The organism is Parahaliea aestuarii (genome assembly GCF_008064635.1).
GTDB classification, from domain to species: domain Bacteria; phylum Pseudomonadota; class Gammaproteobacteria; order Pseudomonadales; family Halieaceae; genus Parahaliea; species Parahaliea aestuarii.
The window spans coordinates 1-57671 of sequence record NZ_VRYZ01000001.1; the positions used below are offsets into that span (position 1 = coordinate 1).

Sequence of the window (57671 nt, forward strand, 5' to 3'; positions counted from 1 at the left end):
TTCATGCTGCTTCAGAATCGCCAGTATCTGGCTTTCGGTGAATCGAGACTTTTTCATCTATCGCTCCTTCTGCGATCATTGTAGAAGTCTCTACTCAAAACCTCGATTATTTTTTGGGGGGATTACATCCCCTTTTTGTGCTGCTGGATTTCTTTAATACCATCCAGGATCTCAGCACCGATGTCGCGTTTAGTCATGATTAATTGCCTCAGCGATTTTCTTCAGGATATGACCGGGAATCGTGGCCTGCTCCGATTTACTGTAGATCGCTCTGCAAAGCCCGATGCTCATCATCCGAAAGATAAGCCGGAAGGAGCTTGGTGAAGGCACTGGTTTCGATGATTATCATGGTGCCAACTAATACGGCAATGCCGTACTTATGCAAGAGACAAAACGGGGCAATGCAATGGTGCAATTTCCTCTGCTCAATCCTGCGAAACTTCCGCTTTGTCGCGAAACCTGCCGATTGGTCGGTGCTTGCCTCGACAGAGCCACTACCATCGATGCTGGATAGCCTGAGCACAGATTGCCATCGCCAGACGCACGCAGGGCCTGCCTGTTTTCATTCAGCCAAAGGCACAGCCAACACTCATCCGGGAGCGGTAACGAATTTACCTAGCCGAGAGACCTGGCGTGCCTCAGGGGGCATTGCCAGTGAGTCGTGCCCGGTCCAGTTGCAGCAACGCCAGGTACTGCCGCGGGTCGACACTGAAAAACGGCGGATAGCGACTGTCGTGGGCATAGAGTTTGCCATCGAAGGCCAGCAGGTCCAGGCGGTGGTTTTGTCCCTCCTGCCACAGGCGAAAGCTGCGCTGGACGATGCCGTCCTCGGCCAGGCTGCGCTGACTGTCCTCGTCGGCGAGGCCGGTCACCCGGAGTTCCTTCAGCAGTTGCAGCAGGCTGCCCAGTTGCTGGCTGTCGGGCTGGCGTCCGCCGTTCATCTGCCACTGGCCGTCGGTGCCGCGCTCGAGCGCCAGGCCCTGCATTTCGATACGGCTGGGCGCGGTCTGCAACAGACGGCGATCCAGCCAGGCGTCGGCGCTGACCGGGGCGTCGTGCTGGCTGTAGCGCAGGTTGTAGATGTCGTTGTCGCGGCTGTTGCGGGCGTAGACCCGGCGATAGGCCGGTGAGCGGCCGAGATAGACGGTCTGCTGCAGGTTGTCGCCGTGGTAGAAGGTCAGGCGCCGGTGGTACTGGTAGGACGTCACCCGGTAGCGCTGGCGGGCGGCGGCGGAGCTGGCCACCGGGAAACCCTGTGGCTGGCGCGACAGGGTGTCCAGCAGGCGACTGACGCGGGACTGGTCCGCCGGCAAGTCCTGCAACTCCGGCAGCAGCCAGCGGCCGCGCGACTGGCGCAGTACCACTTCGCCGTCCTGGTCATCACTGATATGGATTTCATCGATTCGCAGTGCCTCTTCCGGCGCCAGCAAGCGGGCGCGGTGCTCTACCGAACCCTTGCCCTGCCAGTACAGGGCGCCGGTCAGTGTCAGCTGCACCAGCAGCAGGAACAACAGGCTGGCGACAGTGCGATTCACAGCGCCAGCTCCCGCCGCCAGGCGCGCCTGCGCAGGACTCTGCACAACCAGCCGATAGCCGCGACCAGTACCAGCCAGGCCAGCGCCAGGGCGTAGTTAAAGTACTCGATGAAGCGCTGGGCGCGGGGTTCCATGGCCGGCAGGGTCTGGTTGTACTGGCCCCGCGAGCGGATGCTGAGCAGGGTGTCGTCCTGCAGCGCCCAGTCCAGTGTGTTCATGAACAGCTCCAGCGCACCGCTGTACTGGGTGCCGCGGGCGGCCACGCTGGCGTTGAGCATCTGGTCGTCGAGGAAATCATTGGAGGCGAACACCACCAGCCGGGCCGAGTGGGGAGAGTGCTCCAGCAGCTGCGGTAGCGGTGGTGCCGCCGCGCCGGGTGCAAGCTCTGCCTCCGGGGTCGGCAGCGCCTGCTCGCTGTACCAGGAGTGGAAGCGGCCGCGCAGCACCGCGCCCACTGCGAAGCTGCCGCGCTCGGGCCCGGGTTCGAAGTGGGTGCGGCCCCGCTGGTCCACGACGGGGGTAATGTCCGGATCGCGCGACAGCCAGGCCTGGTCTGAGCTGCGCAACAGGGTTAAGTGCTTGCGTCCGCGCTGGGGTGTCAGCTGCAGGGGCGAGGCCCAGGCCATGGTGGCCTGGGGCAGGCTGGCGGTGACCGGGTGTTCGCCGTGCAGGCCCGGGGGGCGCAGATCGAGGAAATAGGGGAAATCCAGCAGGTGTACATCGCGGAACTGCTGGCCGCCGCGCTCGCGGATGACCGGCACCGGGAAGGGGCTGCTTTGCGGATCCATCACCAGGCTGTTGCCGATGTTCACGCCCTGGAACGCGAGCCAGTCCTGCAGTCCACTGGGCCAGGGCAGCAGGGCCATGTCGCCATCGCTGATCTGGGCGGTAAAGGGAGAGGTGGCGAGGATGACAGTGCCGCCGCGCATCAGGAACTGGTCGATGGCGTAGACCGCCCGCGGTGACAGTTGGTGCGGTGCCAGTACGGCGAGAATGTCAGCTTCGGGGCTGACATTGCCATCATCCAGCTGCTCCATACGCAGGCTGTAGTCCTCGCCAACCTGGCGCTCCAGTTGGTTGAATGTGGGGGCGCCGAGGTGATGTTCGGCCATGCGCGCCTGTACCGGCGGCAGCGCCAGGGCGACGGTGCGTGTCATATTGTCGGCAAAGCGGCGCAGGCCGGCGTCCAGCGTCCTGCCAAATGCCGTCGGGTCGAAGTCGCCTGTGGGCAACTGGATGACCTGGTGCCCGTCTTCCAGTGTGAGGTGGAAGAAGAATTCACCGCCGTCGCCTACCACGATGGTCATCGGCAGGACGCCGCGCTCTTCCTGCAAGCGGCTGGCGACGGCGCCGTTGTCGGCGGCGGGGTCCACCCAGCGTACGCTGAGCATGCCGTCGGAGGCGGCGACCCTGCTTTCCAGTTGTGCGCGGATCGAGCCCAGGTAGGTGTCCAGCAGTGGCGGCAGCAGCGCCTGGTCGGAAACGTAGGCTACCAACTCTACCGGCCGGTCCAGTCCGGCGTAGGGGTCGCCGCCGGCGCGTTGCCGCTGCAGTACATCGCGCAACGCGCGGGTCAGGTTGTATTCCGGGTTGCGCAGGCGCACTTCCGCCTGCCGGTTGGCCGCGGTGCGCACTTCCACCAACTGGTTGAAGCCGAGGGTTTCGAATGCCTCGCCGTAGTTGATGAGAATCTGGAACCAGGCGTTGACCAGGGCCGTCTGGTGGCGATCGGCCACCTGGAAGGGGCGGGCTCGCATGCCATAGCGGTCAATGGCCTCGCGCTCCAGTTCCGGGTGCTCGGCGGGGTCTATCATCTCCACTTTGATACGCCCGCCGGAGGCGGCGGCGTACTCGGCCATCAGGTCCTGCAGCCGCGGCACCAGCGGTGCCAGTTGCGGGTGCTGGCGGGGGCTGAAATAGCCCCGCAGCAGCAGCGGCTGCTCCAGGCGGTCGAGTAAGCGCCGGGTTGCATCGGACAGGGTGTAGCGCTGGTCCCCGGTGGCATCCAGGCGCAGTTGCGGCAGCCGCTCCAGCCACAGGTTCGCCAGCAGGAAGTTGGCCATCAGCAGGAGGGTCACCGCATGCCAGGTACGGTGGCGCCCGCTGCGGGCGGTGGACCAGCGGCTGCGTTCCAGCAGGTAGACGTTGAGGGTCAGGAACACACCGCACAGGCATACGTAGTAGTAGAGGTCGCGCAGGTCCAGTACGCCGCGACAGATGCTTTCGAAGCGGGCGCCGCTGCCCAGGGTGCGCAGCCAATGGGCAGTGCTGTCGTCAAAGAAGGCGGTGAGCAGCGGGCTGCCCAGCAGGTATAGCCCGCCGCACAGGGCCACGGCGCCGAGCAGGGCAACGATGGCATTGCCGGTGCAGGCGGAGACCAGCAGGCCGGCGGCGAGGTAGGCGGCGCCCAATAGCAGGGTGGCGAGGTAGCCGGCGGCGACAGGCCCGGGGTCGAGGTCGGCGATCAGGGCCACGGTGATCGGCAGGGGCAGGGTGGCCAGCAGGGCCAGGGCGAGCAGGGTGAGGACGGCCAGGAATTTGCCCAGCACAAAACGTCCGATACCGGCCGGCAGTGTCAGCAGATGCTCCAGCGTGCCCTGGCTGCGTTCTTCGCTCCAGGCCCGCATGGTCAGGGCCGGGCACAGGAAGGCCAGCAGCAGGGGCATCCACTGGAACAGCGGGCGCAGGTCCGCCACGTTGCGGGCGAAGAAGGACTCCACCCAGAAAAATACGAACAGGCTGACGGCGGCAAAGGTTGCCAGAAACAGCCAGGCCACCGGTGAGCCGAAATACTGGCCCAGTTCCCGGGCGGCGACCCGGCGTATTACGCCCTGGCTCACTCCGGCGCCTCGCTGCCGGTGGCTTCGCGGAATACGGTTTCCAGGTCCTTGCGCTGGGCCTGCAGGGCGACCAGCCCGGCCGCTGTCGCATGCACCGCCTGCGCGACTTCACCGGCCGCCGCGTCCGGGTCGCTGTCTTCGCGCAGTAGCAGCAGGTACTCGCCGCGATCCGGCTGGCTCTGGATGCCGGCGATCATGGGCAGTGCCTCCAGGGCGTGGCGCAGAGCTTCACAGGGTGCGCTGACCCGCAGCAGCAGGCTGCAACTGTGGCGCAGGTCTGCCATGCGGGCGTCCAGGGCCAGCAGGCCGCGATCCATGATCAGCACCCGCTCGCAGAGGGCGTCGACCTCCTGCAGGATATGGGTGGACAGAATCACCGTGGCGCGCCGCGCCAGGCGCCGGATAAGGTCGCGCATGTGCTGGTTCTGCTCCGGATCCAGGCCGTTGCCCGGTTCGTCGAGAATCAGCAGTCGCGGCTTGCCGAGCACCGCCTGGGCCACGCCCACCCGCTGCTTCATCCCGCGGGACAGGGTATTGATGCGGGCCAGGGCGCGGGAGCCGAGGTCGGTGGCCAGCAGCGCCTCGCGCACGGCCTCCCGGCGCCGCGGCAGGCCCTTGCAGGTCGCTACGTAGTCCAGGTAGTCAACCACCAGCATGTCGGGGTAGAGCGGCAGCGCCTCGGGCAGGTAGCCCAGGCTGCGCTGCACTTCGCGGTAGCTCAGGGCGTAGTCGCGGCCGTCCATCGTAAGCAGCCCGGCGGTCGGCTCCAGGTAGCCGCTGAGCATTTTCATCACCGTGGACTTGCCGGCGCCGTTGTGGCCGAGCAGGCCGACGATGCCGTTGTGCTCAATGCGGAAGCTGATCCGGTTGACCGCCGTGGTCGCGCCATAGCGCCGGGTGAGGGACTGGGCTTCGATCATCGCAGGTGGCCGCGCGGGCGCCGGTGTGTCAGCCGGCGCTCCACTCCTCGCGCAGGGTGACGAACTCCTCCGCCGCGGTGGGGTGGATACCGATGGTGCTGTCGAACTGGGCCTTGGTGGCGCCGCAGCGCATGGCGATGGCCAGGCCCTGCATGATCTCGCCGGCGTCCGGCCCTACCATGTGGGCGCCCACCACCCGGTCGGAGGCGTCGTCCACGATCAGCTTCATAAAGGATTTTTCCTCGCGGCCGCTGATGGTGTGCTTCATCGGGCGGAAGGTCGATTTGTACAGGCGCAAGCGGCCAAAGCGTTCGCGGGCCTCGTCCTCGGTGAAGCCGACGGTGCCGATGTTAGGCTGGCAGAACACCGCGGTGGGGACGAAGTCGTAGTCCACCTGCTGCTCCAGGTTGCCGAACTGGCGGCGGGCAAAGGACATGCCCTCGGCCAGCGCCACCGGCGTCAGTTCCATGCCGCCAGTCACATCGCCCACTGCAAAGATGCTCGGCTCGCTGGTGCAGTAGTCTTCATCGACGGCGATGGCGCCGTCTTTGGTCAGGCGCACATCGACGTTTTCCAGACCGAGGTCTTCGAGATGGGGCTTGCGGCCGGTGGCGTAGAGCACGCAGTCCGCTTGCAGCTGGCTGCCGTCGGTCAGCTCCAGGTGCAGGGCGCCGCCACCGCGTTTGATCGCTACCACGTTGGTTTCAAAGCGCAGGTCGACGCCGGTCTTGGCGATCTCCTGGGCCGCGTGGGCGCGAATATCGGCATCGAAGCCGCGCAGGAACAGGGGGCCGCGGTAGAGCTGGGTGACGCGCGCGCCGAGGCCGTTGAAGATGCCGGCGAACTCCACCGCGATATAGCCGCCGCCGACAATGACCAGGCGCTCGGGAAATTCGTCGAGGTCAAAAACCTCGTTGGAGGTGATGGCGTACTGGTTCCCGGGGAAGTCGGGAATGTGGGGCCAGCCGCCGGTGGCGATGAGAATCTTTTCCGCGCTGTACTGCTTTCTGCCAACGGCCACGGTGTGGGCGTCGACGATGCGGGCGCGACCGTCGATGGAGGTGACACCGGCGCCTTCCAGCAGCCGTTCATAGATGGCATTGAGGCGGCTGATTTCGGTCTGCTTGTTGTCGCGCAGAGTGGCCCAGTCGAAGTCCGGCACCTGGCTGTCCCAGCCGAACTCGCGGGCATCCTCGAAAGCCTTGCTGTATTCAGAGGCGTAGACGTAGAGTTTTTTCGGCACGCAACCGACGTTGACACAGGTGCCGCCCATGTAACGGTCCTCTGCCACGGCCACTTTTGCGCCAAAACCCGCCGCCATGCGCGCGGCGCGCACACCGCCCGAGCCGGCGCCGATCACAAACAGGTCGTAGTCCTTGGCAGTCATCTCGCTTCTCCCTCGCAGAGTCCGGGGCGGGCCCGGGGGCAGTGAAAACGCGAAAAAGTGTAACAGTCTTGCGCGTTGGGCTGTACCGCGCGCCCCGGTATTATGGGGGCTTTTAAGGGGGAGCTGCTGTGGCGCGCAAATTACTGATCGCGATGGTGGTGCCGGCAGTGGTGCTGGCGCTGGGCTGGGTGGCGGCGCGGCCGGCGCTGCAGGTGGCCACCGGCTACACCGCCAAACAACTGTGTTCCGGCCTGAAAGTATCGCGCCTTCCCGAGGAGCTGCTGTGGCAACAGGACGTGCTGCCGCGCATGGCGATGATGGGCCCCCTGCGCGAGCTGTTGCGCGCCGGGGTTCGGGTCAGCGACAGCGGTGTCAGCAGTCGCTTGCTCGGCGTTGAAAGCCGGGCGTACTTCGAAAGCGGCGCGGGCTGTACGCTTCACGGCGAGCCGCAACCGCTGCCAGGGGAAATGTCCGGCAACCGCCTGGTGGCCGTGACGGGGCCCGCCGGCGACGGGGAATTGGGTCCGGTGCTGGACCAGGCCTTTGCCGGCCCCGTTGGCCGCAACACCCTGGCGGTGCTGGTGATGCACCGCGGTGTCCTGGTCGCCGAGCGCTACCGTTCGCCGGTCACGATGATGACGCGCCTGCAGGGCTGGTCGATGAACAAGAGCCTGATGGCCACCTGGATTGGCATGCAGGTAGATCGGGCCGCTCTGTCACTGGAGGCCGGTGTCGCCGCAGCCCTGTCCAGGCAGGGTCGCGACGACCTGGCCGCCGCGGTGGATGCAAACCTGAACCTGGGGCACCTCCTGCATATGGAGAGCGGCCTCGACTTCGAGGAAACCTATGCACCGGGCGACGACGCGACACGGATGCTGTACCGCAGCCCGGCAGCGTGGGCAACGGCACCCGCCACCGGGCAGGCGTACGCGCCGGGCCAGCAGTTCAGTTACTCCAGCGGCGACACCAACCTGGCGGCGCTGATTTGGCTGCAGTCCCTGAAGGGTGACGATTACCGCGCCTGGCTGTACCGGGAAATGTCGCAGCCGCTGGAACTGTTCATGGTGGCCGAGGCGGATGCCTCGGGGGTGCAAGTGGCCTCCTCCTATACCTATATGAGCGGCCGCGACTGGTTGCGTATTGGCCAGCTGTGGCTGAATGCCTGGCACGGACGCAGCGCGCTGCTATCGCAGGCGTGGCAGCGGGCTGCGGTCACCCCGCGTTCGTCGTCTGCCGATGGCGGTTATGGCCGCGGATTCTGGCTCAACACCGATGGCGTCAGTTTTTCCGATCTGCCACCCTCCCTGTTCTACGCCTCCGGCAACAGCGGACAGGCGGTGGTGGTGCTGCCCCGGCAGGAACTGGTGGTGGTGCGCCTGGGGCTGACGGCGAACGGGGTGGACAGCGGGCTTGAGGACCTGCTCGAAGGGGTGGTGGCCACGATCGCGCCCGGCGCCACGACCGATACAGCAGCGATGGAGAAAGCGCATGCAATTGAGTGAGATCAATATCTATCCGGTGAAATCCTGCGCCGGCATCGCACTGGAGGCGGTACAGCTCGACCGCTTTGGCCCCCGCGGTGACCGGCGCTGGATGGTGGTGGATGAGCAGGGCGGCTTTCTCAGCCAGCGCCAGCTGCCGGCCATGGCGCTGGTGCGGGTAACCCCGCGCGCTGACGGTGGCCTGCAACTGAGCCGTGGTGACAGCCAGTGCGAAGTGGACCTGCCGGGCTCGGGTTCGCCGCCGCGTCAGGTAACGGTGTGGTCCGATGCGTTGACCGCGCGCGACGCCGGCGATGCGGCCGCGAACTGGCTGGAAGGGGTGCTGGGGCGGGCCTGCCGACTGGTCTACATGCCGGACGACTGTGAGCGGCCGGTGGATGGCACCTATGCCCGCCACGGCGAGACGGTGGGTTTTGCCGACGGCTTTCCCCTGCTGCTGATTTCCGCCGCCTCGCTGGACGAACTGAACCGCCGCCTGCGGGCCGATGGCAATCCAGCGGTACCGATGAACCGCTTCCGCCCCAATTTTGTCGTCTCGGGGTGCGAGCCCTTTGCCGAGGACAGCTGGCGGCGGATACGCATCGGGGCGCTGGAGTTTGACGTCGCCAAGCCCTGCGCCCGCTGCGCTATCCCGTCGATAGACCAGGCGAGCGGGCAGCGCGACCCCCATATCAACCGTGCCCTGGCCGCTTTCCGCCGCTTTGATCGCGAGATCCTGTTCGGCCAGAATTTGCTCTACCGCGACGCCGGCATCGTTCAGGTGGGCGACGCGGTCAGCGTGCTGGAGTGAGGCGCCGGTGGCTTTTTGTCGGCGCAGGCTGGGGATTTTTGGCGTTTTCCGGTATGGTGACGCCGCTCAAAAAACAAGCGAACGGCGCAGTGGCTGGCCGGGCGCACTGGTAGGGTAAACACAGGACAGCACTATGTCTCCGATTCGATTCCGCCGCAGCCTCTGCGCCGCCGGCCTGTTGGCACTGCATATCGCCGGTGCCGTTGCCGAAGACAGCAACACCTCACCCGACGAGATCGTTCTGCAGAACGGCTCGCGCATTCTCGGCACCGTCACTGCCACCCGCGACGGTGTGGTCACCGTGGAAACCGAGTTCGCCGGTACCCTGAGCATCGCCCAGGACAAGATCGCCTCCATGCGTACCCAGACGCCCGTAGTGATGAAACTGGAAGATGGCACTGTGGTGGAAGACCAGCCCATCGTGGTGGCCGACAGCGAACTGGTCCTTCCCGCAACGCTGGTGACCCAGAGCTACCCGCTGGCGGATCTCGCGGTGATGAACCCGGAGCCCTGGGAGCTGGGCCAGGGCTACCGCTGGAAAGGCCTGGTCAGCGCGGCCCTGACCATCGAGGACGGCAACACCGATACCGAGGAGTTCGACTACCGGGTCGAGTCCGTCTGGCGCAGCCTGCGCGACCGTTTCACCACCAAGCTGAACGGTGAGGTGGACGAGGCCAACGGCGTCAAGAACGCGGAAAACTGGAACGCCACCGCCAAGTACGACTACTTCCTGGAGGACCCCACCTGGTATACCGGCCTCACAGCGGCAGCGGAATCGGACAAGTTCGCCGACCTGGACCTGCGCTACTACATCGGCCCCTACCTCGGTCACCAGTTCTACGAGGAGCCGGTGCTGACCCTCTCCGCCGAGGTCGGTGCGGTCTACGTCAACGAGGACTTCATCGTCGCCGACGACAAGGAATACCCCGGTGCCAACTGGACGGTGAATGCCAGTTCCAACATCCTCGGTGGCGATTCACGCCTGTACCTGGATCACAACGGCATTCTCAACCTCGACGATGCCGGAGACCTGATCATGAACACCACCTTCGGCCTCGCCTTCCCGCTGATGTTCTCCATCGAGGCCGCGGCCGAGGTGCTGCTGGAATACGACAGCGGCTTGCCGCCGGAGGTGGAGAAACTCGACCAGACCTACCGCTTCCGCATCGGTTACACCTGGTAGGTCAGGCGCTGCGCCGCACCGCCGCCGCCAGCTGTTGCAGCAGCGGCGCGGTGTCCTCCAGGCTCAAACAGGCATCGGTAATGCTCTGGCCATAGGCCAGGGCTGCCGGGGCCGCCATCGGCTGGTTGCCGCCCACCAGGTGGCTTTCCAGCATCACCCCGCGAATCGCCCCCTGGCCCTGCTCCATCTGGTCACACAGGCTGGAGACTACCTGCGCCTGCCGCGCCGGGTCTTTCTCGCTGTTGCCGTGGCTGCAATCCACGATGACCGAGGCCGGCAGGCCCTGCTTCGCCAGCGCTTCGGCGGCGGCTTGCACCGCCTCGGGGTGGTAGTTGGGGCCGGTATCACTGCCGCCGCGGAGGATCAGGTGGCAGTGGGGATTGCCGCTGGACTGCAGCACCGCCGGGGTGCCCTCCTTGGTGAGTGAGGGGAACCAGTGGCTGTGGCTGGCGCTGCGGATGGCGTCGATGGCGACGCCGATCTTGCCGCTGGTGCCGTTCTTGAAACCCACCGGCATGGACAGGCCCGAGGCCAGTTCGCGGTGCACCTGACTCTCCACGGTGCGAGCGCCGATGGCGCCGAAGCTGACCAGGTCGGCGTAGTACTGGCCGAAGGTGGTATCGAGGAACTCGCTGGCCGCCGGCAGGCCCAGGGCAGCGACATCCAGCAGCACCCGCCGCGCCAGGTGCAGGCCCTTGTTGATGCGGAAGCTGTCGTCCAGGTCCGGGTCGTTGATCAGGCCCTTCCAGCCAATCACGGTGCGCGGCTTCTCGAAGTACACCCGCAGCACCGGCAACAGGGCGTCCCCGTGAGGCTCGCAGATGGCCTGGAAGCGGGCAGCGTAGTCCAGCAGGGCCGCCGGATCGTGTACTGAGCAGGGGCCGGCAATCACCAGCAGGCGCGGATCGTCACCCGCCAGTACCGCGGCAATGTCGCGCCGTGCGCGGGCTATGGCAGCGGCCTCGGGCTCGGGCAGGGGCAGTTCCTCCTGCAGAATCCAGGGGGTGATCAGCGGCTGGGCGCGGCTGATGCGGATATCGTCGGTGCGCTCGCTCATGGAGTTGCTCGCGGGTTCGCCAATGGAATAGCCCCGGCGTTACAGGGGGCGGGCATTGTGACCCAGAGCGGTTCGGGCGGGCAAGCCACCGTCTGAGCGAGAGTTGTAAGATCGCGTCCAGGCCGTCTATGCTCTGGGACGGGCCCGTTGCCGCCACAACGGACAATCCGGCGCTGGCACCCATTGCCCGCGTACGCATGGATGGGGAACGAGCTTGTTCGGCACATATCGAACATTTCTGGCGCTGCTGGTTGTGGCAACCCACCTGGGAGGATACCCCGGCCTGGGCTCATACGCTGTGTTTGGCTTTTACTGCCTTAGCGGCTATCTCATGACCCTGATCATGCAGCGGCGCTACGGGTACTCGGGGGACGGGGTGTTGCGCTATGGCCTCAATCGTTTCCTGCGCATATTCCCGGTGTACTGGGTATCGATTGGCCTTTCCCTCGCCCTGATCGCCCTGCTCGGCAATGAGTTCACAGCCAGTTACCACCACGCCATCTATCGCCCGGAGGGCGCTGCGCAGTGGGCCAGAAACCTCCTGCTGTATTTTCCTCAGATGGAGAGTCCGCGGCTGACGCCACCGGCATGGGCGCTGACGGTTGAGCTATTCTTCTATGCGCTGATTGCGCTGGGGGCTTCGCGAAGTCCGTTCACCAGCTGGTGCTGGTTTGCCGTCAGTGTGCTGCATCATGTCAACGTCGCGGTGCTGCAAATGGATAGTGACCACTGGTATTTCTCGATACCGGCGGCGTCCCTGCCCTTTGCCACTGGCGCGCTTATTTTTCACTACAGCGCGGATATTTCCCGGCTTACCGGGCGCCTTTCGCGCTGGCGCTTTGCCTGTGTGCTTGCGGGCCTTGGCGCAGGCATCCTGTTCAACTGGCTGTTCGGGCAGGTTGCCGGCGGCTCGGCCAAGGCGCACTTCTATGTCAACTTCCTGCTGTGCGCCGCCATGGTCGCACTGTTGTTCGACTGCCGGGAATTGCCGTGGATTTCCCGTTCTGCCGACAAGTGGCTGGGGGACTTCAGCTATCCTGTCTACCTCATGCACTATCAGATTGGCCTGCTGGCAATAGTCCTGTTTGGCTATGCCGGGCTGACTCTGGAGCGACCTGGCAATGCGCTTTTGATCATCGCCACGCCGCTGGTACTTGCCACTTCCTGGGGGGTTACCGTGCTGCTGGAGCGCCCGATAGAGCGCCTTCGAGCGCGTATCAAGGCGTGATCGTCCCGCCCTGTTCCCGTCGCTGCCGCAGGGCGGCCTGTACGGTATTGACCTGCTCTTCACTCATGCTGATCTTCATTGCCAGGGCCAGTGACACCAGCAGCGGAGGTATCACGCCGAGCCCCAGGGCGTAGATCAGGCCGTCCAGGGTGGGTTCGGGCACGTTGCCAGGCAGCAGGCCGGAGCGCAGGCCTATCACGTCCAGCGCCAGGCCGGCGTAAAGCGGTCCGATTACGGTGGCGGATTTGTTGATCAGGTTGATCATGGAAAAGAACCCCCCTTCCTGGCGCAGGCCGTGGGACAGCTCGTGCTCGTCGGTGATATCAGCGATGACCGACTGGGTGCAGATACTGCGCAGCAGAAAGCAGTACATGAAGATGAGCATGAACAGGAAGTTGAGGGCGAATACCAGGGTACCGTTGTTGTCAGGCAGCAGGCCGGCGAGCTTCATCGGGTAGAGCCAGAGGCAATTGAGGACCATGCCCACCAGGCCGAACTGCATCAGCCGGTGTTTGGGAAAGCGACGCCCCAGCGGGCCCAGGGTCAGCATCACCAGGGTGACGGCCAGCAGGCTGGGTAGCGACAGCACCACCGAAGACTCCTCCGGTGAGAACTCCCAGAGGTAGGTCCACACCAGCATATTGAGGCTGATGATCACGCCATAGGCGGTCATGCAGGCGAATTCGTAGGTGATGACCCGGCGGAAGTTGCGATTTTCCAGGGTGCGCAGCAGGTCGCGGGTGAGGGCGGTGAGGACCCGCCCGCCCCCGCGTGGGACCGGCGCATCCCGGGTGGAGCGGATATGGGCCCGGGTGCCGAGCAGGGTGGCGCAGGCGGCGAGCCAGGCCACTGCACAGCTGAGTGCGCCGTAGGCAGGGTAGTTGGCGGCGACGAAGCGGCCGTCCTCGCCGTCCACCGTGGGGAAAATCAGCAGCAGTCCGGCCGCGGGCAGCAGCACCGAGAACAGGAACATGAAGGCCAGTCGCGCCCCCAGCACCTGGCTGCGCTGGTGGTAGTCGTCGGTAATCTCCGCCGACAGGGCCAGGTGGGGGATGGAAAAAGTCGTGACGAAGGTACGGGTCCACAGGGACCAGAACAGCAGCCAGGCGGCGAGCAGGGCAGGCTGAGTTACCACGGCCTGCGGCGGACTGAAAAGGCCGATAAAGCCGATGCCGAGGGGCAGCACGCTCAGGGCCATAAAGGGGTGGCGCCGGCCCCAGCGGCTGCGCAGGCGATCCGACAGGGAGCCCACCAGGGGGTCGGAAATGCTGTCCCACACCAGGCTGACGGCGATGATGACGCCGGTCACCGTGCCGCCCATGCCCAGCACCTGTGTGTAGAACAGCAGGATGAACATGGCGTAGGCGGATTCCTTGGCCGCGTACACGGCGCCACCGCTGCCATAGAACATACGGGTGCGGAGGTCGGTCATGTCGGGCGAGGAGCTGCGCCCGCTCTGCGGGCTTTGTTGTTATGGTATTCGCTCATGGTGGCCGCCATGCTGCGCGCGGGAACTGAACGCAGTCTTAACGACGGCGGGTCGGAAGATACCGCTGGTGGCGAAAGAGCGGATAGCCGGGCGGCCATCCGCTGCTGATGTCAGCGCGGCTGGCCTCAGTGCGGCTGGCTTCAGCGCGGCTGGCCTCAGCGCGAACCCTTGATCAGGCTGCGGAAGCGGTCCGCCAGGGTCTCGTGCTTGTAGTCGGTGAATTCGCCGGCATCCATGAACATGCCGTGCTCGCCGCAGACCTCGTACCAGATGTGGGTCTGCTTGGGATCGGCCGCCTTGTCCATGTCGCGACCGCAGCGGGGGCAGGCGATATCCTCCACCGTATCCCATTTCTTGCCCTCGTCCGCCTTGCCGGTATCCAGGGCATCCCCCATCCACTTCTTCTTCAAGGCGTCGGCTTCACCGGTGTCGAACCAAAGTCCCATGCAGCTGGTGCAGCGGTCGATCATCACGCCGCCGTAGCCGACTTCCTCCATGCCGTGCCCGCACTTGGGGCACTTGATGCTGTGTACCTCTGGGTTGTATTCCATCTGGACTCCCCGGTCTAGAAGATGACGAAACAGAGTAAAGTTATTCGGTGTCGAGGCCGCGGGCCCCGTCTCGTTCGAGTCTAGCGCAGGCTTCGCGCTTTGTCGCTCCCCGGCTGGCGCCGTCGGTGACGCAAATGGGTAAGGCAACCTTTGTACAGAAATTCAGCTACGTTTCATCGACAGTGGTATGATGCTGCCCATAGGTGGTACGAAAGTACCAATTAAGAGAAAAGGAGAACACCATGCGCCTGCTCATTCTGAGTCTGTTGGGCATGTTGGCCATTGCAACAGGCCCGGCCCGGGCCGAGGCCGACCTGGAGCGCGGTAAGGGGCTGTACGCTACCTGCGCCGCCTGCCATGGCGCTGATGCCGCTGGCAATGCAGCCCTTAATGCACCGCGCCTGAATCACCTGCGTGAAGTTTACGTGATTGCCCAGCTGGAAAAGTTTCGCAACGGGCAGCGCGGTGGCGAAGGTGCCACCATGGCGGCGAAGCAGATGGCGCCGATGGCCGCCACCCTGCCGGACCAGCAGGCGCTGCTGGATGTCGCCGCCTATATCGCCTCACTGGACAGCCCCGCGCCGGCCGCTACCGTGGAGGGGGATGCCGCGCTGGGGGCCGACTACTACAACCAGTTCTGCGGCGCCTGCCACGGTCCCACCGCTGCCGGCAACGTGGCGCTGAACTCCCCGGGGCTCGCCGGTACCGATGACTGGTACTTGCTGGCCCAGCTGAAGGCCTTCCGCGACGGCAGTCGCGGCGCCGTGGACGGGGACCGCACCGGCCGCCAGATGCGGGCGATGGCGGCAGTACTGCCATCGGAGCAGGCCCTGAAAGATGTGGTGGCCTTCATCCACGGTCAGGCCAGCGGCAGCCAATGAACCTGCGGCGCGCATTCACTGGCCTGGCCCTGTTGCTGGCCGCGATCAGCGCGGCGGCCAGTCCGCGCATCCAGCTCAACCCGGACTGCCCGCCGGGTTTTGAGCTGGACGCCGGTCACTGTGAGCTGCGCAGCCTGTACCAGATGTATCCGTCCCTGCAGGACGCCGGGGTCGGCGGCCTGAAAACCGGTCTGCCCAGCTACCGCGACGGCTTTTCGCCACAGCAGATCGATCTCGGGCGCTACCTGTTTTTTGATCCGCTGTTGTCACTGGATGGCAAGCAGTCCTGTGCCAGCTGCCACCAGCCGGACAAGGGCTTTGCCGATGGCCTCGGCCGCAGCGTGGGGCACAACGGCGAACAGCTGACGCGCTCGGCGCCCAGCCTGTGGAACTCCGCCTTCCTGCAGAGCTTTTTCTGGGATGCCCGCGCCTCTACGCTGGAAGAGCAGGTGCAGGGCCCTCTCTATCACCCCCAGGAAATGGCCAACAACCCGGCCAAGCTCCTGGCGGACCTGAACGCGAACAGGGAGTATCGCCGCCTGTTCGCCGAGGCCTTTGCCGGCGGTCAGCTGGCGGCCGATGACATCACGCTGGAGCAGATCTATGCGGCCCTGGCCGCCTTCGAGAGCTCCCTGGTGTCCCTCAACAGCCGCTACGACCAGTACGCCCACGGCTACGCCGACGCTCTTACCGCCAACGAAAAAGAGGGATTGAACATCTTCCGCTCCTTCGTTGCGCGCTGCGCGGAATGCCACACGCCGCCGCTGTTTACCAACCAGCAGGTGGCGGTGCTGGGCACGCCGGAGCCGGAGGGGATGCCCTTCGATCCCGGTGCCGGTGTCATCAGCGACCCGACCCAGCGCGGCGGCTTCAAGGTGCCCTCGCTGCGCAATATCGAACTGACCGCGCCCTACATGCACTCGGGGCGCTTTGCCACGCTCAAGGAAGCCGCCGAGTTTTACACCCTGGGCCGTGGCCACGCCGTGCCCGAAGGCGAAGACCTGAAAATCCACTGGCATATCTGGGAGCCTAACCTCAGCGACGAGGAACTGGACCGGCTGGTGGATTTCATGAAGACCCTGACCGATGAAAGTTTCAAACCGCGGGAGCCGGAGTTATTACCCTCTGGACTGGCGCCCGTTCACCGTAACCAGGCTCGCGGGGGCGAGCTGGCAAGTGGAGATCACAACAATGAATAAGCTGGTTCTTGCAGTGGGGGCCCTCGCACTGGCGGCGGGTGGTTTCTACCTGGGGCAATCGCGGGCGCCGGAGCCCACGGTCATCAAGGTGGACAGTGAACCCAAGTCGGCCTTTTCATCCGGTGGCGCCGAGGAAGTGAGTGCCGCAGGCGAGGTCGACCATGTGCGTAGCTGGCAGACGCCTACTTCCGGCGAACTGATTGTGGTGAAGGATGGCGAGTCCATCCAGGACGCCGTGGCGGCGGCCAGCCCCGGTGCGGTGATCAAGGTCATGCCCGGCACCTACAAGGAAACGGTCTACATCGACAAGGACAACATCACCCTGTCCGGCGTGATCGAAAAGGGCAAGTACCCGGTGATGGAAGGCGAGGGCGTGCGCAATGACGCCATTCTCTACTCCGGCAACGGCGTTACCGTGGAGAACTTCTACATCACCCACTACAAGGGTAACGGGGTGATGGGCCAGGCGGGCAACAACTTCATCATCCGCAACAACATCGTGGTGGACACAGGCGTCTACGGTATTTTTCCCCAGCTCGGCAAGAACGGCATCGTGTCCCACAACATCCTGTCGGGCATCGAAGACGCCGCCATCTATGTCGGCATGTCCGACAACGTCGACGTGGTGCACAACGAGGTGTTCGAGAGCGTTGCCGGCATCGAGATCGAAAACAGCCGCAAGGCACTGGTGGAGAACAACTACGTCTACAACAACACCGGCGGCATCCTGGCCTTTATTACCCCCGGTTTGCCGATCAAGACCTGTGGCGACGTGATCATCCGCAACAACTTCGTGGTCAACAACAACCACGAGAACTTCGCCATCCCCGGGTCGCTGGTGTCGAACATCCCCCAGGGCACCGGCATGTTGATCATGGCCTGTGACGATGTGGTGATTGAGGGCAACATCATCTCCGGCAATGAATCCATGGGTATCACTTTCACCAACTTTGATCTGGCGAGCAGTGCTGCCAACGATCCGGAGTCGGATCCCAACCCCAACCGCCCGGTGATCCTCAACAACATCATGCACTCCAACGGTGAGAATCCCGCGCCGGCGGTGCGCGCCATCCTGGCCGCGATGCTGGAAACCACTGGCCCGGACATCGTCGACACGGTGGGCATGGACGACGGCTGCATTCTCAACAAGGAGCGCTTCCGCACCATCGGCCTTGGCAAATACAGCGAGTGCGAATTTGACACCACCATGAACGTGGCGAGCTACACCTTGCCCGAGCGAGTGCCGCCGCGAAACAAGGAGCACATGGAGACCGGCAAGCTGGCCTACTACGGCATTTGTGCCGGCTGCCACGCCTACAATTCGCGCATGATTGGACCGCCCACCCAGATTATCCAGGCGCTGTACATGGATAACCCGGAAGGTATCGCCGCCTACGCCGCCAACCCGGTGAAGAAGCGCGACGACTATCCCGAGATGCCGCCGCAGTCCCACCTCGATGCAGAGACGTTGCAGGCGGCGGCTGAGTACATGTTGAACCTGAAAAAGTAACGCCCTTCGGCCCCGGCACTGCCGGGGCCACTATTCCTCCACTCATTCACAACGCCTTCCACACGGCATTTGTGCCGCGTTACAAGTCTGCAAAATAGGCCTACACTTTCCCTGCGGTACCCATCACATCAGGGAGTACACAGCGCATGCTGGAAAAAGAGCTGGCCCAGGCCACCAAAATGGCCGAGCAGGCCAATAAAAAAGTTGAGGAACTGCGGAAGAAACTGCTGGCGGAGACCGAGAAGGCTCACGCCAGGGCAAAAAAGGAGCTCGCCGCTGCACGTAAAAAGCAGACCAGCGCTAACGCTCGCTTGAAGAAAGCGCGGACGGCACTGCGCAGCAAAACGTCTGTTGCCAACCAGAAGAAAGTCGAACAGCTGATGAAACAGGTGCAGGAGCTGGCCGACTCGGTCGCGAGCATCGCCAAAGCCGCCTACGACTCCGCCGAGAAGTTGATGCCGATGCAGGCCGACGCCGCGATGGAAACACGCAAGGCCCAGGCTGCGGAGCGGGCGGCGGCCCTGGTGGAAAAGGCGGCGCGGCAGCAGGCTAAGCTGCGCGCGAAAAGGTCTCCGGTGAAGCAAAAGCCTGCAGCGAAGAAAAAAGCAGCGGCGAAAAAGAAAGCCGTCGCAAAAAGGAAGGCCGCGGCTAAAAAACCGGCCGCCGGAAAAGCGAAAGTGAAGAAGGCGCCGGCCAAACGCAAAGTCGCGGCGGTCAAGAAGGCGCCGCGCAAGAAGGCTGCACCGAAGAAAAGCGCCTGAGCGACACCGGCGTAAATAGCCCCGGGTGACCGGGGTTGCGCCGGAGCGCTGCCGCTAGGGTTCTTCGCCGGCCGGGAGCACCCTCACCAGCTTGCCTGTTTCACTGTCCGTCAGCAGGTAGAGATAGCCGTCCGGCGCTGCGTACACATCGCGAATGCGCTCTCCCAGTTCGGAGAACAGTGGGGTCTCTGCAACCACGCTGCCATTCTCCATCTCCAGGTGTCTCACCTCTTTGTCGACCAGTGCGCCGATGAAAAGGTCACCCCGCCAGTCAGGGAAACGGGAACCGCCGTACCATGCCATGCCGGAAGGGGCGATGCTCGGTACCCAGTAGTGCAGTGGTTGCTCCATGCCCGGTAGCTGGGTGTAGGGGCTGACATGGGCGCCGCTGTAGTCCACACCGTAGGTGATGGCGGGCCAGCCGTAATTCTTTCCGGCCTGCAGGCGGTTCAGTTCATCGCCACCGCGCGGGCCGTGTTCATGCAGGTAGATGGCGCCGCTGTCTGCATCCAGTGCCAGCCCCTGGGCATTGCGATGGCCCATCGACCACACGCGGGGGCGTTCGCGGCTCAGTTGCGGGTTGTCCGTCGGCACACTGCCGTCAGCGGCAATACGCAACACCTTGCCCAGCTCACTGTCCGGATTCTGGGCCTGTTCGCGGTAGTCAAAGCCGTCGCCGGTGGTCACCAGCAGACTCTTGTCCGGCAGGAACAGCAGGCGGCCGGCGTAGTGCTGGGGAGTGTCCTTGCGATCCTTCACCTGCAGTACGGTTTCCACCTGTTCAAGTTTCCCCTCGGCCAGGGTGCCGCGTATTACGGCGGTACCGTTGTCTGCGGGAGTGCCCTCGGCAAAGGACAGGTAGACCAGCCGGTTGCTGGCGAAATCCGGGTGCAGACGCACGTCGAAGTAACCGCCCTGCCCAGCGACATAGGTGGGGGGAAGTCCCGCCAGTGCACGGCCGTTGCCGCCATTGGCAGGAATGCGCAGCAGGCGCCCGCCGCGCTCGGTCACCAGGAAATCACCCCCGGGTAACTGGGTGACCGACCAGGGATGGGCGAGACCCTCGCTGAGCGTTTGCAGGCGATACTCCGCCGCCGCTGTGAAAGCGCTGCCGATGCTGAGCGCCAGTGCGACGCCAATCTGCCACAGTCTCCGTTTTGTCATGGACTTCCCCCGCGGTGAGCTTCGCGCCATTATAGGCCTGAACTTCAGGGGAGAATCCACATGCTGCGCGTATTGAAGGCGTTTTTTCCGGCTCTGATTCTGACCTACCTGCTGGCGGTCGCCCTGGCCACCGCGTCGGTTATGGACAGTCTGCGCGACATGGGCGTGGCGGTACCCAGCACCGTTCAGATACAGTCCACCTGGCACGATATGCTGGGTATGAGCAGTTCCTATCTTGTGTTGCTGGCGGTGACCTTTGTGCTGGCCTTTGCCGCGGCGGCGCAGGTGGCCAGACTGGCCGGCGGTGGACGCACCTTCTGGTACCCGCTGGCCGGGGCGGTGGGGGTGCTGGTGCTGCATCTGGTGTTGAACCTGGCGCTGCAGATCACTGTGGTTGCGGTGGCGCGCACTGCTGTGGGCCTGGCTGGCCAGTGTCTTGCGGGGGCGGTGGGCGGCTGGGTATTTGCGCGTCTCAGTGCCCCCGGCATGACCATGCCGGCGCCCGCAGGGGACGCCAGCTGAGCCCTGGCCGCATCGCTACCGGCCGATGTCAGGGCGTTCGCCGCTGGTAGGCGGGGCTGCTGTCGGCATCCTCAAGCGATTGCATCCCGGGCAGGTAGACCAGGAAGTCCACCGGAAAATCGATGTTCTCCAGATCGCGGTCCAGCACTACCTCGGCAGGTTGCCCGTAGGTCAGCCAGGCACCGCAGGCCTCCCCTGCATCGCAGATCATAAAGTCGTTGTCGGCATCGGTGCCGGCGTAGATCTGGTAGCGGCCGGCGCTCACCCTGTCAAAGCGATAGCGATAGCCGCCATTCACTGACTGCAGCACCGCCTGGTCGACCACCGCGTCTGAGTCCGGGTGGTAGAGCAGCAGGTAGAGCGTGCCGAGATCGCTGTCGCTGCTGCTGCCGTCCCCCACAGCCATCTGCACCCGCAACTGCAGGGCGTTGGCGCTGGAGCGGATGGTGACCGTGCCGCTGTAGATGCCGGTGTCGAGGCCGTTGCGGTCGACCTGCAGGCGGTAGTCGCCGAGGCCGCCTGCTGCGACCTGCACTGGCACAATAGTGAGCCAGGGTTCGGAGCTGTCGAGTCCCAGAATCTGCACGGTGTCGCTGCCACTGGCTTCCAGGGTCAGGTCCAGTTGCTCCAGGCTGCTGCCGAAGCTGAAGGCGGTGGCCGAGGCGCTCAACAGGGAGCTGCCGACCGGGCTGCCGCCGCCCGCTTCCATGGCAGCTGTGACGGCCCGGTAGGCATTGATCAGGCCGTAGCCGTAGCTGTCGTCCCGCCCCGGCGGGCCGAGGTCGTCGGTCAGGCGGCCATCGCGCAGCAATTGCTCGATAGCGGCGGGGCTGAGCTCGGGGTTGACCGATTTCATCAGTGCAATGACCGCACTGACATGGGGGGCGGCCATGGAGGTGCCGTTGAGGAAGGTGTAGGCAAACTCGCGATCGCCGCCGCTGCCCACGGCGCCGTTGCTGAGGACGCCGTCGGGATAGCCGTCGCCCCCCACATCCTGGCTGCTGTCGCCGCCCGGTCCGGCCAGGTCGATCAGGGGGCCGCGGTTGCTGTAACTGGCCAGTTGGCGGCGGGCGTCCACCGCGCTCACCGACAGCACTGCATCGTAGGCTGCGGGATAGGATGGGAAGCTGCTGGCTTCGTTACCGGCGGCGGCGACCACCACAATGCCGGCGCTGCGCACCTGGCGATAGAGGTTCTCGGCGATGCCGCTGAAACCTTCGCCGCCGAGGCTGAGGTTGATGATGTCGGCAGGGCGCCCGGGCAGTGTGCCGGAGTCGTTGTCGAGCCCCGCGGCATAGCGCACGGCCTGTAGCACGTCGTAACTGGTGCCGCCGCTTTCCGACAGGGCTCGCAGCGGCATCAGGCGCACACCGAAGGCGGCGCCGGCGCCGCCGACGCTGTTGTTGCCGGTGGCGGCCACGGTGCCGGCCACGTGGCTGCCGTGATAGCTGCTGCCGGTTTCCCGGCCGCTGCCCGGGTCCTCGGGGTTGTTGTCGATACTGTTGCCGTCACCGGCGCGCTCCGGGTCGCGGATAAAGTCGTACCCGGGTAGCAACTGGCCGGCGAAATCCGGGTGGTTGCGCAGAATGCCTGAGTCCACTACGGCCACGGTGACGTTGGCGCTGCCGGTAGTGATGTCCCAGGCGGCGGGCAGCTGAATCAGCGGGTAGTGCCATTGAAAGGGCAGGGCGGGGTCGTTGGTGGTGAGCTGTGGCTGCGGGCGGTAGTTGGGACTGATGGCGGCAATACCCGGGCTCTTGCGCAGCAGCTTGATGGCCACCAGGGTCTGCCAGCGCTCTTTCATATCGGTGCCGGCAAACTGCCCGGCGCGGCCCGCGGCGGTGCCGACCATTTGCTGCAGGCTGGTCGCCGCCTCCTGCATGGCCAGCAGGCGCGGCCGCCCCACGTCGCCCGCCTGCTGCCGCAGGCCCATTTGCCAGGCCAGGCCGTCGCTGTCGAGGGCAGGCCCCTGTTCGCGGTCCGCCTCGTCGGTAAAGCTGATGATGGTCTCGCCGGGCACAAAGTCCGGCGCACTCGCGGCGCTGGGATTCCCCGGGTCGCCAATGGCGAGAATGTAGTTGGTGGCGCCCTCGAAGGCGAAGACATTGACGGTATAGCTGCCATCTTCCGGCACTGTGACCTGCTCCATGTTGCCGGTTTCCACCGAGAAGGCGACGATTTCGCCCCGGCTGTCGAACAGGTAGAGATCGGCGTCGCCCCCGGTTTCCAGACTGTCGGCCACCAGCAGGCTGATACTTTGTCCGGCCAGCAGATCCACGCTGAAGTAGTCGTCGATATCGCCGCCGGCGAAGGAGCGACCCTCGGCGCCGGCGCCGGGCTGGTTGACGTAGCCACCCAGGGTGACGGGGTTGTCCACCCGCTGGGCGGTGCCCAGGCTGTCATTGGCAACATAGCGGGTGGCGGGGTCGTTGACGTCGCCGTCCACTATCTGGCTGGGTGAGGTAAGGATGTTGCCGGACAGGCCGAAGGTGACATTGCCGGCCGGCGGTTCCACCCGCACGCTAACGTTGGCGCTGCCGGTGGCGCCGCGGTCGTCGGTAACGGTGAGGGTAAAGGCAAATTCGGTGACCGCACTCACCGGCGGAGCGGTGAAGCTGGCGATCGGGGTGTCGGCGTTGTCCACGGTGAGCGCCGGCCCCGCTACCTGCTCCCAGGCCCACCCGGTGATAGAACCATCGCTGTCACTGCTGTCGCTGCCGTTCAATTCCACCCGCGTGTTGGCGGCCACCGTGGTGGGCGCGGAGGCAGCGGCGACCGGAGGCTGGTTGGGCGGAGGTGTCGTATCGCTGCGGCTGCTACCGCCGCCGCCACCGCCGCAGGCGGTCAGCAGCAGGGTCAGGCAGAGGGCCGGGCCGGTTAGGCGTGCTCGCATTGCGGTCACCGTCGCTGACTGGGTAATGCCAGCTTAGCAGATCAGCGCCACCGACCGCGCTGCGCTTCAGCGGTGGTCGAGAAAGCGGGCGGGCCGCAGCACACACAGCAGCGACAGAACCAGGGCGATCACGCCGAGATTGATCAGCAGGGCGTAGTTGGACTCGCCGATCACCAGCGCCCCGATCATGGGGCCGCTGGCCAGTCCCATCTTGGAGGCGAAGCCGCCCAGGGCGGCGGTCTGGCCGCTGCTGTCGAAGGCCGAACACATGCCCAGCAGGTAGGAAATCACGAAGGCCCAGGTAATCCCCACGCCCACGTTGGCCAGCCAGTACATCCACGGTGCGTCGCTGTAATGCAGGATCCAGGTGCCGGCCACCGTGAGCACGATGGCAATCGCTACCGGCAGCAGGCGTCCGTAGCGAGTGGACAGCAGGATTACCGCCACCGAGCCGGCAATGGCAATCCAGGCGGCGACACCCAGGGTGCTGCTGATGTACGCCGGTGTCAGGCCGAAGTGCTTGCCGAGTCCGATGATGTAGGCGTACAGCGCCATGTTGGCGGCCTGGAACAGGAAGGTGGCCAGCAGCGCGAGAACCAGCAGGCCGCGCCGGCCACCCGCGCTGTGCGGAGTGTCGGTGGCCGCTGCAATGGGCGCAGCGGGTTTGACCGGGTAGTCATCGAGAAAGGGCACCATCAGCAGGGTGACCACTGAAAAGGCGATCAGCGCCATGAACAGGACCGACACGCCGAAGTCCGGCACCAGGCCGGGCAAATACAGCAGGCCCAGGCCGCCGAGACCAAACTGCACCGTCAGCAGGTAGCCGAAGGTGCGGTCCGCCTCCGTGGTGCGGGAAATGACTGCGAAACCCACGCCCACCAGTACACCGCCGATGCAGCCGTGCAGGAATCGCAGGGCGATCATTGCGCCGGCGCCCTCCACCAGCATGGAGAGCAGGTCGGTGATGATCAGGCCCAGCAACAGGCCCACTGAGAGTGCGCGCCAGGGCAGGCGCTTGACCAGAAAGACTGCCGTCAGCGCGCCGAGTGAGGCGCCATAGACATTGGCCGAGCCGACAAAGCCCGCCTGCTGGTTGCTGAAGCCCAGCCCCTCGATCAGCCCGTCCACCAGGGCTGGCATGATGTTGACGTAGAACAGTCCCGCGGTGGCGAGAAAGGCGAGCAGTACCCGGGCCAGTTCACCGTTGGCGGACAGGGTGGGGAAGCGGCGTCCGGGGCTATCGATGGCGTCGACCTGGGTCATGATGAAGTTCCTGGGTTGGGGCTGGTGGTTGTGGGGCAGAGGTCGCGCTGCCGGTGCAGCCAGCGCAGGGCGTCGGTAAAGGCGAACTGGCCGCCGTCACTGAAGTAGTAGTAAATCCTGTCGTCGGGCAACAGCAGTACGTTGATGCCGCCGTAGCCCGACAGGAAGGGAATCACAAGCTGTCCCGGGCAGGACAGCAGGCGGGTGGCGTCGAAACCCCAGAAGCCGTGCTGGTAGTAGAGCTCATCCGCCTCGGCCGGGTGGTAGCCCCGCGCTGCCGGGTCCCGCTGCAGGGCCTGCAGAAGTAGGCGCCGGTCCAGTTGCGGCGCCAGGGTATCGCGGTTGAGGGCCTGCCCGATGCGGGCGATATCGTCGCGCAGCAGGGTCAGGCCGTAACCGGCAAAAGGCTGGGCGGCGGTGTCCGCGGTGCGCCGGGTGGTGTCGAGGGCGGGGCTCAGGTCCAGCTGTCGCCACAGGGGCAGCAGGAGGTCGCGGTACAGGTCGGCCTTTGCGCCGTGCTGCTTTTGCAGCAGCGCGGTCATTGCCGTGCCCAGCAGGTAGGTGTCGGAGGTATGGTAAACGAATTGCCCGCCGGGCTGCCCGCGGGCGGGCCAGCCGCGGCAGGCGAAACGCAGCTTGTCGATGTGGCGCAGGGGGAGAAAAAAGCCCTCCTCCATCCGGGCGCTGCTTTCGTCCGCCTGGGCCGCGGCGGAGTGGTAGTGCCCCGTGCGCATGTTGAGGGTGTCGACGAGGGTGGTTTGACGCCAGTGTCCGGCGCTGGCGCATTCCGGCACCAGGCTGGCGATGGTCTGCTCGCTGCTGCCCGGAAAGCGCTGTTCCAGCCGCATCAGCCCGAGGCCGGCGACCAGGGACTTGGCCAGGGAGTAGGAAGGCAGACTCAGGTTGTCACAGTGCGGGTAGGGGCCGCGCCGGGTCGGGCAGTCGCTGACATAGTGGCTGTCACCGTCCACCAGGCCCCAGGCGCTGAGGTCTGCACCGGGGCCGGACAGGGCCGACGGCTGCGGCAGCTGTTGCAGGGGGCGGGTCGGCAGCCGCGCGGCCCGGTGGCGGCGGTGGTCGCTGGCGATGCGCTCCGCGCCCGCCAGTGCTGTGCGCTGGAAGCTGCCCTCGGCGGGGCCCTCCAGATTGAACTTGAAATACAGGCAGGTTTCGCTGGCGATCAGCACCCGGGCAGGAAACGGCTTGCCCTCCCCCGCGAGGGTGGCGCGGATAACGCCGTTGTGGGTGCAGTTGGCGTTTTTTTCCTGCAGGGCAAAGGGCAGGCTGAAGTGGTCACGGCCCTCGCTGTCGCGCCAGATTCGGCCGGGCTCCAGTATCAGGTCCCAGTGGGGGTGGGCTGTGGACTGGAGCCCGCGTTGCAAGGGCACCAGTTCGCCGCCAACCTGCAGGTAGGCGGCCTGGATGTCCGGCAGGCGGTCCAGGGCCAGCTGCCGGTCGGCAGCAAAACCGTAGTCGTCCCGCTGTACGTCCAGCTGCAGGGCATCGGGCGTGCGCAGCTGCAACATGCCGCGCAACTGCCCCGGCGGCGCCTGGGCGTCGAGCGGCGGTGCCATGTCCTGCATAACCAGCATCGGTTCGGCAATGGCAGTCACGGCAGGCAACAGCAGAGCAACCAGCGTCAGGGCAAAGGTTGTGCTATGGCGTCGTGAAGTGGTCGGCAAGGGCTCGTGTGCTCTGTTATTTTCCCTACCCTAGCAATGGCCTGCGCACTGCCATAGAGCCAGTTGCCCGGGCGATGCTAGTCCAATTGCCTGCGCTTACAGTGCTATTCCCGCCGCCTCGAGTCGCCCGGCCAGGGATTGCAGCTCTTTCTCGTAGTGGCGCCACAGGCCCACTGACCGCTGGTGCACCGGCTCCCGCACCTGGCTGGCACTGGCGGTGGTGGAGGCGGCGCGACTGGTGTGGAAATCGAGGCAGGCGGGCTGCCAGTCCAGGTTGCAGGCCGCCACCAGGGCGCGGGCTTCGCGCTCAAAATCACCGACCAGCACCTCGTAATCCAGGCCGTACATGACGCCGGGCAGGGTGGACTCCCAGTGTGCCATCAACTGGCGATAGGCGATGTAGTAACTGGCCAGTTCATCGAGGTGATAGGAGAAGGGATAGGCGTCCGCAAACAGGGTCTTGTACATGGCGTAGCAGGCGTCCAGTGGGTGGCGCCGCACATGCACGATGGTCGCACCCGGCAGGGCGCGGTGGATCAGGCCCGCGTAGAGAAAGTTCAGGGGCATCTTGTCGGTAAAGCGCGGGCGCTTGCGCGCGGCGGGCGGTACCGCGGCGAGGTAGTCCCGCCCGAGTGCGGCAAAATCCAGCTGTGCGCTCAGTTGTACCCGGTCCTGCTTGCTCAGGCGGCGTGGGCTGCCATCACCTTGCCGGGCCAGCTCCGCCACCGCCCGCGACATGCAGGTGGCGAACTGGTTCAGTTCGCCGGCGGCGTGTACTTCTGAATGCATGCCGAGGATGCGCTCCACCAGGGTAGTGCCGGTGCGGGGCAGGCCGATAACAAAAACAGGGGCGCTGCTGTCCACGGGTGAAGGCGGCACAGGTGCGCTGTCGGCGTACACCCGGCGAATGCGGGCCATGGTGTCCACATCGTCGTCGACGCTGTAGCGCATGTGCTGGCGCCGCAGGCTCGCACCGGCTTGCAGGGCGGTGAAGGATTCCTGCCAGCGGCCCAGGTCTTCCAGTTCCTTTGCTTTGGCGTAGTAGAGGGTGGCACGCTGTCGCGGCCGGTCGGCAGTCTGCGCCAGTGCTTCATCGAGTGCAGCGAGGTGATGGGTTTGTGCATTCTGGCGGCGCAGGTCGGCGCGCAGTTTGTGGGCTTCCGCGTCTAGCGGCGCCCTGGCCAGGCACTGCGCCAGTGCCGTATCGGCGAGGTCGATATTGCCCAGAAAGCGGTGCACGGTAGCAAGGTTGTAGTAGTGCTCCGGGGCATCGGGTTCCAGCTGCGAGGCCCGCTGGTAGTGCGCCAGGGCCTTTTCCTGCTGGTCGAGCCGGGATTGCAGCAGGGCCAGGGTGGCGTGCTGGTAGGCGCTCTCCAGCGGCGCGCTGTCCAGGGCGCCCACCAGTGGCCGGGCCTCGGCATCGCGGCCCAGGCGCATGAGGCAGTTGGCCTTCTGCAGCAGCGCCCCGGGGTGACCGGGGTGCAATTGCAGAAGGCGCTCTGTCGCGGCCAGGGCGGCGCCGGCGTTGTTCAAGCGCAAACCGATCTGGCTGATGCTGTACCAGCCGCCGGCATACTGCGGAAAACGCTGGCCAAGCTGCTGGCAGTAATGCATGGCCTGCTGCCGGTCACCGCTGCGCAACGCGCTCCATGCCTGCTGCTCCAGGGCGCGGGCAGCGGCGATAGCGGCGGGGCCGGTTGGTGGGGGCGATTCAGTCACGGCGGCATTATCGCGGATAGCGACAAGGCCTGGCTAGCGCCGGCGGACGAAGCTGGCGAAGTGCGGGAATCCGGGTCTATGATAGCGGGCACATTGCCGGGCCCCAGCGTGGGCCCACTGACTCTGACAGTATTCACAAGGAGTGAATTCCATGCCCGATCTGATGTACCAGGCTTCCGCCCCGGTTTTTACCCACCAGCTGAAAAACCTGTCCAGCATCCTCAAGCTGGCGGCGAAAGATGCAAAGGCCCGCGGCATCGCCCCGGAAGTTATCCTCAATGCACGGCTGGCGCCGGATATGCTGCCCCTGTTGCGCCAGGTGCAGATTGCCACCGATCACGCAAAGGGCTGCTGCGCCCGTCTCGCCGGCCTGGAATCACCGGTGTTCGCCGACGATGAAGCCAGCTTTGCCGAGCTGGAGTCGCGTATCAAGAAAACCCTCGCCTTTATTCGCGGTATCAAGTCGGCTCACTACGAGGGTAGTGAAAGCCGCGAGATCACGCTCAAGCTGCCCTTTGGCGTACTGACCTTCAGCGGCCAGGACTACCTGAACGGCTGGGTGCTGCCCAATTTCTATTTCCACTACACCACCGCCTACGCCATCCTGCGCAACAATGGCTTCGCCGTCGGCAAGCGCGAGTTTCTCGGCAGCGTGCCCGGTATGGGCGTCAACGCGGCGGCGGCGAAAGCGCTGGGCCTGAAAGCTCCTGCGAAGTCCAAAGCCCCTGCGAAGAAGAAAGCCCCGGCGCAGAAGAAAGCCTCCCGGAAGGCGAAGGCTTCCTGATGGGCGCCCGGCTGAGACGCGTCGTCACCGGGCACAACGGCGAAGGCCAGTCTGTGGTGGCCATCGACGGGGGGCCGGCGGCGGACATCGAGGCCAACGGCTCGGGCCTGTTCGAAATCTGGCAGGCGCCCGCCGTGCCGGCGCCGCTCGCTGCGCTTGAAGATACGCTGGCCGGTAGCGACCCGAAACTGTGTCCCGACCCCGGCGCGGTGAAGGTGCGCTGGTTTACGGTGCCGCCGGAGAATCCGGCACAGAGTGACGACGAGAAGCAGGCTATTGCCGCTTTTGCCTTCGAAGCCGTTGGCGCCAGCCACGCGCGGGTGGATACCCGACGCCATCCCCTGATGCACAAGACCGAGAGCCTCGATTACATCGTGGTGGTGCGCGGGGAGCTGGACATGCTGCTGGATGCGGGCGAGGTGAAGTCCCTGGTGCCCGGTGATGTCGTGGTTCAGCGCGCTACCAATCACGCCTGGGTCAACCGCGGCAGCGAACCGGCCCTGCTGGTGGCGGTATTGATGGACGCCCGCTCATGAGCGCCTTTCGCGAAGAGCGGCGCAAGCTGGCGGTGCTGATCGACGCCGACAATGTCAGCCCCAAACTGTGCGAGGCGCTGATCCAGGAGATCGCCAAGTACGGCGTGGCCAGCGTCAAGCGCGCCTACGGCGACTGGACCACGCCCCAGCTGGGTTCCTGGAAGGACATCCTCCACGAGTACGCCATCAGTCCCATCCAGCAGTTCAGTTACACCCGCGGCAAGAACTCCACCGATGCCTCCATGGTGATCGACGCCATGGACCTGCTGTACACCGACAAGCTCGACGGCTTCTGCCTGGTGACCAGTGACTGCGACTTCACCCGCCTGGCCACCCGCATTCGCGAATCCGGGCTGGTGGTGTACGGCTTTGGCGAGCAGAAAACGCCGACCTCGTTGCAGGCGGCCTGCGACAAGTTTGTCTTCCTGGAGGCGCTGGTGGTACCCCGGGAAGAGCCGAAGAAGAGCGATGCCAGAAATGGCCAGGCACAAAGCCAGAGCAAGAAGGCCAGCAAGAAGACGCTGAACCAGGACGCGCGGCTGATCAGTCTGTTGCGCGGGGCGGTGGACGCCACTTCCGACGACGACGGCTGGGCCAACATCTCCTTTGTCGGCCAGCACATTGCCAACCAGAGTTCATTCGATTCACGCAACTACGGTTACCGCAAACTGAGTGAACTGATTGAAGTGACCGAGCTGTTCGACACTGAAAAGCGCAACCCGCGCGACGATGGCTCCTACACGCTGTACATTCGCGACAAGCGATTCAAACCCTGATCCACCCACCCGACCGATAAGGACAAGACAATGATTGGATACGTAACGATTGGTGTAAAAGACATGGAGAAAGCCAAGGCTTTCTACACCGCCCTGCTGGAAGACCTCGGCGCCAAAGTGATCTTCGACATGGACCGCATTGCCATGATCGGCAAGGGTATGGACGAGCCCATGCTCAGCGTCTGTATCCCCTACAACGAGGAAGACCCCAGCCCCGGTAATGGCAACATGATCGCCATTAATCCCGGCTCCAAGGAGCTGGTCGACAAGCTCTACCACAAGGCCATCGAACTCGGTGGTACCTGTGACGGCGAGCCCGGCCAGCGCATTCCCGACATGTTCTACGGCGCCTACTTCCGCGACCCGGATGGCAACAAGGTGGCGTTCTACCAGTTTGGTTGAGGGCTTTACTTCGAGACGATGGACCCCAGCCTTCGCTGGGGTGACTCGGTGGGCTGTATAAGCCGGGCTGACTCAATCACCCAGCTTCACACTCACCGGGCAGTGATCCGATCCCATGATCTCGTTGTGGATTTCCGCCGCCGCAATGCGTGACTTCACCAGCGCCTCTGAACCCAGGAAGTAGTCAATCCGCCAGCCGATATTCTTGCCCCGCGCCCCGGCGCGATAGCTCCACCAGCTGTACTTTATCTCCTCCGGGTGAAGGTGGCGGAAGGTGTCGACAAAGCCCGCGGCCTGTAATGCATCCATGCCGTCGATTTCCTTCTGGGTAAAGCCCGCGCTCTTGTTGTAGTTGGGTTTGGGGCGGGCGATGTCGATGTCGCGGTGGGCCACGTTGAGGTCGCCGCAGATCAGCACCGGTTTCTTTGCTTCCAGCTTTTTGACAAACACCAGGAAGGCCGCGTCCCAGGTCTGGCGGTAGGGCAGGCGCACCAGTTCGCTGCCGGAGTTGGGGGTGTAGACGGTGACCAGGTAAAAGTCGGCGTACTCCGCGGTGAGTACCCGGCCCTCCTGGTCGTGTTCCTCCACGCCGATATCCGCATGCACCAATAGGGGCTCTTCCCGGCTCAGGATGGCAACACCCGAGTAGCCCTTGCGCACCGCCGAGTTACTGTAGACGTGGTAGCCGTCGATGGGCTCCAGCGCGGCCAGTACCTGGTCGTCCTGGGCCTTGGTCTCCTGCAGGCAGAGGATGTCGGTCTGCAGGGCGTCGAGGGAGCCTGCGAAGTCTTTGTTCATTACCGCGCGCAGGCCGTTGACGTTCCAGGAGGTGATTTTCATCGCTGAGTACGCTCCGCTGTGTGTGAGGGGCGCATAGTCTAGCCTAGATGCCGCAAAGGTTGGCCTACTGGAACAGCTGTTCGCGCCAGTCTTTGTCCAGCGCGGGGCCTGCCACGGCTTTCACCTCCTTGGGCTTGAGGGGCTCGCCGGCCTGGTTGAGTACGGCCATTGTCCGTATCGGGTTGCCGCTGCTGCGCTCCACAAACTCCAGTCGTTTGCCCCGGGGGTGGGGGCGGTAGCGATCGCCCCAGTGGGTCATGGCCAGCAGTACCGGCTGCAGGGCCAGCCCTTTTTCGGTCAGGCGATACTCCGCGTGGCCGCCGTCCGCGGCGGGACTCCGCTCCAGGATGCCCTCGTCAACCAGCCGGTTCAGTCGTTTGCTGAGGATGTTCCTCGCGACCCCCAGGCTGCGCTGGAATTCGCTGAAGCGGCGCGCGCCGAAGAAGGCGTCCCGCAAAATCAGCAGTGTCCAGCGTTCGCCGATGACGTCCAGGGTCTGGGCGAGGGAGCAGTTCATGTCGTCGAAGCGTTTCAGTTTCATGGCTGCATTCTAACGACAGCAGCGACAAAATCACTAGTTGCATCATAAAACCATGGTGGCGTAGTATCTGTATGGTTTTATGATGCAACCAAATTCGGGGCCCGCCCCGGGGAGTATGTAACGATGTCGCAGTCAGGTTCGCCCGCGGTGCTGGTGGTGGGGGCCGGGGATTTCATCGGCGCCGAAATCGGCAAACGCTTTGCGCGCGAGGGCTTTGTGGTCTGCCTCGGTCGACGCAACGGGGACAAACTCGCGCCGCTGGTGCAGGAGATCGAGGCGGCGGGCGGGAGGGCCCATGCCTACACGCTGGACGCCCGTGATGAGAGCAGCGTGCAGGCGGTGTTTGCCGAGATCGAGGACAATGTGGGGCCCCTGGCCACGGTGATCTTCAACGTCGGCGCCAATGTGCGTTTTCCCCTGCAGGAGACAACCTCCCGCGTCTTCAGGAAAGTCTGGGAAATGGCCTGCTTCGCCGGCTTCCTGGTGGGGCGCGAAGCCGCCAGCTACATGGCGCCCCGCGGTACCGGGTCGATCTTCTTTACCGGGGCCACGGCGAGTATGCGTGGTGCCAGTGGCTACGCCGCCTTTGCCAGTGCCAAGTTCGGCCTGCGCGCCCTGGCGCAGTCTATGGCCCGGGAACTGGGGCCGCAGAACATTCACGTCGCCCACCTGGTCATCGATTCCGCGGTCGATACCGCCTGGGTACGCGAGCGCATCGGCGCCGGTGGTGTGGATGTGGCGGCGCTGCCTGAGGATGCCCTGATGCGGCCGGCCTCGGTGGCCGAAGCCTACTGGCAGCTGCACTGCCAGACCCGCGATGCCTGGACCTTTGAGCTGGATATCAGGCCCTTCGCTGAAACCTGGTAAACGACACAGTGGAGATTATTGCAATGAGCCAGACCCTTGAGTTCCTGTTTGATTTTGGCAGCCCCAATGCCTACCTTGCGCACCGCGTCATCCCGGCCATCGAGCAGCGCTGCGGCGTCCGTTTCGAGTATGTTCCGGTGTTGCTGGGGGGCGTATTCAAGCTGACCGGCAATGCCTCGCCGATGCAAACCATGGCGGGCATCCGCAACAAGTTCGAGTATGAAATGCTGGAAATGCAGCGCTTTATCGAGCGCCATGATTTGCAGGACGATTACCGGATGAACCCCCACTTTCCCGTGAACACCCTGTTGCTCATGCGCGGCGCGGTGGCGGCACGGGCCCTCGGAAGTGAGCTTTACCGGCGTTATGTGGAGGCGATGTTCACTGCCATGTGGCGCGACGGGAAAAAAATGGACGAGCACGAGACGATCGCAGAGGTCCTGGCGAGTAGCGGACTGCCGCTCGACACGCTGCTGGATGCCGTGCAGACCCAGGCCGTCAAAGACCAGCTGCTGGCGAATACCGAGCAGGCGGTCGAGCGGGGCGTGTTCGGCTTGCCGGCATTCTTTGTGGGCGAAGCCCTGTATTTCGGCAAGGACCGTCTGCGGGAGGTGGAGGAAGCGCTGCCGGCCTGAGGACTCTGGACGGGATCAGGTCCCGTCCAGACATGGCCAAACTAGAAGCGATAGTTGGCGCTAAGACCGATGGTGCGCGGCTGCACGATCATCTGCCGGTTGCCGTTGCCGTACCAGTTCTCGAAGACCCCGGTGTCGTAGCTCCAGTAGCCGCTGGTGAAGGACCCCGTTACACCTTCGTCATTGCCGAGGTTCTTGCCGTACAGGGTCACGTCCCAGTTGCCGGAGACCAGTGACATGGAGGCGCCCAGCAGCCAGAAGCTGTCGAAGGTCTCGTTGATGACCGAGCTCTGGTTGATGTAGTTCTCAGCCTCTGACTGGTAGTAGGCGCTGGCGCGGGCCACCAGCGACCAGTCGCTGCCCAGGGTCCAGGTGTTATCCACGGAGGCGGAGAAAACGTTCTCCGGTGTACCCGGCAGGGTGGAACCTTCCGGTGCAATCACACTGCCACTCTGGGGGCTGATGAAGTCGGCTTCCAGCTCTGCCTTCACGTAGGTGTAGCCCAGGTGATAGTGGAAACTGTCGCCCAGGTAACCGTCCAGCTCGACCTCGATGCCCTGGGTGCTGGCTTCGTCGCCATTGGCCGCCAGGAAGAACCCGTACCAGTCGGAGGTGGCGTTGAGCTGCGGGTCCTGCCAGTCAACATAGAAGGCGGACACGGTATAGCTGAGGTTGTCCAGGCGGCCCTTGATGCCCACCTCGTAGTTGGTCACCGTGTCCTTGTCGTAGGTGCGAATGGCGTCGGCGTTGGGTTCGCCGAAGGGGTCGCCGTTATCGAGGCTGGGAATGGCGTTGGCGCCACCGCGGCGATAGCCCTCGGAGACGGTGCCGTAGAGCATGGCCACATCGTTCATGTCCCAGCTGACATTGAGCTTGAGCAGAATGTCGCTGTCATCATCGGTGGACTGGGGTACCTCGGGCGAGGTCCAGCCCTCCACCAGGGGGAAGCCCATGATGGTGTCGTTGACGGTCTCGTTGTCGAACCAGCGGGCGCCCACGGTGGCGCGGAAGGTTTCCGAGAAGTTGTAGGTCAGGTCGCCGTAGACAGCGAGCTCCTCGAACTGCACATCGCGGCGATATTCGAAGTCGCGCTCGGTCAGGCCGCTGTAGAAGCGCGGCCAGAAGTTGTCGCAGACCGCTGACCCGGTGGCGCGGCAGGCCTCATTGAAGGCGTTCATGCCGGGGTTCCAGCTGTTCTGGAACACGGTGGTGTCCTGGTCCATGTAAAAACCGCCGATCAGCCAGTCAAAGCCGGCGACGGATTCGTTGGAGATCAGGCGCAGTTCCTGCACGAAGGTGTCGTCCTCGTAGCCGCGCTCGGCGCGCTGGGCCGGACGCGGCCAGCCGCTGTAGCCAAAGGCGGTGATCCAGTCGCGGGATGCTTCCGGCGCTTCCTCGCCGCCGCTCACCCACAGGCCGCCATTGTCGGAATCGCCCACGCCCTCGTGGTCATACCAGGAGGAGTTGGAGGTCAGGGTGGCGAAGCCAAGGTCCCATTCCACATCCAGGCTCATCAGGTCGACTTCGCGGGAAGAGGGTTCCAGCAGTACCTGGCCGCTCTCGTGGTCGCCGTAGTTCTGGTACAGCGGTGAGCCCTCCGGCTGGTTGTTGTCTCCCAGTGTGGTGGCGCGGCGGGCGCCGACCTCGTCTTCCTGATGGTGATAGCTGCCGCGCACGCTGAGCCGGTCGGTGATATCCCAGGCCAGGGCGGCCTTGGCGTATTCGATTTCCACGTCGTCGGCGTCTTCCGCATTGCGGTAGCAGGCGCCGTTGTTAAGCAGCTGGTCGTTGCTGGCATCGCGGGGGCTGACGCAGTTGCCGTTGCCGGCGTCGACCATCGGTTCGCCGAACTCGTTGAGCTGGTAGGCATTGACGTAGTCGATCACGCCGTCGTTATCGATGCGGCCGCCGGAAACGCGCAGGGCGGCAGCGCTGCCAAAGGGAATATTGACCATCCCGAACAGGTCGGTGTTGTCGCCTTCGGAGCCGTCAGTCTGGCTGTAGCCGCCGGTCAGCTGTCCCTCGAACTCATCGGGGTTGGGCTTGCGGGTGATATAGCGCACAGTGCCGCCCAGCGAGCCGGAGCCGTAAAGCGTGCCCTGGGGGCCGCGCAGTACTTCCACTCGTTCGATATCGCGCAGTACGAAGTTGGCAAACAGCGGGGTATTGTCGACATAGGTGGATACCGTAGGCACGGCATTCAGTGAAATATCCCCGTTCAGCGAACTATCCACGTTCAGTCCGCGAATGATGATGCTATTCACAGTGCCGGAGTTGCGGTAGCCGCGGTCCACCACGGAGACACCGGAGATGGCCCGCAGCAGGTCGGCCTGGTCGGTGATCTGCTGGGCGTCGATTTCGCTGCCCTGCATGGCGGAGATGTTGTAGGGAATATCCTGTACCGACTGCTCCCTCGCGGAGGCTGTTACCAGCACCTCCTCCAGTTGCGGCCCCTGCGCCAGGCTCGCACCGGCGACCTGCATCAGGCCCGCAGCCACGGCGCTGGCGAGCAGCTTGCGTCGGAATGGTTGAATGTCTTTACGCGCTGATTGCATGGTTGTATCCCCCGGGGTCGTTGTTATGGGTCGCAGCCCGCGGCAGTCGGGCGCTGTTGTATCTGGAAAAACGCAGTGCCTAGCATTCAACAGGCTGGCTTGCATACCTAGAGCCAGTTGCGAATTCCGCTTTAGTCCAGTTTTGTATTGTCCTCGCGGCGCGGCATCCCCAATTCGCCCAGCTCGGCAAGCGGCCCCTGACCGCGCTGGGGCAACTGGAAGGCGGGAAATTCCATTTCACTGTCGCGAAAGCTCTTCAGGGTCTGGCACAGGCCGAAAACGCCGCGCTCGCGCACCCTGCGCAGGTGTTCGAAGTCGACTTCCACCGGCATGATCTCGTTCAACTCCCCTGCCTGGTGCAGCACCTGGCCATCGGGGCCGATGGTGATGGAGCGGCCATTGCCGAGCTCCCCGGCGACGTTCACATTGAAGAAGTAGCACTGGTTGCTGATCGCATTGGCGCGCGCCAGGCACAGCTCCAGCTCGCGATCGATGGTGTTGGTCATGGTGGGGCAGAGAATGACCTCGGCGCCGAGCCAGGCCAGGTTGCGCGAGGTCTCCGGGAACCACTGGTCGTAGCAGATGGAAAGTCCGAAGCGGCCCGCGCCGGGAACGTCGAAGGTGCAGAACTCATCCCCGGCCCACACTTCCCTTTCGTAGGGGCAGAACGGGAACATCTTGCGGTAGCTGGTCACCAGTTCGCCGGCGGGATTGAACACCAGCGCTGTGTTGTAAACGCGGTGCTCGTCCTTTTCGTAGATGGACCCGGGCACCAGCCACAGTCCGGTTTCCCGCGCCAGCGCGGCATAGAAAGGCACGATGTCGCCGGGCAGTTCGGTCGCGGCGGCCGGGTCGGCACCGTGGGTGGCCAGTTCGCCGAGCACGACCATCTGTACCCAGGGAAAGCGCAGGGCAAGCCGGCGAATGTGCTTTTCGATCAGATAGCGATTGTCCTTGCTCGATAGCTGCAACTGCAGCCCGGCGATGGCGAAGCGACTCATTGTTTCCCCCGGCCTCTATTATTTGACCTTCGCAGTGAAGGCGGCGATATGGCCCTACTCTAGGCCGCTTGCCACCGCCGCCATAGAGCCAGTCGCTTTTCCCGCGTTAGGCCAGTTGCCGCCTGTCCGCCTCAGGGGTACTGCCTCAGGGTCAGGGTGTCGCCGCGCTGGGTGAATTCGAGGTGCTTGAGGAAGGACATGCCGAGCAGCACCTGGCCAGTGCCGAGCCCGGGGACAATCGCCGCCGACATGTCATCCAGGGCGATATTGCCCACGCTGACCTGTTCGACCCGTGTGGCATAGGCGGTGGCCAGGCCATTGGCCGTCTGTGTTGTCAGCCGCTGTCCGGGTTGCAGGCCGAGGCGCCTGGCCACGGCTTCGGGGATGGCGATACCGGTGGCCCCGGTGTCCAGCATGAACACCACCGCCTCGCCGTTGATGCGGCCACTCGTCACATAGTGGCCCTGGCGGTTGCGCTTGAGCACCACTTCGCGGATGCCGTCGCCATCGAGACGGGATTGCACCGACTGGTTGGGATTCTGCTGCTTGTCCAGCACGCCGGAGAACCAGGCGCCGAGCAGTGCCATCAGTACCAGCCAGGCCAGCGCCTGCATGGCCAGTCCCATGCGCCGCTGGCCCTGTGCTTCCGGGGGCGGCCTCATGCGGTTTTTTCCTCCCCCGAGTCCTCATCAGCGCTGTTGCGGCGCAGGATGGCGCGGTCAATCAGCCAGCCCTCCTCGTCGAACAGTTTGATGATGTCGCCGTCCAGGCGCACGTCGTAGACGCCGGTTTCGCCCCAGGCCCAGCGCGACCAGCGGCGATGCCAGCGGTCGTTTTCAATCCACCACTCGCCCTCGTCCCGGTCCTCGTTGGAGTAGCCGGCGATGCCCACCAGCTTGCCGCCGGGGTGAATGCCGATGGTGCAGGGGTCGCCGTAGGCGATGATGCAGATCATGGTGGTGTCGGTCACGGCCGCTGTCAGCGCGGCGCCGGTCAGGTGCTCGCCGCGGGCGTCGGCGAAGGTTTCGGACTTGTTCTCGGTGAGATCGTGGAACAGCTCCCGCAGTTTCAGCACGCCCTCGCGAATGCGCTCCAGCGGGATGCCGGTAATACCCATGCGGAAGCAGTTGCGGGGGGCGTCGGCGGTGGCGTAGTAGTGGCGCACCGGCTCGATCAGGATGCCGCGACGGGCGGCCTCCTTGGCGACAAAGGTATCGTCGAGGTCTTCCGGGCCGCGCACCCACAGGGCACTGCCGCCCTGGGCCGGGGCCAGCTCGACGTAGAACAGCATGTAGTAGTTCAGTGCCCGGCGCAGGGCAATCCAGCGCTCGCGAAAGGTCTCGTGCAGGTGCATCAGGAAGGTGTCGTAGTGCCCCAGGGAGAGGAAAAAAGCGGCGGTGCGCTGATTGTTGAGGGGCGGGTGACGCACCATCAGCTGGCGCAGTTTGCGCGCCTCCCGGATCACCTCCGGTGCCGCCACCATAAAGCCCAGGCGCAGTCCCGGCGACAGCACCTTGCTCAGGCAGCTCATATAGATCACCCGGTCTTCGCTGTCCAGGCTGCGCAGGGCCGGGTGGGGGGCGTTGAGGTAGTTACTCTCGAACTCGAAGTCGTCCTCGATGATCAGGGCGTCATTGCGCGCCGCCAGGGCCAGCAGGGCCTGACGGCGCTCCATGCTCATGGTGACGGCAGTGGGGGTCTGGTGGCTGGGCGTGGTGTAGATCAGCTGGCAGTTGTCCAGTCGCTCATCCACCAGCAGTCCCTCCGCGTCCACCGGCTGGTAGACCAGCGGCGCGCCGCGACGGGCCAGCAGGCGACGCATGGCGGGGTAGCCGGGCTCTTCCACCGCCACCGGTACCGTGGAGTCCACCAGCAGTTGCACTGCCAGGTAGAGGGCTTGCTGGGTGCCGACAGTAATGAGGATTTCTTCAGGTGAGGCCTGGATGCCGCGCCGAGGCAGGATGTGACTGCGAATCTGCTCGATCAGCATGGGGTCGTCGGCGTCGCCGCTCTCGCCGGCCCACTGGTTGATCTCCCGCACCCCCAGCGCCAGGCGGCTGGCCTCGCGCCATTCCCTGACCGGGTAGAGGGAGGTGTCGAACTGCCCCTCGATAAAGGGGTAGGGATACTGCTGCCAGTTGGGGGGGCAACTGAAGGCGGGTTCCGGGGTGCTGCGCCCCCGGAAGCGCTGGCGCCAGCGCGGTGACAGCTCCCGGCGCTGTCTCTCGCTGCCCTCGAAACCGACGCGGTCCTGCCGCACCTTCTCGTTGACATAGAGTCCGCTGCGCTCGCGGCTGATCAGGTAGCCCTCGTCCACGAGTTGCTGGTAGGCCAGTACCACGGTGTTGCGGGCAACGCCGAGCTGTTCCGCCAGTTTGCGGGAGGAGGGCAGGCGGCGCCCTTCGGGAAAAGTGCCGAGCATGATGGCATCCACCAGCTTCTGGCGAATCTGGGCCTGCAGGCTGACGCCCGCGTCCGGGTCCAGGTAGATCAGTGTTTCGGTAACAGCCATCGCGGAATAGTACCGGAGCGTGGAGTCCGCGCAAGCGGGTCGGGAAAAGCCACTACTTTCTGGCCCTGCGGGTCGTGGTTCCACTGACAGGGCCCGCCTACACTGGCCAGCACACGTTTTTCCTGTCTGCCGAGACAGGCCGCTGACACTCACAGGATGACATCATGCCCAGCTATACAGCGCCCCGCCGCGATATCCAGTTTGTTCTGCGCGAATTCCTCGACGCCGACACTCACTACAGCAAACTGCAGCTGGACAACGAACTGTCGCCGGATCTGCTGGACGCCATCCTCGATGGTGGCGCCAAATTCGCCGAGGATGTGGTGGCGCCCCTGTACCAGAGTGGCGATGCCGAAGGCTGCACCTTCAGGGACGGCAAGGTCACTACACCCACAGGCTACGCCGAAGCCTTCCGGCAGTGGGGCGAGGGTGGCTGGCAGGGGCTGACTGTGCCGGTGGCGGATGGTGGCCAGGGCCTGCCGGCCTCGGTCAGCATGTGTGTGGGTGAAATGGTCGGCTCCGCCAACTGGGCCTGGAATATGTATACCGGCCTGTCGCTGGCGCCGGTTACCTGCCTGTTGAACGGCGGTACCGAAGCGCTCAAGGCGCGCTTTCTGCCGAAGATTCTCAGCGGCGAATGGGCCGGCACCATGTGCCTGACCGAAGCCCACTGCGGTTCCGACGTGGGCCTGCTGCGCACCCGCGCCAGCGACAATGGCGACGGCACCTGGACCGTCACTGGCAGCAAGATCTTCATCTCCGGCGGCGAGCAGGACATCACGGAGAATATCGTTCACGCCATCCTCGCCCGCACCGAGGGCGCGCCGGAGGGGACCGCCGGCATTTCGCTCTTTATCGTGCCCAAGTTCTGGGTGGAAGAGGACGGCAGCCTGGGTGAATTCAACAACGTCAATTGCGGTGCCATCGAGAGGAAGATGGGTCTGAAGAGCTCCGCCACCTGTGTGATGAATTACGATGGCGCTCGCGGTTTCATGCTGGGGGAAGAGAACAGGGGCCTGCAACTGATGTTCAAACTGATGAATTCGGCGCGCATCGGCACTGCCATGCAGGGGCTGGCGATGAGCGAGCGCGCCTTCCAGGGCGCCCTGGCCTACGCCCGGGAGCGCCTGCAGATGCGCTCCCTCACTGGCGCCAAAAATCCCGATGGCCCGGCGGACCCGATCATCGTGCACCCCGATGTGCGGCGCATGCTGATGACCCAGAAAGCGTTTACCGAAGGTGGTCGCGCCTTTATTTACTGGCTGGCCCAGCAGGTGGACCTGACCAGTCACGGCAGCGAGGAGGAGGCTGCAACCGCTTCGGAACTGCTGGAATTGCTGACGCCGATCGCCAAGGGCTTCTGTACCGAGAGCGCCCAGGAAGTCGCTTACCTGGGCATGCAGGTCTTTGGCGGCCATGGCTACATTGCCGAGCACGGCATGGAGCAGGTGGCCCGGGACAACCGCATCGCCACCGTCTACGAGGGCACCACCGGTATCCAGTCGCTGGATCTGGTCGGGCGCAAGGTGCTGGGCAGCGGCGGCAAATTGCTGCGCAATTTCACCAGGGTGATTCACAAGTACTGCGAGGCCCATTCCGGCAATAGCGCGATGGCTGAATTCCTGGCGCCGCTGGCGGAGGTGAACCGGGAGTGGGGCGAGCTCACCATGAAGGTCGGTGAGGCCGCCATGGCGGATGCCGAAGTCGTTGGCTCGGCCTCGGTGGACTATCTCATGTTCTCCGGTTATGTCACCTACGCCTGGGTGTGGGCGCGCATCGCCGAAACCAGTCTCGCGGCGCTGCAGCGGGGCGAAGGTGACGAAGGTTTCTATCGCGCCAAATTGGCCACCGCGCGCTTCTATTTCCAGCGCCTGCTGCCCCGGGCCAGGGCCCACGCGGCGGCGGCCTTGGCGCCAGCGTCATCGGTGATGGCGCTGGGCGAGGATGAGTTTGCTTTCTGAGTCCGGTTTTCAGCCCTTTGGCACATACCAGATCGGTGAACTGAAAGCCCGCTCCTGATGCACCAGTGGCACGCTGTCCGGCATGTCGGCGCCGTAGCGCACCTTGTCGTACAGGGTCCAGCGCGGGGTCGGGATTTCCAGTACCCGCAGGTAGTAGAAGGCGCGCTGGCTGGCATCGAAATCCGGATCTGTCCAGACGGCGGCGAAGGCGTCATCGCCGATCCTGTTGCTATAGGTGGCTTTCGCTGTATCGACGGTCGAGCCCACTGCCGGTAATTTGCCGTCCGCCCCTGGCTTGCGCCCGTCAGACCAGGCGACATCGTAGATGCGCTCCTGTACCTCGCCATCGACATCCACCCAGCCTTTGATCACCTGCAACCGGTCCAGGTTGGCCCCCTGGGGGTCGCGCTGGGCGGCGACGATAAAGGTGGGGACGCGGCCATCGCTATCGGCCTTGAGGTCTGCTCCCATTGGCACGCCGCGCTGGTAGCCGGCCTCGGCAAGGTCCACCCCGAGGTCTGATTGCCGGAAGTCATAGCCGCCGAAGAAGCGCAGGGTCATGCGCGGGCCGGTAGTGGCAAAAGTCTCGCGGCGCTTCATGGCATCCCAGATAGCTTCCCGTGTGTTTTCCGTCGCCCAGACGCCCATGGCGCCGGAACCGGCCATTTCCCAGCCCATATAATTGTCGCTTTCGCCTTCGAGCAGGGGGAAATTCCAGCGCTCCTTGCGCGGCTCCAGGGTTTTGAACTTGCCGAAGAAGTTATCCTCTTCGCTGGTTGAGAGACCGGTGTGGGTATCGGTACCGGCATTGGCGCCGTAGCGGAAGGGGTTGGCGCCCAACTCGCCCTCAATGCGCATGCCGGCTTTCAGCGCCTCGCGCCAGTATTCCTTGGGAAAGGAGCCTTCCGGCTTGGGTACCAGAATCAGGTTGCCCCGGTCCCACAGGTCCCAACTGGCAAACTCGTCCCCGGGTGACAGCAACGGGTGGGATTCACTCTGGCCCTTGATCTGGGTCAGTTCATAGAGGGGTTCATAGTGGGCGCGGGTCTCGGCCCACTCTCTGGTCATCGGCGTGCCATCGAATTGCTGCTCCTCGAACATGCGTCCGTTGGACATATTGCCGTTGTGGGGAATGGCCAGTACCCGGCCACCGGTTTTGTCCTCGTAGGCCTTCATCCAGGCCCACAGCTTTTTCGGTTCCTGGGTTTCGAAGGTGGTGAGTGGACGTACCTGGGCGGCGCGGTCGGCGCCATCGCGAAAGATGACATTACGGTGCAGGTTGTCGCCGCCGTCCGCGTTCACCGTCCACTCGTAGGCGATAAAGGTCGTGAATTCGCCGGGTTTGTAATACTGCTCGGCAGCTTTGATGGTCTGCTCCCAGGCTGACACCATCCACTTCGGATCGGTTACCTGACTGGGCAGTTCACCGTTGGATTGCATGCGAACCAGCTCACTCTTGGCCGAGGCCGCTGCTGCGCCGCCTTCCTGCAGGGCATCGCGCCAGCGCTTCAGGACCGGGCTTGCCATCATCTCGGGGTTGCCGGCGACAATCTCGTTGATCACGCCCATGCCGTCGGAGTGATCGGTCACCATGAACCAGTCGAAGGGGCGGTGCAGCTTCGCCTTCATGCCAGTATTGGAGGTGATCTCCTCGCCGCGACCGAACTGGTAGGCCTGGAAGGGGTCCACCACTGCCCCGTCCATGCCGGCGTCTGCCGACCACCCGGTGTGAACGTGGGTGTCGCCGAACAGGGCCTGGCGTGGATAGTCATCGGCGGCAAAAGTTGTAGTGGCGGCGCAGAGACCCGAACACAGAGCTGCGGCCAGCAGGGAGTGAGAGGTGCCGGTCACGGGCTGCTCCTTGAAGAGTGAGAATCACTGTCCACCAGCATAGCAGCCCCGGGAAAAGTTGCCTGGCGATGTGCTAGAGCAGCGCCACCACCGTCAGCACCAGGGCGGCAAAGGCGAGTGCCAGCAGGACGCTGTAGGCGGCGAGCAGCAGGACGGATTTGAACAGCGCTGCGGGGATTCCACTGGCATAGGCGCGGCGCAGGGCGAGGGGCAGGTAGAGCAGGGTGAACACGCCCAGCCATCCGCCTATCGCCACATCCAGTGCTTCCAGAGCGCTATCTGCAAGGAACAGCAGGTAGGCAAAGCTGTGGTAATGCAGCGCAAATACCAGGTGTTGCAGGTAGTAAAAGGGGGATAGCGCATAGCACAGGTGCAGCAGCAGGGCGAACAGCGGCAGCAGCAGGAACATCAGCTGTGGCAGGTAGTCCATCGCCCTTTGAAAGAACAGCTCCGGATTGTTGTTCAGCCGCTCCGCGTTTGCCTTGATGCGTTGATCGAGCCTTACCAGCCAGGGCGGGGTAGTCGGGTCATTGGGATCAACCGTTATGTTAACCAGCTGACTGGCTTTTTCACTGTCGCCAGTAGTCGAAGGTTCCGCTGCGGCGTGTGCCGTATCATCTGCCCCGGCGACATCGTGAATCTGAACGGTGGTGCCGCTGCCCCAGGAAAGCGTCAGGAAGGTAATAAAGCTGATGATCAGGTAGAGCCGGAGCGGCGGGACATAGCGTGCCCGGCGGCCGGCGATAAATTCGGCGGTGAGGAAGCCGGGGCGCACCAGCAGTGGCAGCAATGTGCGCCAGAGGCGGGAATCCCAGTTGAACACATCCCCCGCCAGATCTGTGGCGAGGTGTCCAAAGCGCAACTCACGGCGCGCCTCGTGCTGCCCGCAGTGATGGCAGTAATCTCCCTGCAGGACCGTCTGGCAGTTGCGGCAGCGGCGAACTTCATCGTCCGTCGCGGCGACCGTTTCGTTCATTTGCTCTTCCCTGGTAGGTAGTGGCGCCGCGACGCCAGGTAAAGGGAATCATAGGTGACAAGCGGCGCAGGGCCAATGCAGTTTGCTTGCGCCTGTGCGCCGCGGATGTCGGGGGCTTTGGCCGTTCCGGACATTGGTCGCTGCGCCGAAGTTGACTAGGGTTGTGGTCGACTGCCTATTTTGCAGCTGGCGAAAACAACGATAACAATATCGAGGAGACAGTATGCGGCGACTGACAGCAATTACGGCAATGGCCCTGACACTCATTGCCTGCAGTGATAGCAGTGACCGATCGGTCAGTGTGCCACCCCCGGTGCCCGAGCCTGAACCCGAGTACCTGGCCATCCCCCAGCCCGCTGTTGAGCTGCCCCCCGATGAGGGTAATATCGCCCTGCTCGCCACGACCTTTGACCTGGCACTGGTGGGCTATGAGCAGGCTGAATACTTCATCTCCGGTGAAGCCAGCGCCTTCAGCAACCTCAATGAGTTGCAGAGCGACGGGCTGTGGGAGGCGGAGCCTGGCGAACAGGCGAGCTACCGCACCCGGATTGTTGTCTACCGGCCCTCCGACCCGGCCGACTTCAGCGGTACCGTGCTGCTGGAGTGGCTGAATGTCACGGCGGGTTTTGATACCCCGCCCAGCTACGGTTCCGGCCATGTCGAGATGCTGCGATCGGGCCATGTCTGGGCCGGTGTGTCGGCGCAGATCGTCGGTATAGAGGGCTCGGAAAACAGCCTGGTGCCGCTACACCTGAAGGCCGCCGAGCCAGAGCGTTACGCCAGTCTCGAGCATCCGGGCGACAGCTTTTCCTATGACATTTTCGCCCAGGCCGGCCAGGCCCTGCGCGCCCCGGGTGTTATCGATCTGCTGGCCGGTCTCGAACCCGAGCGCATCATTGCCCTGGGCGAATCCCAGTCCGCCGGTCGCCTGCTGACTTTCATCAATGCCGTGCATCCCCTGTACAACGCCTTCGATGGCTACCTGGTGCACAGCCGTGGCGATGGCAGCCCGCCCCTGGCCCAGGAGCCGCAGGCGGAGATTTCCACGCCGGAGGTGGTGACCTTCCGCGAGGACCTCAACGTGCCGGTGCTGAATTTCCAGACCGAGACCGACGTCATTGCCCTGGGGGCGGTCAGTGACCGCCAGCCCGACAGCGCAGGGTTCCGCCTGTGGGAGGTGGCCGGCGCCGCCCACGGCGACTTCTACTCTTTTGTCTCCGGCCGCGCGGACTTCGGCGAGGGAGCGCAGTTCGCCCAGGTGGTCGAGGAAAGCGCCATTCTCGGTTTTATCCAGTGTGCGCAGCCGATGAATGCCGGGCCCATGCCCTGGGTTTTCAACGCCGCACTGCGTGCGCTGGATGACTGGGTGAGTGATGGTACGGCACCGCCGGAGTCGCCGCGACTGCAGGTGGATGACGCCGGTGAGGCGCTGCTGCGGGATGCCGACGGTATCGCCCTCGGCGGTATTCGCACCCCCTATGTGGATGCGCCCCCCGGGGTGCTGACTGGCGAGCCCAATGGCGGCGACTCCTTCTGCTTCCTGTTTGGCACGACGCAGCTCTTTGACGCCGCGCAGATGGCCGCGCGCTATACCGACCAGGCGGGCTACGAGGCGGCGGTTGCCGAGAGCGCCGACGCGGCGGTAGCGGCTGGCTTCCTGCTGGCGGAGGATGCGGAGCGCATCAAGGCGGCTGCGACCTTGCAGTGGCAGGCGCTGTCGCCCTGAGGTAACGGAAGTCCCGACGCGCTGTGCAGGCCCTGGGCCGGGTTCGCGCTCAGGGGGCTGCACCGGCCCCCATGATCAGTGCGCGGGAAATGCGCACGGCCTGGTCGATGCTCTGCAGCGAAACGCGCTCATTGGTGCCGTGCACAGACGCGGCCTGGCGCAGGCTGACGCTGATCGGGTGGAAGCGGTAGATATCCTGCGCCAGTTCCCGGTAGTGGGGCGTATCGGTGGTGGCCATCAGCAGCCCGGGAACGGGCAGGGCGGTCGGCGCGCTGTCCTGCAGTGCGCCGCGAATGACCCCATAGCCGGGGCCGTCGATATCCGCCACCGGGGGTGACTGCTTCCAGCGGTCGGAACTGATGCTGATGGCGGGGTTGTCGATGAGCTGTTCGACGCGCTCAATCAGCGCCTCGGTGCTGGTGCCTGGCAGCAGGCGAAAATTCACCTTGGCTTCCGCCACCTGGGGTATCACGTTTTCCTTGATGCCGGCGTTGATCATGGTGATAGCGGTGGTGGATCGCACCATGCCCTGGCGCTCCCGTTCCGCCGCCATGTTCGACAGAATCAGGGGCTTGCCCAGCCACTGGTTGCGCATCAGGAAGCCGCCGATACCGCCGGTTTCCGCGCCCAGTGTTTCAAGCATCAGGCTGACCGGAGCAGTCAGTTCCGGCTCGAAGGGGTTGTCCTGCAGGGTCGCCAGGGCGCGGGACAGATGTACGATGGCGTTGTCCTCGGTGGGCATGGAGGAGTGGCCGCCGGCGCCACGCGCGGTCAGGGTCAATGTGGCGTAGGTTTTCTCCGCCAGGTTGATCATCGCCATGGGCCGCCCTTCGAGCGCCGGGTCGTCCTCCAGGATCATGCCGCCCTCGCCGATCATGTAGGCGAAGCGGGTATCCTTTGCTGCCAGGTGTTGTGCAATATGGGCGGCGCCTTCGCGCCCGCCGATTTCTTCATCGTGGGCGAAGGAGAACATCAGGGTCCGCTGCGGGCTAAAACCTTCGTTCAATAGGGCTTCCAACCCTTCCAGCGTGGCAATCACCGAGGCTTTGTCATCCAGCGCTCCCCGGCCCCAGATAAAGCCATCGGCAATTTCTCCGGCAAAAGGAGGATGCGTCCACTCGTCCTCGGTGCCGGGTTCGATCGGTACCACATCGTAGTGCGCGTCGAACAGTACCGGGTCCAGGGAGGGGTCGCTGCCGGGCCAGGTGAACAGCAGGCTGTACTGATTGATGACTTCCCGCTGCAGCTGGCTGTGGACAGTGGGATAGCGCTGCTGCAGGAGCTCGAGAAAGGCGTTGAACGGGGCGTAGTCGATCTGTTCCCGGTCCTGGTGACTGATAGTCGGCAGGCGAATAGCCTCGGCCAGGTGGTTGGCGGCCGCGCTGCTGGCGCTAGTGTGAGCGGCGTTGCAAGAGAGCACCAGGGCGGCGAGTAGCAGTGATTTTTTCATGATGAGATGACTATAAGTCCAGTTTGGACTTATATTGGTCCAAATTAGACTTTAGAGCAAGTTCCGGGAGAGCGCCCATGGAGACCCCCCTCAATACCACGGCCTACAGCCTGCTGGGCCTGTTGGCCAAGCGCGACTGGAGTGCCGCTGAACTGGCGGCCTTCATGGAGCGCAGCGTGATTCGCTATATCCTTCCGCGCACTCGCAGCCAGTTGTTCAGCGAGCCGAAAAAGCTGGTGAAACTCGGCCTGGCAACGGTACACCCGGCGCCTGATGGCGGTCGTCAGCGCAAGGTCTACCGCATCAGTGCCAGCGGGCGCCGCGCATTGAAGCGCTGGCTGCAAGCGCCGGGCGACCCGGTACGGATCGAGCACAAATCCCTGCTCAAGTTCTATCTCACCGATTTTCGCGACCGGGCAGCGCAGCGGGAGCGGGTGGCGGAAATGCGCGAACAGGCGCTGACCAGTCTGCGCGACACCCATGCCGAGCTTCGACGCATCGTCGACGAGGGTGTCGTGTTCGAGCAGACGGCGGTGCCGGCGGCGATGGTGTCAAATTACGCTGCCAACCACTTCCGCGGCCAGATCGCCTGGCTCGACGAACTGGCGGCCAGGATTGAAACCATCCCGCAAGACGCTGAGGTCAATGCGTGGGCGCTGGCGCGTTACCGGGAAAGCTGCCGCGAGATAGAAGCGCTGCTGGCGGAACAGCGCGAGCCATAGGCGCCTTTTCCATCGGGATTCTCCCGGCCCCGGGCTTTTTGCCGCGGCCTGGTACAACCAGGCAGGCCATTCCCCGGGGCTGTCCTGCCAGGTACTGCCGCCACCGGTAGGGCCGGCTAGACTGCGACGCGCTAGCAGCTGACGAGGAGGGTATCCCGTGTTTGTTCAACGTTTGTGCGCCGCTGTGGCGCTGAGCCTGTTCAGTGTCCTGGCAGGCGCCGCCGAACGCCCCAACATCCTGGTGATCTGGGGCGACGACATCGGCTGGTCCAATATCAGCGCCTACCACCGCGGCATGCTGGGTGGCTCCACACCCAATATTGATCGTATTGCCAATGAAGGTGCGCTGTTCACCGACTACTACGGTGAGCAGAGCTGTACTGCAGGCCGCTCGGCCTTTATCACTGGCCAGCACCCGTTGCGCACGGGTTTGCTGAAAGTCGGCATGCCGGGGGCCGAGATCGGCCTGCAGGCGGAGGATCCGACCATCGCCGAGCTGCTCAAACCGCTGGGCTATGCGACAGGCCAGTTCGGCAAGAACCACCTGGGCGACAAGGACGAATACCTGCCCAGCAACCACGGCTTCGATGAGTTCTTCGGCAATCTCTACCACCTCAACGCGGAAGAGGAGCCGGAAACCTACTTCTATCCCAAAGATCCCGCCTTCCGTAAACAGTTTGCCCCGCGCGGTGTGATCCACTCCTACGCCGATGGACGCATCCAGGATACCGGCCCCCTGTCGCGCAAGCGCATGGAAACGGTGGACCAGGAGTTCACCAGCGCGGCTATGGATTTCATGGATCGTTCGGTGGCGGCGCAGAAGCCGTTTTTTGTCTGGTACAACGCCACCCGCATGCATAACTGGACCCGCCTCTCCGACAAGTGGGAGGGCAGCACCGGATACGGACTGTATGCCGATGGTCTCAATGAGCACGATCACTACGTGGGCCAGTTGCTGGATCAACTGGATGCGCTGGGCATTGCCGACAACACCATCGTCATCTACAGCACCGACAACGGCGCCCAGTCCAATACCTATCCCGACGGCGGTTCCGAACCCTTCCGCGGCGAGAAGGGGTCTACCTGGGAGGGCGGTTTCCGTGTGCCAGCACTGATTCGCTGGCCGGGTGTGGTAGAGCCGGGCCGGGTCATCAATGATATTTTCTCTCACCTGGATTGGATGCCGACGTTGCTGGCCGCGGCAGGGGTTGAGGGTATAGCCGGAAAACTGAAGCAGGGCTACAGCGTCGAGGGCCGGCAATTCAAGGTGCATCTGGATGGCTACGACCAGAGCGAACTGCTGGCCGGTAAGGCGCCGGGCAAGCGCGAAATGGTCTACTACTTCGACGACAACGGGCAGTTCAACGCGGTGCGCTGGAAGGACTGGAAAATCCATTTCGCCTTCCAGATGGAAGGCTGGACCGGGCCCCGCGAGCCGCTCAACTTCCCGCGGATCATCCACCTGCGCAGCGATCCTTACGAGACCTCCATCGACTCGGGGCTTTATTCACGCTTCTTTGGCGACCAGCTGTGGATGTTTGTGCCGATCCAGCGCTACCTCGGGGAGTGGCTGGGCACGTTCCGCGCCTTCCCGCCACGCCAGCCCACCGCGAGCTTTTCCATCGACAGGCTGATGGTGCAGATGCAGATGATGTTGCAGGCGCGTGAGCAGGGTGCCGTGCCCGGGAACCGACAGACCGGTAACTGAGTACATGCACCACGTCGACAATGGCGGTAGGCTAGGCGACCCAGCCTGAGCCGACCCCCCACAGCGATGGAACTGCGACACCTGCGCTACTTTGCCGCCGTGGCCGAAACCCTGCATTTCGGCCGCGCCGCGCGCAAGCTCAATATATCCCAGCCCCCGCTCACCCAGCAGATCCGCAACCTGGAAGAAGAGCTGGGTGTACAGCTGTTCGACCGCAGCCACAGGAAGGTGGCGCTCACCCCGGCGGGGGAGCTGTTCTACCAGCGTGTGGAAGCCATTCTCCACCAGGTCGAGAAAGCGGTGGGCGATGTGCGCCAGGCGGCCCACAACGAGGCCCAGACACTGGTGATCGGCTACATGGGCTCGGCGATCCTGCGCGAGATCATCCCCCTGGTGCGCGAATTCCATGCCCAGCATCCGCTGGTGAAGCTGGAATTTGTCATCATGCGTTCCGATGAGCAGTACGAGGCCCTGCTGGACGGCCGTATCGATGTCGGCTTTGTCGACCTTACGGTACAGCCGCTGTCGGATCGCTTCCGCAGCCAGAAAGTGGCATTCGAGCTGGTGGTGCACGAGGCGCTGGTACTGGCGGTGAACCCCGCCCATACCCTGGCCGGGCGCGAGCGGGTACAGATTGGCGAGCTGCGCGACGAGAAGTTCGTCACCCTGCAGCGCCACCTCTTTCCCTCCAATTACGACAAGGTGATCAGCCAGTGCCGCCAGGCGGGCTTCCGCCCGGACATCGTGGCCATGTCGGAACAGACCGATGTGCTTCTGGCCTACGTCGCCGCCGGTGTTGGGGTGGCGCTGGTGCCGGCCTGTACCGCTGCTGCCTGGGATACCGAGGTAAGTTTCGTGGCGCTGGAGCCGCTGGCGGCGGTGGATGTGCACCTGATCCTGAACGCCGAGAACCCCTCATCCGCAGTGGCCCGCTTCCGCGATGTCAGCGCCGGCTATGCCCGCCGGCGCAGCCGCGACTGAAGCAGTCATTCGCCAAAGCTATCAAATTCATTCGCCAGTAGTATTGGACGCCTGCCATACCCTCGCTGAATACTCTGCACCGACATTTATAGCCCCGGAGTAGAGTGTTGCGCGTATTGGACGGGCGTCAGATTGGCGCCATGCTGGATTGGGATACCACTATTGGCCTGGTGGCCCAGGCCATGCGCCTGGTCAGTGAAAACGAAACCATTGCTCCCCTGCGCTGGGGCATGCACATGCCCGCGGGCGGCATGCTGGGCATGATGCCCGGCTACATTGCGCGCCCGGCCTGTTTCGGCATCAAGGTGGTGAACATCATGCCCGCCAACGAGGGCACGCCCTACTCCTCCCACAGCGGCTGTATGCTGCTGTTCGACGCCGAGCACGGCCAGACCCTGGCCATGCTGGATGCCGGTGTCATTACCGCCCTGCGCACCGCCGCCGCCAGTGCCCTGGCCACCGACCTGCTGGCCAGGGACGATGCCGAGGTACTGACCGTGGTCGGTTCCGGCGAGCAGGCCGCTGCCCATGCCGAGGCCCTGTGCGCGGTGCGCAACTTGCGTGAGATCCGTGTCTGTTTCCGCGATACCGGGCGCGCCGGGCACTTTTTCGAGGCCCTGCGTGTGCCGGACAGCGTAGCAATGCGTGCCTTCTGTGATACGGGAGCGGCGCTGGAGGGCGCCGATGTTGTTTGCGCAGTGACCTCGTCCCCCACGCCGGTGATTGACGAGCATATGCTGGCACCCGGTATGCACCTCAACCTGGTGGGCGCCTGCACCCGCGACCGCCAGGAAATCACCACAGCCGCGCTACCCCTCTGCCGCTACTTCCTCGATTCGCGTGCCTCCGCCTGGGACCAGGCCGGCGAGTTGTGCGCGGGGCTGGAGCAGGGGGTCATCAGCGACACTTTTCCCCGCGGCGAAATTGGCGAGGTATTGCTGGGGACGGTATCGGGCCGGCGCCAGCAAAGCGATATCACGGTTTATCGATCCCTGGGCGTCGCTGCCCAGGATCTGGTGGTGGCCCAGTACCTCTACGAGCGGGCCGTTCAGGACAACCTGGGTACGGAGATTCCCTTCTGATGCGCGATGTATTTTCTCAACCAACTGGCACCGGCCTGCGGCGGGCGCTGGCAACGGCCACTCTGCTGCTGGCAACGGGGGCGCAGCTTGCCGGTGCCGCCGAGGCCGATACCGAGGTGAAAGCGCAGCTCTACACCCACCTGAACCTGATCGATGGCAGCGGCGCCCCGCTGCAGCGCGATCGCGCCATGCTGGTGGAAGACGGCCGCATCAGCGCCATCGTGTCCAGCGCGGAAGCGACTGCACTGGTTGACGAGGGGGTAGAGGTCATCGATGGCGCGGGAGGCTACGCCCTGCCCGGGTTGATCGATACCCACGTCCACCTGGCGACCTCGCCGGAGGACGAAGAGCCACTGGTGTTGCTGCGGCGCCAGCTCTATGGCGGTGTCACCTCGGTACGGGACATGGCCGGCGATGTGCGGGTACTGGCCTTGCTGGCCCGCGACACCCGGCTGGATCGGATCGCCGGACCGGATGTTTATTATGTGGCCCTGATGGCTGGCGAGAGCTTCTTCCAGGACCCGCGCCCGGCCTCAGCGGCGCGCGGCGAGGTGCCCGGCGCGGTGCCGTGGATGCAGGCCATTACCGCCGACACCGACATGCCGCTGGCCGTGGCGCGAGCTAAGGGTACCTGGGCCACAGCGATCAAGATCTACGCCAACCTGCCGGCGGCCGAGGTGTCGCGCATCACGGCCGAAGCCCACCGCCAGGGCATGCTGGTCTGGGCCCATTCCTCGGTGTTTCCCGCCTCCCCCGGGGAAGTGGTCGCCGCGGGGGTGGATGTGATTTCCCATGTATGCCGGCTGGCCTTTGAAACCACCGACGGGGTGCCGGAGATCTATCACCACGGGGCCGAGCCGGATTACGCCAGCATTGACCCGGCGGACAGGCGCATTACCGCAGTCTTCGACGATATGGCCGCCCGCGGCACGATTCTCGACGCCACCATCGGCCTTTACGGCAAGGCCGAGGCGCTGTTCAACGCAGACCAGGACAATGCCCGCAAGTCTTACCCCGGCTGCCCGTTGAGCTTCGCTGGTCGCCTGGTGCAGGTGGCCCGTGAGCACGGTGTGGATGTCGCCACCGGCACCGATTTTGTCAATGCCCGTGAACACCCCTGGCCGGCGCTGTACGGCGAACTGGACGCGCTGGTGGAGGAAGCCGGCATGTCGCCGCTACAGGTCATCCACTCGGCGACCGCCGTCGGTGCGCGCGCGCTGGGAATTGACAGCGATACCGGCACCCTCGAAGTCGGCAAGCGCGCGGACTTCCTGTTGTTGCGGGAGGACCCCAGCGTGAATCTGAAGGCCCTGCAGTCGCTGCAATTGACGGTGAAGCACGGCGTGCCCTATCCGCGAGAAGACTATCAACCCGATGCTGCGCCGACCGGCGCCGGCCTCGACAACCACTGACAACAAGATCCAGCCGGAAGCAGCCCGCAAGGCGCCATCCAGCCAACGACAGGAGAGATACACCGCCATGATTCCATCCCGACAACAACTGCTGGCGGCCGCCATCAGCAGCCTTTGCAGTACCGCCGTACTGGCCCAGAGCGGCGCCGGTGAACGCAGCGCCGCACTCGAGGAGGTAGTGGTCACCGCCTCCAAGCGCGGAGTGAGCACGGTGCAGGATATTCCCACCAATATTTCCGCCATCGGTGGCGCCTTGCTGGAACAGACCCACGCCATGGGCATCCAGGACATGGCGCGCTTCATTCCCGGCCTCAGCGCCGTGGACAACGGCCCCGGCAACGAGCAGGTCATCATTCGCGGTCTCGCTTCATCCGCAGGGGCTGCCCAGGTCGGCACACTTTTCGATGAAATCCCCGCAACCGGTACCGGCGGTACCAACGTCGCCCAGACCGACCTGCAACTGTACGACCTCGAGCGGGTGGAAGTGCTGCGCGGCCCCCAGGGCACGCTGTACGGCAGCGGTTCCCAGGGCGGTACCCTGCGCTATATCACCAACAAGCCGAACCTCTCTGCGCTGGAAGGTTCGCTGCAAATGGACGCCGGCACCCGCTCCCGCGATGCCGGCGAAGCCTACCAGGTCAACGGCATGTTCAACGCACCGGTGGTGGAGGATACCTTCGCCCTGCGCGCGGTCGGCTTCTACCGCGACGCCGACGGCTATGTCGATCTGCCGGACCTCGGCGAGAGCGGCACCAACAGCGAGGAGAGCTACGGTGGCCGGCTGATGGGTACCCTGCTGCTGGGTGAGCGCACCACGCTGAATGCCTCGGCCTGGTACCAGAATCTGGAGGTGGATGACCAGCCGCTGGTGAACGAGCGCGAGGACGCCCGTCCCGGCCAGGTGCGCCTGCCCTTCGAAGATGAACTGACCATGTACAACCTGACCCTGGATCACGAACTGGACTCCGGGGACATCACCGCCACCGCGTCCTGGTACGATCGCGCGACCTTCTTCGCCTTCGATGTGTCGCAGTTCGTGCCCATGCCCGGCAGCGTCAACCAGAACCGTGACAACGAACTGTTCAGTGCTGAGCTGCGCTACGCCTCGCGCTTTGACGGGCCGCTGCAGATGATCGTTGGCGGTTTCTACCAGGAGCGCGAAACCAGCAGCAGTTCCATCGGCTACTTCGTCGACACCAGCACCGGCCTGGTGCCATCTGACCCGGCCAGTTTCTTCGACAACCGCGCCGAAACGGATTTCACCAACAAGGCCCTGTTCGGCGAGTTCACCTGGGAAGTGAGTGAGCAGCTGGAATTACTCGCAGGCTTTCGCGCCTTCGAGGTGGACACCTGGTCCCAGGCCAACGAAATTGCATCGCCCTTCGGCGAGCCGGCCGGCCTGCAGAATCCGCTGGAGTCGGACAACAGCGACGTGATCTACAAGTTGCAGGCTTCCTACCGCTTCAATGACGATGTGCTGGCCTACCTGGTGTATTCCCAGGGCTTCCGCGAGGGCGGCGCCAACACGCTCAACCTGGAGACGCCCAGTGGCCGCCCGGTGCCGCGCGGCTTCGAGCCGGACCTGGTGGACAACTACGAGTTCGGCTGGAAGAGCGACTGGCTGGACGGCCAGCTGCGCCTGAACGGCGCGCTCTACACCATGCAGTGGACCGACATCCAGGTCAGTCTGCTGGACGCCACCCAGGCCTTTGAGTACATCACCAACGCCGGCAAGGCGGACCTGATGGGGGTGGAGCTGGAGTCGGTGATTCGCCCCGCGGCACTGCCGGGCCTGACCATCCGCTTCAACGCCAACTACTCGGAGCAGGAACTGGCTGAAAATACCCCCGCCTATGACGCCGGAGACATCACTGCCGGCCGCGATGGCGATCGCCTGCCCGATACTTTTCCTTTCTCGGCGGGTTTGATTGTCGAACAGCAGTTTGAGCTCGGCGGCTACAACGCCTACGCCTCACTGGATGCCTCCTACGTAGGTACGGCGCTGACAACCTTCTCCAAACGCTCCACCGATGCGCGCGAGTACGGAGATTACATTCTCGGTGGCGCCCGCCTGGGCGTTAGCCTGAATAACTGGGAGGCGGCCCTGTACGTTACCAACATCGCTGATGTGCGCGAACCGGTGAACTGGGAAGTGGAAGCGCGGGAAGGTATTCCCGACCGTATCTTCACCACCCAGCCGCGCACCGTGGGCATCAACCTCGTCTACACCTTCCAGGAGGGCTGACATGAGCGAACTGACACGTCGTCATTTGCTGCGCTATTCGGTAGCGGGCGCGGCCCTGGGTGGTCTGGGTGCACTGTCGCCCTCCCTCAGCGCGGCGCGCAGCTATGATTTTGGTGACACGCTGGTTATCAATAATCTCGGCGGTATTGGCAATCCCAACCTGCGCCTGCAACCACCGGCAACACCGGCGGGGCCGGTGGGCAGCAGCTATGAGCATCTCGATGAGCGCGCCCTGGAGGATCTGATCGCCTCCGGCACCAGCGCCATCAACGTGACCCTGGGGCATGTTGCTGGGCCGGTGGAGCCCTTTGAATACAGCGTGGGGGAGATCGCCGCCTGGAATCGCATTATCGAGCAGCACCCCGACAAGCTGCTCAAGGTACTGACTAGCGGGGACATCCTCGAAGCCCGGCGCAGCGGCCGCACCGGAGTGATCTTCGGCTTCCAGAACACCACCATGCTGGGTTCGGATGCCGGCCGGGCCGGCCTCTTCGCCGGCCTCGGTGTGCGCATCATCCAGCTCACCTACAACGATCGCAATGCGGTGGGTGCGGGCTCCATGGTGCCGGAGAACAGCGGGCTTACCGACTTCGGCCGCCAGGTGGTCGCGCAGCTGAATGCCGAGCGGGTGCTGGTGGACCTGAGTCACAGCGGTGAACAGACCTGCCTCGATGCGATCAAGGCATCCGCTTCGCCAATCTGCATCAGCCACACCGGCTGCCGCGCCCTGAGCGATTTGCCGCGCAACAAGACCGACGCCGAGCTGCGGGCGCTGGCCGGGCGCGGCGGTGTCGCGGGCATCTACTTCATGCCTTTTCTCAAGGCCGACAGCTTCCCGGATGCCAGCGACGTGGTGCGCCACATCGAGCACGCTATCAAGGTCTGCGGCGAGGATCATGTGGGTATCGGCACCGACGGCGGTACCACCGCGGTGGACGATTTGCCGGCTTACCACGCCGCCATCGACGCGGAAATCGCCTCGCGCCGCGCGGCGGGTATCTCCGCGCGCGGCGAGAAACCCGGCGTGGTGCCATTCATTCCGGACCTGCAGGGACCGGGGCAGTTTCGCCAGCTGGCTGATATGATGGCCGCCGCAGGCCATCCGTCGCGGGTGATCGAGAAAGTGATGGGGCAGAATTTCCTGCGCCTGCAGCGGGAAGTCTGGGGCGCCTGAACCCGGGTTCGGGCGCACCATCGCAAGCGGGAGTAAAGCGTGTCAGAAGATGTAATCACCCTGGTCAATACCCGGGTTGTACCCCTTGGCCTCATGGCCATCATGTTCAGTCTGGGGCTGTCTGTCACCGTGGCGGACTTTGCGCGCCTGCTGCGTCGGCCCAAAGCCACCGCGGTCGGGCTCGGCGGGCAGCTGGTCTTGCTGCCGCTGATCGCCTGGAGCCTGGCGCTGCTTTTTCAGCTGCCGCCGGCCATGGCGGTGGGGCTGGTGATTCTCGCCGCCTGCCCCGGCGGCGTCACCTCCAACGCCGTGGTGTTCGCCGCGCGGGGGGATGTCGCCCTGTCAGTGACGCTGACCGCCTGCTCCAGCCTGATTACTATCGTTACCACGCCCTTGCTGATCGGCCTGGGCCTGGACTATTTCTACGCCAGTGGTGATGCCCCGGTGATGAATGTCGGGCAGACCGTGCAGCGCCTGCTGCAGATGACGGTACTGCCGGTGGCGGTGGGCATGACCGTGCGGCAGCTGCTGCCGGCGCTGGCGGACGTGGTGGTCAAGGTCCTGCGGCCGGTGTCGGTGCTGATCCTGGTGCTGGTGATCGGGCTGTCGGTGGTCACCAGCGCAGAGCTGCTGAAGGACAACCTGTTCACCGCCGGGCCGGTCATCTACCTGTTGAACCTGCTGGCCATGGGCAGCGGCCTGGCCCTGGCCCGGGCGGCGCGCCTGCAGCAGGGCGAGCGCATGACGCTGGCGGTGGAAGTGGGAGTGCAGAATGCCACCATGGCGACCTTCCTCAGCCTTTCTATACTCAACGACTGGGAGCTGGCGATTGTGCCCACGCTCTATGGCTGCATCATG

46 protein-coding genes (1 of these 46 running past the window's edge) are annotated in these 57671 nt (G+C 64.4%); 25 read left to right on the forward strand and 21 right to left on the reverse strand.

Annotated elements, in window-relative coordinates; genetic code table 11:
* Positions 1-638 precede the first annotated feature (638 nt).
* Genes FVW59_RS00005 through gorA form a run of 4 tightly spaced genes read right to left on the reverse strand, consistent with a single transcriptional unit; the run spans position 639 to position 6682 of the window.
* Positions 639-1535, reverse strand: a complete 897-nt coding sequence (locus tag FVW59_RS00005; RefSeq protein WP_187275685.1) for a DUF4340 domain-containing protein — start codon at positions 1533-1535, stop codon at positions 639-641.
* Entirely contained in the window at positions 1532-4375 is a 2844-nt protein-coding gene (locus tag FVW59_RS00010) for a Gldg family protein (protein ID WP_148062202.1), read from the reverse strand. The genes FVW59_RS00005 and FVW59_RS00010 overlap by 4 nt, the downstream gene beginning before the upstream one ends.
* Positions 4372-5295 carry an ABC transporter ATP-binding protein gene (locus FVW59_RS00015; protein ID WP_148062203.1) on the reverse strand — a complete coding sequence of 308 codons (924 nt, stop codon included), beginning with the start codon at positions 5293-5295 and terminating at the stop codon, positions 4372-4374. The genes FVW59_RS00010 and FVW59_RS00015 overlap by 4 nt, the downstream gene beginning before the upstream one ends.
* A gap of 28 nt (positions 5296-5323) precedes the next feature.
* Positions 5324-6682, reverse strand: a complete 1359-nt coding sequence (gene gorA / locus FVW59_RS00020; RefSeq protein WP_148062204.1) for a glutathione-disulfide reductase — start codon at positions 6680-6682, stop codon at positions 5324-5326.
* 128 nt (positions 6683-6810) lie between these two features.
* Here gorA and FVW59_RS00025 point away from each other — a divergent pair, with 128 nt between their 5' ends.
* The 3 genes from FVW59_RS00025 to FVW59_RS00035 all read left to right on the forward strand — a co-directional run bounded on the left by FVW59_RS00025 (position 6811) and on the right by FVW59_RS00035 (position 10157).
* Positions 6811-8184 (forward strand): serine hydrolase domain-containing protein, encoded by a 1374-nt coding sequence (locus tag FVW59_RS00025; protein WP_222711384.1) that lies wholly within the window; start codon positions 6811-6813, stop codon positions 8182-8184.
* Positions 8171-8974 carry an MOSC domain-containing protein gene (locus tag FVW59_RS00030; RefSeq protein ID WP_148062205.1) on the forward strand — a complete coding sequence of 268 codons (804 nt, stop codon included), beginning with the start codon at positions 8171-8173 and terminating at the stop codon, positions 8972-8974. Before FVW59_RS00025 ends, FVW59_RS00030 begins: the two co-directional genes overlap by 14 nt.
* A 133-nt stretch (positions 8975-9107) precedes the next feature.
* On the forward strand, positions 9108-10157 hold the full coding sequence (locus FVW59_RS00035) for a DUF481 domain-containing protein (RefSeq protein WP_148062206.1): 1050 nt from the start codon (positions 9108-9110) through the stop codon (positions 10155-10157).
* Between the two features lies 1 nt (position 10158).
* Here the strand turns inward: FVW59_RS00035 and FVW59_RS00040 are convergent, their stop codons facing one another.
* On the reverse strand, positions 10159-11214 hold the full coding sequence (locus FVW59_RS00040) for a 3-deoxy-7-phosphoheptulonate synthase (protein WP_148062207.1): 1056 nt from the start codon (positions 11212-11214) through the stop codon (positions 10159-10161).
* A gap of 214 nt (positions 11215-11428) precedes the next feature.
* On the opposite strand from FVW59_RS00040, the gene FVW59_RS00045 reads away from it, so the two are divergent.
* Positions 11429-12442: an acyltransferase family protein gene (locus tag FVW59_RS00045; RefSeq protein ID WP_281290160.1), complete on the forward strand. Its 1014-nt coding sequence runs from the start codon at positions 11429-11431 to the stop codon at positions 12440-12442.
* Here FVW59_RS00045 and FVW59_RS00050 read toward each other — a convergent pair.
* Positions 12432-13874, reverse strand: coding sequence for an MFS transporter (locus tag FVW59_RS00050; RefSeq protein ID WP_148062209.1), 1443 nt, complete (start codon positions 13872-13874; stop codon positions 12432-12434). The genes FVW59_RS00045 and FVW59_RS00050 overlap by 11 nt on opposite strands.
* A gap of 212 nt (positions 13875-14086) precedes the next feature.
* The gene (locus FVW59_RS00055; RefSeq protein WP_148062210.1) at positions 14087-14482 is read right to left on the reverse strand and encodes a zf-TFIIB domain-containing protein; all 396 of its coding nucleotides are present in this window, start codon (positions 14480-14482) and stop codon (positions 14087-14089) included.
* A 242-nt stretch (positions 14483-14724) separates the two neighbouring features.
* Here FVW59_RS00055 and FVW59_RS00060 point away from each other — a divergent pair, with 242 nt between their 5' ends.
* The 4 genes from FVW59_RS00060 to FVW59_RS19530 all read left to right on the forward strand — a co-directional run bounded on the left by FVW59_RS00060 (position 14725) and on the right by FVW59_RS19530 (position 18833).
* The gene (locus tag FVW59_RS00060) at positions 14725-15363 is read left to right on the forward strand and encodes a c-type cytochrome (RefSeq protein ID WP_148062211.1); all 639 of its coding nucleotides are present in this window, start codon (positions 14725-14727) and stop codon (positions 15361-15363) included.
* Entirely contained in the window at positions 15360-16562 is a 1203-nt protein-coding gene (locus tag FVW59_RS00065; RefSeq protein ID WP_148062212.1) for a cytochrome-c peroxidase, read from the forward strand. The genes FVW59_RS00060 and FVW59_RS00065 overlap by 4 nt, the downstream gene beginning before the upstream one ends.
* Positions 16555-18072, forward strand: coding sequence for a parallel beta-helix domain-containing protein (locus FVW59_RS00070; RefSeq protein WP_148062213.1), 1518 nt, complete (start codon positions 16555-16557; stop codon positions 18070-18072). Before FVW59_RS00065 ends, FVW59_RS00070 begins: the two co-directional genes overlap by 8 nt.
* Before the next feature lie 146 nt (positions 18073-18218).
* Entirely contained in the window at positions 18219-18833 is a 615-nt protein-coding gene (locus FVW59_RS19530; RefSeq protein WP_187275687.1) for a hypothetical protein, read from the forward strand.
* A gap of 54 nt (positions 18834-18887) precedes the next feature.
* Here FVW59_RS19530 and FVW59_RS00080 read toward each other — a convergent pair whose 3' ends face one another.
* On the reverse strand, positions 18888-19997 hold the full coding sequence (locus FVW59_RS00080; RefSeq protein ID WP_148062215.1) for a PQQ-dependent sugar dehydrogenase: 1110 nt from the start codon (positions 19995-19997) through the stop codon (positions 18888-18890).
* 60 nt (positions 19998-20057) lie between these two features.
* Here FVW59_RS00080 and FVW59_RS00085 point away from each other — a divergent pair, with 60 nt between their 5' ends.
* Positions 20058-20519: a hypothetical protein gene (locus FVW59_RS00085; protein ID WP_148062216.1), complete on the forward strand. Its 462-nt coding sequence runs from the start codon at positions 20058-20060 to the stop codon at positions 20517-20519.
* A gap of 28 nt (positions 20520-20547) precedes the next feature.
* Here the strand turns inward: FVW59_RS00085 and FVW59_RS00090 are convergent, their stop codons facing one another.
* The 4 genes from FVW59_RS00090 to FVW59_RS00105 all read right to left on the reverse strand — a co-directional run bounded on the left by FVW59_RS00090 (position 20548) and on the right by FVW59_RS00105 (position 28076).
* The gene (locus FVW59_RS00090; protein WP_148062217.1) at positions 20548-23412 is read right to left on the reverse strand and encodes a S8 family serine peptidase; all 2865 of its coding nucleotides are present in this window, start codon (positions 23410-23412) and stop codon (positions 20548-20550) included.
* Positions 23413-23478: 66 nt separating this feature from the next.
* Positions 23479-24675, reverse strand: coding sequence for an MFS transporter (locus FVW59_RS00095; RefSeq protein WP_148062218.1), 1197 nt, complete (start codon positions 24673-24675; stop codon positions 23479-23481).
* The gene (locus tag FVW59_RS00100) at positions 24672-26357 is read right to left on the reverse strand and encodes a serine hydrolase domain-containing protein (protein WP_148062219.1); all 1686 of its coding nucleotides are present in this window, start codon (positions 26355-26357) and stop codon (positions 24672-24674) included. The genes FVW59_RS00095 and FVW59_RS00100 overlap by 4 nt, the downstream gene beginning before the upstream one ends.
* Before the next feature lie 96 nt (positions 26358-26453).
* A complete protein-coding gene (locus tag FVW59_RS00105; protein ID WP_148062220.1) occupies positions 26454-28076 on the reverse strand; it encodes a tetratricopeptide repeat-containing sulfotransferase family protein in 1623 nt (540 codons plus the stop codon).
* 151 nt (positions 28077-28227) lie between these two features.
* Between FVW59_RS00105 and FVW59_RS00110 the strand changes: the two genes are divergently transcribed.
* The 4 genes from FVW59_RS00110 to FVW59_RS00125 are packed head-to-tail and all read left to right on the forward strand — an operon-like array spanning position 28228 to position 30574.
* Positions 28228-28860 (forward strand): DUF1993 domain-containing protein, encoded by a 633-nt coding sequence (locus FVW59_RS00110; RefSeq protein ID WP_148062221.1) that lies wholly within the window; start codon positions 28228-28230, stop codon positions 28858-28860.
* Positions 28860-29396: a cupin domain-containing protein gene (locus FVW59_RS00115; RefSeq protein ID WP_148062222.1), complete on the forward strand. Its 537-nt coding sequence runs from the start codon at positions 28860-28862 to the stop codon at positions 29394-29396. The genes FVW59_RS00110 and FVW59_RS00115 overlap by 1 nt, the downstream gene beginning before the upstream one ends.
* A complete protein-coding gene (locus FVW59_RS00120) occupies positions 29393-30172 on the forward strand; it encodes an NYN domain-containing protein (RefSeq protein ID WP_148062223.1) in 780 nt (259 codons plus the stop codon). Before FVW59_RS00115 ends, FVW59_RS00120 begins: the two co-directional genes overlap by 4 nt.
* Positions 30173-30202: 30 nt before the next feature.
* Entirely contained in the window at positions 30203-30574 is a 372-nt protein-coding gene (locus FVW59_RS00125; protein WP_148062224.1) for a VOC family protein, read from the forward strand.
* Between the two features lie 72 nt (positions 30575-30646).
* Here FVW59_RS00125 and FVW59_RS00130 read toward each other — a convergent pair whose 3' ends face one another.
* Complete coding sequence (locus tag FVW59_RS00130; protein ID WP_148062225.1) at positions 30647-31414, reverse strand: exodeoxyribonuclease III; 768 nt, start codon at positions 31412-31414, stop codon at positions 30647-30649.
* 64 nt (positions 31415-31478) lie between these two features.
* Positions 31479-31955: a winged helix-turn-helix transcriptional regulator gene (locus tag FVW59_RS00135; protein WP_148062226.1), complete on the reverse strand. Its 477-nt coding sequence runs from the start codon at positions 31953-31955 to the stop codon at positions 31479-31481.
* A gap of 123 nt (positions 31956-32078) precedes the next feature.
* Here FVW59_RS00135 and FVW59_RS00140 point away from each other — a divergent pair, with 123 nt between their 5' ends.
* Both FVW59_RS00140 and FVW59_RS00145 read left to right on the forward strand, forming a co-directional pair.
* Positions 32079-32822, forward strand: coding sequence for an SDR family oxidoreductase (locus FVW59_RS00140; RefSeq protein ID WP_148062227.1), 744 nt, complete (start codon positions 32079-32081; stop codon positions 32820-32822).
* Between the two features lie 23 nt (positions 32823-32845).
* Positions 32846-33457 carry a 2-hydroxychromene-2-carboxylate isomerase gene (locus FVW59_RS00145; RefSeq protein WP_148062228.1) on the forward strand — a complete coding sequence of 204 codons (612 nt, stop codon included), beginning with the start codon at positions 32846-32848 and terminating at the stop codon, positions 33455-33457.
* Positions 33458-33498: 41 nt separating this feature from the next.
* Here FVW59_RS00145 and FVW59_RS00150 read toward each other — a convergent pair whose 3' ends face one another.
* The 4 genes from FVW59_RS00150 to pdxR all read right to left on the reverse strand — a co-directional run bounded on the left by FVW59_RS00150 (position 33499) and on the right by pdxR (position 39525).
* Positions 33499-36012 carry a TonB-dependent receptor gene (locus FVW59_RS00150; RefSeq protein ID WP_148062229.1) on the reverse strand — a complete coding sequence of 838 codons (2514 nt, stop codon included), beginning with the start codon at positions 36010-36012 and terminating at the stop codon, positions 33499-33501.
* A gap of 131 nt (positions 36013-36143) precedes the next feature.
* Positions 36144-37013, reverse strand: coding sequence for a carbon-nitrogen hydrolase family protein (locus FVW59_RS00155; RefSeq protein WP_148062230.1), 870 nt, complete (start codon positions 37011-37013; stop codon positions 36144-36146).
* Between the two features lie 131 nt (positions 37014-37144).
* The gene (locus FVW59_RS00160; RefSeq protein ID WP_246139583.1) at positions 37145-37675 is read right to left on the reverse strand and encodes a retropepsin-like aspartic protease family protein; all 531 of its coding nucleotides are present in this window, start codon (positions 37673-37675) and stop codon (positions 37145-37147) included.
* Complete coding sequence (pdxR, locus tag FVW59_RS00165) at positions 37672-39525, reverse strand: MocR-like pyridoxine biosynthesis transcription factor PdxR (protein ID WP_148062231.1); 1854 nt, start codon at positions 39523-39525, stop codon at positions 37672-37674. Before pdxR ends, FVW59_RS00160 begins: the two co-directional genes overlap by 4 nt.
* Positions 39526-39689: 164 nt before the next feature.
* Here pdxR and FVW59_RS00170 point away from each other — a divergent pair, with 164 nt between their 5' ends.
* Positions 39690-41486, forward strand: a complete 1797-nt coding sequence (locus FVW59_RS00170; RefSeq protein ID WP_148062232.1) for an acyl-CoA dehydrogenase C-terminal domain-containing protein — start codon at positions 39690-39692, stop codon at positions 41484-41486.
* Positions 41487-41495: 9 nt separating this feature from the next.
* Here the strand turns inward: FVW59_RS00170 and FVW59_RS00175 are convergent, their stop codons facing one another.
* Both FVW59_RS00175 and FVW59_RS00180 read right to left on the reverse strand, forming a co-directional pair.
* Positions 41496-43337 (reverse strand): DUF3604 domain-containing protein, encoded by a 1842-nt coding sequence (locus FVW59_RS00175; RefSeq protein ID WP_148062233.1) that lies wholly within the window; start codon positions 43335-43337, stop codon positions 41496-41498.
* A 73-nt stretch (positions 43338-43410) separates the two neighbouring features.
* Positions 43411-44313 (reverse strand): DUF3667 domain-containing protein, encoded by a 903-nt coding sequence (locus FVW59_RS00180; RefSeq protein ID WP_148062234.1) that lies wholly within the window; start codon positions 44311-44313, stop codon positions 43411-43413.
* Positions 44314-44536: 223 nt separating this feature from the next.
* On the opposite strand from FVW59_RS00180, the gene FVW59_RS00185 reads away from it, so the two are divergent.
* Positions 44537-46039, forward strand: coding sequence for an alpha/beta hydrolase domain-containing protein (locus tag FVW59_RS00185; protein WP_148062235.1), 1503 nt, complete (start codon positions 44537-44539; stop codon positions 46037-46039).
* A 49-nt stretch (positions 46040-46088) separates the two neighbouring features.
* Here FVW59_RS00185 and FVW59_RS00190 read toward each other — a convergent pair whose 3' ends face one another.
* Positions 46089-47489, reverse strand: a complete 1401-nt coding sequence (locus tag FVW59_RS00190; RefSeq protein ID WP_148062236.1) for a M20/M25/M40 family metallo-hydrolase — start codon at positions 47487-47489, stop codon at positions 46089-46091.
* 77 nt (positions 47490-47566) lie between these two features.
* On the opposite strand from FVW59_RS00190, the gene FVW59_RS00195 reads away from it, so the two are divergent.
* From FVW59_RS00195 to FVW59_RS00230, 8 genes are all read left to right on the forward strand, one after another.
* Entirely contained in the window at positions 47567-48211 is a 645-nt protein-coding gene (locus FVW59_RS00195; RefSeq protein WP_148062237.1) for a PadR family transcriptional regulator, read from the forward strand.
* A 157-nt stretch (positions 48212-48368) separates the two neighbouring features.
* The gene (locus tag FVW59_RS00200; RefSeq protein WP_246139584.1) at positions 48369-49919 is read left to right on the forward strand and encodes an arylsulfatase; all 1551 of its coding nucleotides are present in this window, start codon (positions 48369-48371) and stop codon (positions 49917-49919) included.
* A 66-nt stretch (positions 49920-49985) separates the two neighbouring features.
* Positions 49986-50900, forward strand: a complete 915-nt coding sequence (locus tag FVW59_RS00205; protein ID WP_148062238.1) for a LysR substrate-binding domain-containing protein — start codon at positions 49986-49988, stop codon at positions 50898-50900.
* A gap of 107 nt (positions 50901-51007) precedes the next feature.
* Entirely contained in the window at positions 51008-51982 is a 975-nt protein-coding gene (locus FVW59_RS00210) for an ornithine cyclodeaminase family protein (protein ID WP_148062239.1), read from the forward strand.
* Positions 51982-53394 (forward strand): amidohydrolase family protein, encoded by a 1413-nt coding sequence (locus FVW59_RS00215; protein WP_148062240.1) that lies wholly within the window; start codon positions 51982-51984, stop codon positions 53392-53394. Before FVW59_RS00210 ends, FVW59_RS00215 begins: the two co-directional genes overlap by 1 nt.
* 67 nt (positions 53395-53461) lie before the next feature.
* Complete coding sequence (locus tag FVW59_RS00220; RefSeq protein WP_187275688.1) at positions 53462-55639, forward strand: TonB-dependent receptor; 2178 nt, start codon at positions 53462-53464, stop codon at positions 55637-55639.
* 1 nt (position 55640) lies between these two features.
* The gene (locus FVW59_RS00225; protein ID WP_148062242.1) at positions 55641-56813 is read left to right on the forward strand and encodes a dipeptidase; all 1173 of its coding nucleotides are present in this window, start codon (positions 55641-55643) and stop codon (positions 56811-56813) included.
* Positions 56814-56852: 39 nt separating this feature from the next.
* Positions 56853-57671: the 5' portion of a bile acid:sodium symporter family protein gene (locus FVW59_RS00230; RefSeq protein WP_148062243.1), read on the forward strand. The gene runs 114 nt beyond the window's last position; 819 of the gene's 933 nt are visible here — the first part of the coding sequence; it begins with the start codon at positions 56853-56855; the stop codon falls past the right edge of the window.

What these genes read in the sequence shown, in the direction of transcription:
- FVW59_RS00015 (WP_148062203.1), bottom strand. Translation starts at nt 5,295, where the DNA reads ATGATCGAAGCCCAGTCCCTCACCCGGCGCTATGGCGCGACCACGGCG.
- gorA (WP_148062204.1), bottom strand. Translation starts at nt 6,682, where the DNA reads ATGACTGCCAAGGACTACGACCTGTTTGTGATCGGCGCCGGCTCGGGC.
- FVW59_RS00030 (WP_148062205.1), top strand. Translation starts at nt 8,171, where the DNA reads ATGCAATTGAGTGAGATCAATATCTATCCGGTGAAATCCTGCGCCGGC.
- FVW59_RS00035 (WP_148062206.1), top strand. Translation starts at nt 9,108, where the DNA reads ATGTCTCCGATTCGATTCCGCCGCAGCCTCTGCGCCGCCGGCCTGTTG.
- FVW59_RS00040 (WP_148062207.1), bottom strand. Translation starts at nt 11,214, where the DNA reads ATGAGCGAGCGCACCGACGATATCCGCATCAGCCGCGCCCAGCCGCTG.
- FVW59_RS00050 (WP_148062209.1), bottom strand. Translation starts at nt 13,874, where the DNA reads ATGACCGACCTCCGCACCCGTATGTTCTATGGCAGCGGTGGCGCCGTG.
- FVW59_RS00055 (WP_148062210.1), bottom strand. Translation starts at nt 14,482, where the DNA reads ATGGAATACAACCCAGAGGTACACAGCATCAAGTGCCCCAAGTGCGGG.
- FVW59_RS00060 (WP_148062211.1), top strand. Translation starts at nt 14,725, where the DNA reads ATGCGCCTGCTCATTCTGAGTCTGTTGGGCATGTTGGCCATTGCAACA.
- FVW59_RS00065 (WP_148062212.1), top strand. Translation starts at nt 15,360, where the DNA reads ATGAACCTGCGGCGCGCATTCACTGGCCTGGCCCTGTTGCTGGCCGCG.
- FVW59_RS00070 (WP_148062213.1), top strand. Translation starts at nt 16,555, where the DNA reads ATGAATAAGCTGGTTCTTGCAGTGGGGGCCCTCGCACTGGCGGCGGGT.
- FVW59_RS19530 (WP_187275687.1), top strand. Translation starts at nt 18,219, where the DNA reads ATGCTGGAAAAAGAGCTGGCCCAGGCCACCAAAATGGCCGAGCAGGCC.
- FVW59_RS00080 (WP_148062215.1), bottom strand. Translation starts at nt 19,997, where the DNA reads ATGACAAAACGGAGACTGTGGCAGATTGGCGTCGCACTGGCGCTCAGC.
- FVW59_RS00085 (WP_148062216.1), top strand. Translation starts at nt 20,058, where the DNA reads ATGCTGCGCGTATTGAAGGCGTTTTTTCCGGCTCTGATTCTGACCTAC.
- FVW59_RS00090 (WP_148062217.1), bottom strand. Translation starts at nt 23,412, where the DNA reads ATGCGAGCACGCCTAACCGGCCCGGCCCTCTGCCTGACCCTGCTGCTG.
- FVW59_RS00095 (WP_148062218.1), bottom strand. Translation starts at nt 24,675, where the DNA reads ATGACCCAGGTCGACGCCATCGATAGCCCCGGACGCCGCTTCCCCACC.
- FVW59_RS00110 (WP_148062221.1), top strand. Translation starts at nt 28,228, where the DNA reads ATGCCCGATCTGATGTACCAGGCTTCCGCCCCGGTTTTTACCCACCAG.
- FVW59_RS00115 (WP_148062222.1), top strand. Translation starts at nt 28,860, where the DNA reads ATGGGCGCCCGGCTGAGACGCGTCGTCACCGGGCACAACGGCGAAGGC.
- FVW59_RS00120 (WP_148062223.1), top strand. Translation starts at nt 29,393, where the DNA reads ATGAGCGCCTTTCGCGAAGAGCGGCGCAAGCTGGCGGTGCTGATCGAC.
- FVW59_RS00125 (WP_148062224.1), top strand. Translation starts at nt 30,203, where the DNA reads ATGATTGGATACGTAACGATTGGTGTAAAAGACATGGAGAAAGCCAAG.
- FVW59_RS00130 (WP_148062225.1), bottom strand. Translation starts at nt 31,414, where the DNA reads ATGAAAATCACCTCCTGGAACGTCAACGGCCTGCGCGCGGTAATGAAC.
- FVW59_RS00135 (WP_148062226.1), bottom strand. Translation starts at nt 31,955, where the DNA reads ATGAAACTGAAACGCTTCGACGACATGAACTGCTCCCTCGCCCAGACC.
- FVW59_RS00140 (WP_148062227.1), top strand. Translation starts at nt 32,079, where the DNA reads ATGTCGCAGTCAGGTTCGCCCGCGGTGCTGGTGGTGGGGGCCGGGGAT.
- FVW59_RS00145 (WP_148062228.1), top strand. Translation starts at nt 32,846, where the DNA reads ATGAGCCAGACCCTTGAGTTCCTGTTTGATTTTGGCAGCCCCAATGCC.
- FVW59_RS00150 (WP_148062229.1), bottom strand. Translation starts at nt 36,012, where the DNA reads ATGCAATCAGCGCGTAAAGACATTCAACCATTCCGACGCAAGCTGCTC.
- FVW59_RS00155 (WP_148062230.1), bottom strand. Translation starts at nt 37,013, where the DNA reads ATGAGTCGCTTCGCCATCGCCGGGCTGCAGTTGCAGCTATCGAGCAAG.
- FVW59_RS00160 (WP_246139583.1), bottom strand. Translation starts at nt 37,675, where the DNA reads ATGAGGCCGCCCCCGGAAGCACAGGGCCAGCGGCGCATGGGACTGGCC.
- pdxR (WP_148062231.1), bottom strand. Translation starts at nt 39,525, where the DNA reads ATGGCTGTTACCGAAACACTGATCTACCTGGACCCGGACGCGGGCGTC.
- FVW59_RS00170 (WP_148062232.1), top strand. Translation starts at nt 39,690, where the DNA reads ATGCCCAGCTATACAGCGCCCCGCCGCGATATCCAGTTTGTTCTGCGC.
- FVW59_RS00180 (WP_148062234.1), bottom strand. Translation starts at nt 44,313, where the DNA reads ATGAACGAAACGGTCGCCGCGACGGACGATGAAGTTCGCCGCTGCCGC.
- FVW59_RS00185 (WP_148062235.1), top strand. Translation starts at nt 44,537, where the DNA reads ATGCGGCGACTGACAGCAATTACGGCAATGGCCCTGACACTCATTGCC.
- FVW59_RS00190 (WP_148062236.1), bottom strand. Translation starts at nt 47,489, where the DNA reads ATGAAAAAATCACTGCTACTCGCCGCCCTGGTGCTCTCTTGCAACGCC.
- FVW59_RS00195 (WP_148062237.1), top strand. Translation starts at nt 47,567, where the DNA reads ATGGAGACCCCCCTCAATACCACGGCCTACAGCCTGCTGGGCCTGTTG.
- FVW59_RS00205 (WP_148062238.1), top strand. Translation starts at nt 49,986, where the DNA reads ATGGAACTGCGACACCTGCGCTACTTTGCCGCCGTGGCCGAAACCCTG.
- FVW59_RS00215 (WP_148062240.1), top strand. Translation starts at nt 51,982, where the DNA reads ATGCGCGATGTATTTTCTCAACCAACTGGCACCGGCCTGCGGCGGGCG.
- FVW59_RS00220 (WP_187275688.1), top strand. Translation starts at nt 53,462, where the DNA reads ATGATTCCATCCCGACAACAACTGCTGGCGGCCGCCATCAGCAGCCTT.
- FVW59_RS00225 (WP_148062242.1), top strand. Translation starts at nt 55,641, where the DNA reads ATGAGCGAACTGACACGTCGTCATTTGCTGCGCTATTCGGTAGCGGGC.